Source organism: Enterobacter sp. PL_is511 (assembly GCF_055816065.1).
This window is the reverse complement of the sequence record NZ_JBVPGP010000024.1, coordinates 1,305,933-1,362,173: the sequence shown is the minus strand read 5'-3', so window position 1 is coordinate 1,362,173 and position 56,241 is coordinate 1,305,933. Positions and strand designations below refer to the sequence as shown.

At 56.2% G+C, this 56,241-nt stretch carries 57 protein-coding genes (2 of these 57 running past the window's edge); 23 read left to right on the top strand and 34 right to left on the bottom strand.

Annotation, left to right across the window (positions count from 1 at the left end; translation table 11 throughout):
• The 4 genes from AC0TN7_RS22120 to AC0TN7_RS22105 form a co-directional block, all read left to right on the top strand.
• On the top strand, nt 1-2,468 hold the 3' portion of the coding sequence (locus tag AC0TN7_RS22120; protein ID WP_463726662.1) for an efflux RND transporter permease subunit. 622 nt of this gene lie to the left of the window's left edge; only the last 2,468 of its 3,090 coding nucleotides appear in the window; its start codon lies off the left edge, out of view; it ends in the stop codon at nt 2,466-2,468.
• 34 nt (nt 2,469-2,502) lie between these two features.
• Nucleotides 2,503-3,096: a TetR/AcrR family transcriptional regulator gene (locus AC0TN7_RS22115; protein WP_048993121.1), complete on the top strand. Its 594-nt coding sequence runs from the start codon at nt 2,503-2,505 to the stop codon at nt 3,094-3,096.
• A gap of 74 nt (nt 3,097-3,170) precedes the next feature.
• On the top strand, nt 3,171-3,770 hold the full coding sequence (locus AC0TN7_RS22110; RefSeq protein WP_148769421.1) for an NAD(P)H-dependent oxidoreductase: 600 nt from the start codon (nt 3,171-3,173) through the stop codon (nt 3,768-3,770).
• A gap of 284 nt (nt 3,771-4,054) precedes the next feature.
• On the top strand, nt 4,055-4,597 hold the full coding sequence (locus tag AC0TN7_RS22105; protein WP_463726661.1) for a cysteine hydrolase family protein: 543 nt from the start codon (nt 4,055-4,057) through the stop codon (nt 4,595-4,597).
• Between the two features lie 63 nt (nt 4,598-4,660).
• On the opposite strand, the gene AC0TN7_RS22100 is transcribed toward AC0TN7_RS22105, so the two are convergent.
• Nucleotides 4,661-5,137 carry a WbuC family cupin fold metalloprotein gene (locus tag AC0TN7_RS22100; protein WP_024908020.1) on the bottom strand — a complete coding sequence of 159 codons (477 nt, stop codon included), beginning with the start codon at nt 5,135-5,137 and terminating at the stop codon, nt 4,661-4,663.
• Between the two features lie 142 nt (nt 5,138-5,279).
• A complete protein-coding gene (locus tag AC0TN7_RS22095) occupies nt 5,280-6,005 on the bottom strand; it encodes a DUF1963 domain-containing protein (protein WP_230581854.1) in 726 nt (241 codons plus the stop codon).
• A 173-nt stretch (nt 6,006-6,178) separates the two neighbouring features.
• Here AC0TN7_RS22095 and AC0TN7_RS22090 point away from each other — a divergent pair, with 173 nt between their 5' ends.
• Nucleotides 6,179-6,649 (top strand): hypothetical protein, encoded by a 471-nt coding sequence (locus AC0TN7_RS22090; RefSeq protein ID WP_473702464.1) that lies wholly within the window; start codon nt 6,179-6,181, stop codon nt 6,647-6,649.
• Between the two features lie 47 nt (nt 6,650-6,696).
• On the opposite strand, the gene AC0TN7_RS22085 is transcribed toward AC0TN7_RS22090, so the two are convergent.
• Complete coding sequence (locus AC0TN7_RS22085) at nt 6,697-7,620, bottom strand: LysR substrate-binding domain-containing protein (RefSeq protein ID WP_248164365.1); 924 nt, start codon at nt 7,618-7,620, stop codon at nt 6,697-6,699.
• A 24-nt stretch (nt 7,621-7,644) separates the two neighbouring features.
• On the bottom strand, nt 7,645-8,181 hold the full coding sequence (locus AC0TN7_RS22080) for a MarR family winged helix-turn-helix transcriptional regulator (protein ID WP_048030625.1): 537 nt from the start codon (nt 8,179-8,181) through the stop codon (nt 7,645-7,647).
• A 130-nt stretch (nt 8,182-8,311) separates the two neighbouring features.
• On the opposite strand from AC0TN7_RS22080, the gene AC0TN7_RS22075 reads away from it, so the two are divergent.
• The 5 genes from AC0TN7_RS22075 (at nt 8,312) to AC0TN7_RS22055 (ending at nt 11,757) form a co-directional block, all read left to right on the top strand.
• Nucleotides 8,312-9,472, top strand: a complete 1,161-nt coding sequence (locus AC0TN7_RS22075) for an MFS transporter (RefSeq protein ID WP_473702463.1) — start codon at nt 8,312-8,314, stop codon at nt 9,470-9,472.
• 79 nt (nt 9,473-9,551) lie between these two features.
• Nucleotides 9,552-9,989: a VOC family protein gene (locus AC0TN7_RS22070; RefSeq protein WP_048993107.1), complete on the top strand. Its 438-nt coding sequence runs from the start codon at nt 9,552-9,554 to the stop codon at nt 9,987-9,989.
• 13 nt (nt 9,990-10,002) lie between these two features.
• Nucleotides 10,003-10,440, top strand: a complete 438-nt coding sequence (locus tag AC0TN7_RS22065; RefSeq protein ID WP_048993106.1) for a VOC family protein — start codon at nt 10,003-10,005, stop codon at nt 10,438-10,440.
• A gap of 190 nt (nt 10,441-10,630) precedes the next feature.
• Nucleotides 10,631-11,167, top strand: a complete 537-nt coding sequence (locus AC0TN7_RS22060) for a GNAT family N-acetyltransferase (RefSeq protein WP_463726657.1) — start codon at nt 10,631-10,633, stop codon at nt 11,165-11,167.
• A gap of 203 nt (nt 11,168-11,370) precedes the next feature.
• Nucleotides 11,371-11,757 carry a contact-dependent growth inhibition system immunity protein gene (locus tag AC0TN7_RS22055; protein WP_048993103.1) on the top strand — a complete coding sequence of 129 codons (387 nt, stop codon included), beginning with the start codon at nt 11,371-11,373 and terminating at the stop codon, nt 11,755-11,757.
• Nucleotides 11,758-11,851: 94 nt separating this feature from the next.
• On the opposite strand, the gene AC0TN7_RS22050 is transcribed toward AC0TN7_RS22055, so the two are convergent.
• The 16 genes from AC0TN7_RS22050 to paaA form a co-directional block, all read right to left on the bottom strand.
• On the bottom strand, nt 11,852-12,412 hold the full coding sequence (locus tag AC0TN7_RS22050; protein ID WP_048993101.1) for a hypothetical protein: 561 nt from the start codon (nt 12,410-12,412) through the stop codon (nt 11,852-11,854).
• Nucleotides 12,413-12,517: 105 nt separating this feature from the next.
• On the bottom strand, nt 12,518-13,000 hold the full coding sequence (locus tag AC0TN7_RS22045) for a glutathione peroxidase (protein WP_463726656.1): 483 nt from the start codon (nt 12,998-13,000) through the stop codon (nt 12,518-12,520).
• A gap of 52 nt (nt 13,001-13,052) precedes the next feature.
• Entirely contained in the window at nt 13,053-13,796 is a 744-nt protein-coding gene (locus AC0TN7_RS22040; RefSeq protein ID WP_463726655.1) for an SDR family oxidoreductase, read from the bottom strand.
• Between the two features lie 102 nt (nt 13,797-13,898).
• Nucleotides 13,899-14,495: a phenylacetic acid degradation protein PaaY gene (gene paaY / locus AC0TN7_RS22035; RefSeq protein WP_048993097.1), complete on the bottom strand. Its 597-nt coding sequence runs from the start codon at nt 14,493-14,495 to the stop codon at nt 13,899-13,901.
• 9 nt (nt 14,496-14,504) lie between these two features.
• Complete coding sequence (gene paaX / locus AC0TN7_RS22030) at nt 14,505-15,440, bottom strand: phenylacetic acid degradation operon negative regulatory protein PaaX (protein WP_248164348.1); 936 nt, start codon at nt 15,438-15,440, stop codon at nt 14,505-14,507.
• Between the two features lie 90 nt (nt 15,441-15,530).
• Complete coding sequence (gene paaK, locus AC0TN7_RS22025; protein WP_024908034.1) at nt 15,531-16,847, bottom strand: phenylacetate--CoA ligase PaaK; 1,317 nt, start codon at nt 16,845-16,847, stop codon at nt 15,531-15,533.
• 26 nt (nt 16,848-16,873) lie between these two features.
• Complete coding sequence (gene pcaF / locus AC0TN7_RS22020) at nt 16,874-18,079, bottom strand: 3-oxoadipyl-CoA thiolase (protein ID WP_061715253.1); 1,206 nt, start codon at nt 18,077-18,079, stop codon at nt 16,874-16,876.
• Nucleotides 18,072-18,500 carry a hydroxyphenylacetyl-CoA thioesterase PaaI gene (gene paaI, locus AC0TN7_RS22015; RefSeq protein WP_048993092.1) on the bottom strand — a complete coding sequence of 143 codons (429 nt, stop codon included), beginning with the start codon at nt 18,498-18,500 and terminating at the stop codon, nt 18,072-18,074. The genes pcaF and paaI overlap by 8 nt, the downstream gene beginning before the upstream one ends.
• On the bottom strand, nt 18,490-19,914 hold the full coding sequence (gene paaH / locus AC0TN7_RS22010; RefSeq protein ID WP_473702462.1) for a 3-hydroxyacyl-CoA dehydrogenase PaaH: 1,425 nt from the start codon (nt 19,912-19,914) through the stop codon (nt 18,490-18,492). The genes paaI and paaH overlap by 11 nt, the downstream gene beginning before the upstream one ends.
• 1 nt (nt 19,915) lies before the next feature.
• Nucleotides 19,916-20,704, bottom strand: a complete 789-nt coding sequence (gene paaG / locus AC0TN7_RS22005; protein WP_473702528.1) for a 2-(1,2-epoxy-1,2-dihydrophenyl)acetyl-CoA isomerase PaaG — start codon at nt 20,702-20,704, stop codon at nt 19,916-19,918.
• On the bottom strand, nt 20,704-21,471 hold the full coding sequence (paaF, locus tag AC0TN7_RS22000) for a 2,3-dehydroadipyl-CoA hydratase PaaF (protein WP_473702461.1): 768 nt from the start codon (nt 21,469-21,471) through the stop codon (nt 20,704-20,706). The genes paaG and paaF overlap by 1 nt, the downstream gene beginning before the upstream one ends.
• The gene (paaE, locus tag AC0TN7_RS21995; protein ID WP_473702460.1) at nt 21,468-22,538 is read right to left on the bottom strand and encodes a 1,2-phenylacetyl-CoA epoxidase subunit PaaE; all 1,071 of its coding nucleotides are present in this window, start codon (nt 22,536-22,538) and stop codon (nt 21,468-21,470) included. Before paaE ends, paaF begins: the two co-directional genes overlap by 4 nt.
• 7 nt (nt 22,539-22,545) lie before the next feature.
• The gene (paaD, locus tag AC0TN7_RS21990) at nt 22,546-23,043 is read right to left on the bottom strand and encodes a 1,2-phenylacetyl-CoA epoxidase subunit PaaD (RefSeq protein ID WP_473702459.1); all 498 of its coding nucleotides are present in this window, start codon (nt 23,041-23,043) and stop codon (nt 22,546-22,548) included.
• A gap of 11 nt (nt 23,044-23,054) precedes the next feature.
• Complete coding sequence (gene paaC, locus AC0TN7_RS21985; protein ID WP_473702458.1) at nt 23,055-23,801, bottom strand: 1,2-phenylacetyl-CoA epoxidase subunit PaaC; 747 nt, start codon at nt 23,799-23,801, stop codon at nt 23,055-23,057.
• A gap of 8 nt (nt 23,802-23,809) precedes the next feature.
• Nucleotides 23,810-24,097: a 1,2-phenylacetyl-CoA epoxidase subunit PaaB gene (gene paaB / locus AC0TN7_RS21980; protein ID WP_008502380.1), complete on the bottom strand. Its 288-nt coding sequence runs from the start codon at nt 24,095-24,097 to the stop codon at nt 23,810-23,812.
• Between the two features lie 11 nt (nt 24,098-24,108).
• Complete coding sequence (gene paaA, locus AC0TN7_RS21975) at nt 24,109-25,038, bottom strand: 1,2-phenylacetyl-CoA epoxidase subunit PaaA (RefSeq protein ID WP_024908043.1); 930 nt, start codon at nt 25,036-25,038, stop codon at nt 24,109-24,111.
• Nucleotides 25,039-25,322: 284 nt separating this feature from the next.
• Between paaA and paaZ the strand changes: the two genes are divergently transcribed.
• The 3 genes from paaZ to AC0TN7_RS21960 all read left to right on the top strand — a co-directional run bounded on the left by paaZ (nt 25,323) and on the right by AC0TN7_RS21960 (nt 31,485).
• Nucleotides 25,323-27,365: a phenylacetic acid degradation bifunctional protein PaaZ gene (gene paaZ / locus AC0TN7_RS21970; RefSeq protein WP_473702457.1), complete on the top strand. Its 2,043-nt coding sequence runs from the start codon at nt 25,323-25,325 to the stop codon at nt 27,363-27,365.
• A gap of 621 nt (nt 27,366-27,986) precedes the next feature.
• Nucleotides 27,987-30,260 carry a primary-amine oxidase gene (gene tynA / locus AC0TN7_RS21965; RefSeq protein ID WP_473702456.1) on the top strand — a complete coding sequence of 758 codons (2,274 nt, stop codon included), beginning with the start codon at nt 27,987-27,989 and terminating at the stop codon, nt 30,258-30,260.
• Between the two features lie 118 nt (nt 30,261-30,378).
• Nucleotides 30,379-31,485, top strand: coding sequence for a GGDEF domain-containing protein (locus AC0TN7_RS21960; RefSeq protein ID WP_267216548.1), 1,107 nt, complete (start codon nt 30,379-30,381; stop codon nt 31,483-31,485).
• A 9-nt stretch (nt 31,486-31,494) separates the two neighbouring features.
• Here AC0TN7_RS21960 and AC0TN7_RS21955 read toward each other — a convergent pair whose 3' ends face one another.
• Entirely contained in the window at nt 31,495-32,481 is a 987-nt protein-coding gene (locus AC0TN7_RS21955; protein ID WP_473702455.1) for a GlxA family transcriptional regulator, read from the bottom strand.
• Between the two features lie 121 nt (nt 32,482-32,602).
• On the opposite strand from AC0TN7_RS21955, the gene AC0TN7_RS21950 reads away from it, so the two are divergent.
• Nucleotides 32,603-33,367, top strand: coding sequence for an alpha/beta fold hydrolase (locus AC0TN7_RS21950; RefSeq protein ID WP_473702454.1), 765 nt, complete (start codon nt 32,603-32,605; stop codon nt 33,365-33,367).
• Nucleotides 33,364-33,978 carry an FMN-dependent NADH-azoreductase gene (locus AC0TN7_RS21945; RefSeq protein WP_473702453.1) on the top strand — a complete coding sequence of 205 codons (615 nt, stop codon included), beginning with the start codon at nt 33,364-33,366 and terminating at the stop codon, nt 33,976-33,978. Before AC0TN7_RS21950 ends, AC0TN7_RS21945 begins: the two co-directional genes overlap by 4 nt.
• A 50-nt stretch (nt 33,979-34,028) precedes the next feature.
• On the opposite strand, the gene AC0TN7_RS21940 is transcribed toward AC0TN7_RS21945, so the two are convergent.
• Complete coding sequence (locus tag AC0TN7_RS21940) at nt 34,029-35,528, bottom strand: aldehyde dehydrogenase family protein (protein ID WP_473702452.1); 1,500 nt, start codon at nt 35,526-35,528, stop codon at nt 34,029-34,031.
• 241 nt (nt 35,529-35,769) lie between these two features.
• Between AC0TN7_RS21940 and feaR the strand changes: the two genes are divergently transcribed.
• A complete protein-coding gene (feaR, locus tag AC0TN7_RS21935) occupies nt 35,770-36,678 on the top strand; it encodes a transcriptional regulator FeaR (RefSeq protein WP_473702451.1) in 909 nt (302 codons plus the stop codon).
• On the opposite strand, the gene AC0TN7_RS21930 is transcribed toward feaR, so the two are convergent.
• The 4 genes from AC0TN7_RS21930 to AC0TN7_RS21915 form a co-directional block, all read right to left on the bottom strand.
• The gene (locus tag AC0TN7_RS21930; RefSeq protein ID WP_024909488.1) at nt 36,679-36,996 is read right to left on the bottom strand and encodes a YdbL family probable chaperone protein; all 318 of its coding nucleotides are present in this window, start codon (nt 36,994-36,996) and stop codon (nt 36,679-36,681) included.
• A 7-nt stretch (nt 36,997-37,003) separates the two neighbouring features.
• On the bottom strand, nt 37,004-37,195 hold the full coding sequence (locus AC0TN7_RS21925) for a YnbE family lipoprotein (protein WP_032651162.1): 192 nt from the start codon (nt 37,193-37,195) through the stop codon (nt 37,004-37,006).
• Entirely contained in the window at nt 37,192-39,831 is a 2,640-nt protein-coding gene (locus tag AC0TN7_RS21920) for a YdbH family protein (RefSeq protein WP_048989524.1), read from the bottom strand. Before AC0TN7_RS21920 ends, AC0TN7_RS21925 begins: the two co-directional genes overlap by 4 nt.
• Nucleotides 39,832-39,958: 127 nt before the next feature.
• Nucleotides 39,959-40,282 (bottom strand): hypothetical protein, encoded by a 324-nt coding sequence (locus tag AC0TN7_RS21915; RefSeq protein WP_024909490.1) that lies wholly within the window; start codon nt 40,280-40,282, stop codon nt 39,959-39,961.
• A 326-nt stretch (nt 40,283-40,608) separates the two neighbouring features.
• On the opposite strand from AC0TN7_RS21915, the gene AC0TN7_RS21910 reads away from it, so the two are divergent.
• Nucleotides 40,609-41,598, top strand: coding sequence for a 2-hydroxyacid dehydrogenase (locus tag AC0TN7_RS21910; RefSeq protein ID WP_024909491.1), 990 nt, complete (start codon nt 40,609-40,611; stop codon nt 41,596-41,598).
• A 19-nt stretch (nt 41,599-41,617) separates the two neighbouring features.
• On the opposite strand, the gene AC0TN7_RS21905 is transcribed toward AC0TN7_RS21910, so the two are convergent.
• On the bottom strand, nt 41,618-42,823 hold the full coding sequence (locus AC0TN7_RS21905) for an MFS transporter (protein ID WP_473702450.1): 1,206 nt from the start codon (nt 42,821-42,823) through the stop codon (nt 41,618-41,620).
• A gap of 456 nt (nt 42,824-43,279) precedes the next feature.
• On the opposite strand from AC0TN7_RS21905, the gene AC0TN7_RS21900 reads away from it, so the two are divergent.
• Nucleotides 43,280-43,951 carry an MgtC family protein gene (locus tag AC0TN7_RS21900; RefSeq protein ID WP_024909493.1) on the top strand — a complete coding sequence of 224 codons (672 nt, stop codon included), beginning with the start codon at nt 43,280-43,282 and terminating at the stop codon, nt 43,949-43,951.
• Between the two features lie 72 nt (nt 43,952-44,023).
• Here AC0TN7_RS21900 and AC0TN7_RS21895 read toward each other — a convergent pair whose 3' ends face one another.
• A complete protein-coding gene (locus AC0TN7_RS21895; protein WP_024909494.1) occupies nt 44,024-44,476 on the bottom strand; it encodes a MarR family winged helix-turn-helix transcriptional regulator in 453 nt (150 codons plus the stop codon).
• 71 nt (nt 44,477-44,547) lie between these two features.
• On the opposite strand from AC0TN7_RS21895, the gene AC0TN7_RS21890 reads away from it, so the two are divergent.
• Together AC0TN7_RS21890 and uspF are read left to right on the top strand one after the other, a co-directional pair.
• Complete coding sequence (locus AC0TN7_RS21890; RefSeq protein ID WP_032651157.1) at nt 44,548-44,838, top strand: DUF1330 domain-containing protein; 291 nt, start codon at nt 44,548-44,550, stop codon at nt 44,836-44,838.
• A gap of 125 nt (nt 44,839-44,963) precedes the next feature.
• Nucleotides 44,964-45,398 (top strand): universal stress protein UspF, encoded by a 435-nt coding sequence (gene uspF, locus AC0TN7_RS21885; RefSeq protein ID WP_023335555.1) that lies wholly within the window; start codon nt 44,964-44,966, stop codon nt 45,396-45,398.
• 57 nt (nt 45,399-45,455) lie between these two features.
• Here the strand turns inward: uspF and AC0TN7_RS21880 are convergent, their stop codons facing one another.
• On the bottom strand, nt 45,456-48,038 hold the full coding sequence (locus AC0TN7_RS21880; protein ID WP_248164316.1) for an EAL domain-containing protein: 2,583 nt from the start codon (nt 48,036-48,038) through the stop codon (nt 45,456-45,458).
• 323 nt (nt 48,039-48,361) lie between these two features.
• Entirely contained in the window at nt 48,362-50,395 is a 2,034-nt protein-coding gene (gene dcp, locus AC0TN7_RS21875; RefSeq protein WP_473702449.1) for a peptidyl-dipeptidase Dcp, read from the bottom strand.
• A 142-nt stretch (nt 50,396-50,537) separates the two neighbouring features.
• Here dcp and ydfG point away from each other — a divergent pair, with 142 nt between their 5' ends.
• Both ydfG and AC0TN7_RS21865 read left to right on the top strand, forming a co-directional pair.
• Nucleotides 50,538-51,284, top strand: a complete 747-nt coding sequence (gene ydfG / locus AC0TN7_RS21870; protein WP_023292548.1) for a bifunctional NADP-dependent 3-hydroxy acid dehydrogenase/3-hydroxypropionate dehydrogenase YdfG — start codon at nt 50,538-50,540, stop codon at nt 51,282-51,284.
• Nucleotides 51,285-51,375: 91 nt separating this feature from the next.
• Nucleotides 51,376-52,062 carry a GntR family transcriptional regulator gene (locus tag AC0TN7_RS21865; protein ID WP_063145668.1) on the top strand — a complete coding sequence of 229 codons (687 nt, stop codon included), beginning with the start codon at nt 51,376-51,378 and terminating at the stop codon, nt 52,060-52,062.
• 34 nt (nt 52,063-52,096) lie between these two features.
• Here AC0TN7_RS21865 and AC0TN7_RS21860 read toward each other — a convergent pair whose 3' ends face one another.
• A complete protein-coding gene (locus tag AC0TN7_RS21860) occupies nt 52,097-52,528 on the bottom strand; it encodes a universal stress protein (RefSeq protein WP_048989540.1) in 432 nt (143 codons plus the stop codon).
• Between the two features lie 287 nt (nt 52,529-52,815).
• On the opposite strand from AC0TN7_RS21860, the gene ydfZ reads away from it, so the two are divergent.
• Complete coding sequence (gene ydfZ, locus AC0TN7_RS21855) at nt 52,816-53,019, top strand: putative selenium delivery protein YdfZ (RefSeq protein WP_014883679.1); 204 nt, start codon at nt 52,816-52,818, stop codon at nt 53,017-53,019.
• Between the two features lie 43 nt (nt 53,020-53,062).
• Here the strand turns inward: ydfZ and AC0TN7_RS21850 are convergent, their stop codons facing one another.
• The 3 genes from AC0TN7_RS21850 to AC0TN7_RS21840 all read right to left on the bottom strand — a co-directional run.
• A complete protein-coding gene (locus AC0TN7_RS21850; protein ID WP_267214750.1) occupies nt 53,063-54,526 on the bottom strand; it encodes a mannitol dehydrogenase family protein in 1,464 nt (487 codons plus the stop codon).
• A 220-nt stretch (nt 54,527-54,746) separates the two neighbouring features.
• A complete protein-coding gene (locus tag AC0TN7_RS21845; RefSeq protein ID WP_024909095.1) occupies nt 54,747-56,114 on the bottom strand; it encodes an MFS transporter in 1,368 nt (455 codons plus the stop codon).
• A 73-nt stretch (nt 56,115-56,187) separates the two neighbouring features.
• On the bottom strand, nt 56,188-56,241 hold the end of the coding sequence (locus tag AC0TN7_RS21840) for a Zn-dependent oxidoreductase (RefSeq protein ID WP_473702448.1). Its footprint extends 966 nt past the window's final position; only the last 54 of its 1,020 coding nucleotides appear in the window; the start codon falls outside the window, past its right edge; its stop codon occupies nt 56,188-56,190.

Here is a 56,241-nt window from a genome sequence, read left to right as displayed (position 1 = left end):
ATATTTTCAATGCGCTCAACAGCCAGAACGCGTTGACCGCGGCGGGTTCCATTGAGACCCGAGGCGCGCAAATTTTTATCCGCCTGGACGGCGCGTTCGATGAACTGCAGAAAATCCGCGATACGCCTTTTGTTGCTCAGGGCAAAACGCTCAAGCTGTCCGACGTGGCAACGGTTGAGCGAGGCTACGAAGATCCCCCGACGATGCTGATACGTAATCAGCATGAACCCGCCCTTCTGCTGGGCATCGTGATGCGCGAAGGCTGGAACGGTCTGGCGCTGGGTAAAGCGCTGGATGCGGAAACGGCAAAAATCAATGATAGCCTGCCGCTTGGCATGTCCCTGACCAAAGTCACCGACCAGTCCGTGAATATTCGCTCGTCGGTCGATGAGTTTATGATCAAATTCTTCGTCGCCCTGCTTGTGGTCATGGTGGTGTGTTTTGTCAGCATGGGCTGGCGCGTGGGGGTGGTGGTTGCGGCGGCGGTCCCGCTGACGCTGGCGGTCGTCTTCGTGGTGATGGAAGCCGCGGGAATAAACTTTGACCGCGTGACATTGGGCTCCCTGATCCTCGCCCTCGGCCTGCTGGTTGACGATGCGATTATCGCTATCGAAATGATGGTGGTAAAAATGGAGGAAGGTTACGACAGAATCAAAGCCTCGGCCTTCGCCTGGAGCCATACCGCCGCGCCCATGCTGGCCGGAACCCTGGTGACGGCCATTGGCTTTATGCCGAATGGTTTTGCCCAGTCGACCGCCGGAGAATACACCAGCAATATGTTCTGGATTGTCGGCCTCGCCCTGATTGCATCGTGGTTTGTCGCGGTGGTGTTCACGCCCTATCTTGGAGTGAAGATCCTGCCTGCGATCCCCAAAGTAGAAGGAGGTCATGCCGCCATCTATAACACGCCTCGCTATAACCGTTTTCGCCAGCTGCTTGGCCGCGTTATCGCCAGGAAATGGCGGGTGGCCGGCGCTGTGGTCGCCATATTCATCCTGGCCGTGCTCGGCATGGGGCTGGTAAAAAAACAATTTTTCCCGACCTCCGATCGCCCGGAAGTGCTGGTTGAAGTGCAGATGCCCTACGGCACCTCGATAGCGCAAACCAGCGCCGCAACGGCAAAAATAGAAGCGTGGCTGGGTCAGCAGCCTGAAGCCAGAATTGTTACTGCTTATATTGGTCAGGGTTCGCCCCGCTTTTATCTGGCGATGGCGCCTGAACTGCCCGATCCGTCTTTTGCGAAAATCGTGATCCTGACGGACAGCGAGACGTCACGCGAGGCGCTCAAGCTCCGGCTGAGAGAAGCGGTCGCCAACGGCCTTGCGCCTGAAGCGCGCGTGCGGGTGACCCAGCTGGTGTTTGGCCCTTACTCACCCTTCCCGGTTGCCTGGCGCGTGACGGGTCCGGATGTCGAACAGGTGCATGACATCGCTGATAAGGTGAAAACCGTGCTCCAGGCAAGCCCGATGATGAGAACCGTCAACACCGACTGGGGGTCACGCGTTCCCGTATTGCATTTCACCCTCGATCAAAACCGCCTGCAGGCGACCGGCTTAACCTCCAGTGCTGTTGCCGAGCAGCTTCAGTTCCTGCTCTCAGGTGTGCCCGTCACCTCCGTGCGGGAAGATATTCGCTCGGTAGAGGTGATTGGCCGCGCGGCGGGAGATATCCGTCTTGACCCGGCAAAAATCGAGGGCTTTACCCTTGTCGGCAATGCGGGACAGCGCGTTCCGCTGTCTCAAATCGGCAAGATTGAGATTGGTATGGAAGATCCGATCCTGCGTCGTCGCGATCGCACCCCGACGATAACCGTGCGGGGGGATATCGCTAACAATCTTCAGCCACCGGATGTGTCGGTCGCCATCATGAAGCAGCTCCAGCCGATTGTTAATGCGCTGCCGGCCGGATACCGTATCGACATGGCGGGTTCGATTGAGGAATCGGGCAAAGCCACGCAGGCCATGTTGCCGCTGTTCCCGATCATGATTGCCCTGACGCTGCTGATCATCATTTTGCAGGTGCGCTCAATCTCAGCGATGGTGATGGTGTTCTTAACCGCTCCGCTGGGGCTGATTGGCGTGGTGCCTGTACTGTTGATTTTCAATCAGCCGTTTGGCATCAACGCGCTGGTCGGTTTGATCGCCCTTTCCGGCATTCTAATGCGCAATACGCTGATCCTGATCGGTCAAATCGATCATAACCAGAAGGACGGTCTCGAGCCGTTCCAGGCGGTGGTTGAAGCGACGGTCCAGCGCGCACGCCCGGTCCTGCTGACCGCCATGGCCGCCGTGCTGGCGTTCATTCCCCTGACGCATTCGGTGTTCTGGGGCACGCTGGCCTGGACGCTGATCGGCGGGACGTTGGGCGGGACGATCATCACGCTCGTCTTCCTGCCCGCGATGTATGCGATATGGTTCCGGATCCGCCCTGTGGAACAACGCGTGCAGCGCCCCGCAGAAAGCGTGTAAACTACCATGAGTAGATAACAGTTTTGAGGAAAGTATGGTTGTTAAGCGCTTAAGAAAAGAGGACCGCCGCGTGCAGCTGCTCGAGGTTGCGCGCGGAATCGTTCGCCAGCAAGGCACGGAGGCATTGACGCTTGGCTACCTGGCCGAGCGGGCCAACGTGACCAAGCCTATCCCCTATGACCACTTTGGCGATCGTGAAGGGTTGCTGATGGCGCTGTACCAGGATTATAGCGATCGGCAGCTGGCGAAATTCCGTGAGACGCTGGCGGTCGACAGCAAAACGCTGGAAAAGACGATCCGCTTTTTCAGTGCCGCCTATATCGACTGCGCCATTACTGCCGGGCCTGAAACCGGGCCAATCGCGGCTGCGCTGTCCGGTTCCCACGCGTTGCAGACGTTTCGTGAGGCATGCGTGGCCGAATGTGCCGACTGCCTGCGTACCGCGCTTTCCCCTTTTATCGTCTTAAAAGGCGTTCAGGGGGAAGCGGTACTGACGGCCATCATTGGCGCGGCGGACGCGCTCAGCACCGCGGCGGGCAACGGCGTACTCGCCAGAAATGTTGCGGAAGATATGCTCAGCGGCGCCATGACCGGCGTGCTGGAGACCTACGCGAATAGCACAAAATGATCGTCGGGGGCGGATTGACACCTAAGTTACCAATAGTAATATAGGTATCACTTCTCCCCCATTCTGAGGTCGCTATGTCTGCTATACCAGCCATTAATAACGCACTGATCGTGACGGCTCACCCTGTCGACAATTCATTATCCCATTCGCTGGCAACCCATATTGCCGGAAAATTACGCGAGCAAGGTACGCAGGTTGAAATCGCCGATCTGCATGCTGAAGGGTTTAATCCGGCCATGTCTCGCGCCGACCTTGATTTGTATCACGGCGATCCGAGCGCCCTTCCCGACGATATTCTGCGCGAGCAGCAGCGCGTCGAGCGAGCGGATATGCTGGTGTTTGTCTTCCCCGTGTACTGGTGGTCGGTCCCCGCGCTGTTGAAAGGCTGGTTCGATCGCGTATTAACCCTGAACTGGGCGTATAAGGTGGCCGACGACGGACGGATTGTGGGCAACTTACGGGATGTTCCCGTCCGCCTGATTGCCACTGGCGGCAGCGATCTCACCGGATTTGATAAACACGGCTATTCGACGGCGATTCAGACGCAGATTATCGAAGGCGTATTTGGCTTCTGCGGGTTGAAGAACGTTAAGCTCGATATCCTTTACCAGGCAGATACGGCGACGCCTGAGCAGGTTGAGGATTTCCTGAAAGGGCTCGGCAGTATTCAATAATATCATCCCGGCGCAACGCTAACGTTGCACCTACTGAAGTTGGTGTATTGAAGAGAATCTCTCACCAGCGCTATAACTGTACGCGATAGTTACGCTAACAGCGAAATAAACAAAGGTCATTGCATGTATCAGTCAGTTCAGCCAACAACCACGCTCACCACCACCGGAACCTTCGGCGGCGTGAGTGTATCTGTAGCAAACGACTGACAAACAGAACCTCAATCCCCGCCACTCTGGACGGGGAAATATCTCTCCGTTCACCACCCTCTGAATGGAGAAATAAAATGGTTTCGTCTGACAATGCACTCCTGGTTATCGACATGCAGCAGGGCCTCTTCCGGTGCCCGGTTTCCCCCTGTTCCGCCGATGCCGTTCTGGAAAATATCCGTTTGTTAATCACCCACGCGCGACGCGCGCAGGTGCCCCTCTTTTTTGCCCGCCATATTGGACCAGACGACTCCCCGCTCTCAGAGAAGGGTCCGTTAACACAGCTGATACCCGAGCTGGGCGTGAAGGAGCAGGATGTTGTTTTCACCAAGCGCTATCCCAGCTGTTTTAGGGATACGGTATTGCTACGAGAACTTAATCAGCGAGGTGTCAAACAGCTGGTCATTGCCGGGATGAAAACTGAGTTTTGCGTTGATACGACCTGTCGGGCCGCACCGGAGCTGGGTTTCAGGACGGTATTGATTTCTGATGCGCATACCACAATGGATAATGACTATTTATCCGCCAGCGACATTATTACCCATCACAACAGCACCCTGGCAGGTCCGTTCGTGACGCTGTCGACTGCCCGCGACTGGCATTTTAATAGGGCGAGTTGAGCTGGCGGGTTCGTCTCTCTCTTCCCCGGTGCGCCTTTGCGCGCCGGGGACATGAGTGCACAATTACAGGGAAAAACCACCGTCACCCACCTGCGCCTGAGCGTACCATTTCATCAACTCCGCGCTACCGGGTGCGTTCTCAGCCGGTGACCATGGGGCGGTATCGTGCTCAGGAACGGGCTGGTAGCCACCGTGTTTTACCTCAAAAATAACGCCGCCTTTATCCAGCGACAGCACGGCATGCCAGGTACCGGCATCCATCTCCAGCACTTTGCAGTCTTCACCTAACACCACGCGCTGGGTCACGTTACCGCTGTCATCAAAATTCAACACCAGAAAGCGACCGCTCAGCGCCGTCAGCAGTTCAAACGTGTGCGGGTGGCGATGGGGACGAACATAGGTACCGGGTTCCATCGCGATGGCCAGGCGCTGCACCGGGTCGCTCAGCTCAGGGTGTAAATTGCGATGGGCGCGTAAGCGAGGAGAATTTGCAGCCTGCTCGCTTTGTTGCTGCAGGTCACTGAAAGTAATTTGTTTCATATACACCTTTGTGAATGGGGTCATCTTACGGCAACCCGATTGCCGCAAGACGTTATACCATCCTGAACGGTTGATGGGCGATGGCATTTGTGAAACAAATCGCTGCATGGATAAGCTTTCATATCCCCCGGCAGGAGGATCATCAGTAGAACTGACATGAAAATCGCCATCCCCCTTCTGATGACCGGTGAAAGTAACCGATACCATTATCCGCCCACATCCAGTTTACTTTTTCTTCCGACCCAACCTGAAAAACAAAATCGTCGATTCCCACACCGTGTTGTATCTCAGCCGGAAATCCCCCGACCTTGGTTCCCCTGTAGCGATTAAAGTCCTCAAAAAAACTATCACAGGCCTGCTCATCATCATTTACGCAAGAGAGATCAATAATGTCCCAGGCATCTTCCCATCCAGGTGCATCGTCAATGACACTCAGCCATTGAACAGGAAACGCGCGATACGGCGTGTCCAATTCAGGCAATAACTGAAGCCCTTCAAGGGTGGCATACTCGCGGATTAACCATCCTTCACCGTGCGGTTCGTCAAAGGGATGTTTTTCCAAATTGTGGAATAACACCAGAAGGGCTATCCCCTTTAACTGGTCGGGAATAACAGGAAGCTCGTCGACCCGAATCTGAAGAAGCGGAAACATCGGCTTGCCCTTCCAGGTGGGTAATCCTTCATCTGCAAGAGAAACGCCCTTTAGAAACCAGGATGTCATGGGATCTTCAGACGGCCGGAACCCACCTACCTGCGCGACCGATGCGGGTCTTAGTTTGGTCCGGAGTTCTTCTAAAACTGATGCACTCTCGAATTTCATGTTTGCTCGCTTTGCAGACTCTTTCTGCGTAGAAGTTTTACCACTCATTGTAAGGTAATCATCAGGCTCTAAGAAACGCATAGGATATTAAACCCTATGTTGAGTAAAACTCACATTGATTCCCACTATTTATCGTTTTTCAAAAGTGACGCCCCTGAAATACCATCCATTCATCCCTGGGATAGAAAAAATAAATAATACCAAGCCTGTATGGAGCACCTATGACACTCGATGTTTTATTCCATGTAATGAACATTATCTCGCCTCATAAATTTAGCGCCCAAGCAAATGTGCATGAGTTGATAACGTTACTTTCAACAGAAAAAGAAAGCTCAGAAGCGCTTTCACCTTTCATCCACCGACTGCACCTCCTCTCTTTCGCCCAAAGCAATCCGGGCAACGCCAAAGAGTTGCTCTCAGCGCATTTACCAAAAGAGGATGGGATCCTTCCGCTGCTTGACTTTGCGCAGTGGCCAAAGGTGCATTACGCCGCGTCAGGCGAAGCTCAGACGCGTGAATCCGAGGAGTATTTCCGTGCCATGACCTCGGCAGCCAATCTGTTACGCACTGCGCTGATCGATGCTGAACGTGCAAAAGGGACGCCTGCGCTTTATATTCTCGATAAATTATTTAACCTGAACAGCGCCCTGCCGGAAAGATATAAAAAGATGGCGAATATTCCCTACGCATAAATATGTTCAATATGCGGGATACCCCATAATAAATATTCCGCTATTTATTAAACCCGCTTTTCATTGTAATCAAGACAGACGATATCCAAAGAAGGCACCACCGGCGCGTTAAGGTTAAGCCACGCCAGCAGCCGTTCAATACTCTGTCCTCTGAGCGAATTTTTGGGCCAGACAAGGTAGTAACCGTCCCCTGTTGCTATCGCCTCCCTGAAGGGCAGCCCGAGCAGGCCGCTTTTCAACGCGTCGAGCGTGAGCCGGAGATCGGCCATCGCCACGCCGTGTCCGTGCATGGCCGCAAGGCTTGCCTGCTCCAGGGTGTCGAACACGATCCCACCGCTCATGTCGAGGCCGGGAAATAGGCTCGTCCTTTTCAGCCAGCGCTTCCAGTCCCGTCTGTCCGGTGACGGATGAATAAGATCGCATTCTGGAAGCTGATGCCGGGCAGGCTCCAGTAAAGACGGCGTACAAACCGGAATAAGCCATTCGCTGAACAGCAGTCGACTCTCAGTTGACTCGCCGAAATAACCGTTACCGAGGAGGATCGCACAATCATAAGGTTCTCGACTGAAATCAACCGTGTCGAAGTCCATCCAGACGCTGGCAATTTCGATTTTCGGCTTCGCGTGGTTCTCGCGGAAGGATTTAAGCACATCCAGAAGCCATCGCATCGTCAGCGAGCTGGGCGCTTTGAGGCGCAGAAGGTGGTTTTCGCTTTTGAATGCGCGACAGGCCCACTCAATAGTCGAGAAACTTTCGCTAAGCTGCCCGGCCAGAATGCGCCCGGCGTCGCTGACCTCCACTCTCGGCCCCTGTCGTTTAAACAATTCGCAATCGAACCACATTTCCAGCGTCTGGACATGCCTGCTGACCGCCCCCGGCGTGATATGGAGTGTTTCAGCCGCTTTGCTGAAGGAGTTCAGCCTTGCGGCAACTTCGAACGCGCGCAGCGCATACAGTGGCGGTAAAGACATACATTCCCTTTTTGTCAGGTGTAATCATGCAGTTTTTGTATTATCGGCACTCGGTGACGTTTCACCCCATTCCTCAGCCGGAAACGTCAGCAGCAGCCCCCTGAGCAGAGACTCAAGCTGCGCGCGCTGCGCCTCAGAGAGGTTTCTCAGCAGCGCATTTTGCGTTTCCGTGTGCACGAGCAGCGCCTGTTCGATACGAGCCTGCCCGTGCGGCGTCAGGCTGACGAGCGAGCTGCGCTTGTCATCAGGATCGGCAATCCGCCTGATAAGGCCTTGCTGTTCAAGATGGTTGAGCCGGTTCGTCATCGCCCCTGAAGTGATCAACAGGGATGTATACAGCTGCGTGGGCGAAAGGCAGTACGGCTCCCCGGCGCGGCGCAGCGTGGCGAGGACGTCAAACTCGCCCTCGCGAAAGCCAAACGGCGCCATGGCCTGCGCGCGTTCTTTTCCCAGGTGCTTCATCAGCCTGAGCATTCGGCCAAAAATTTTCATCGACGAGGCGTCCAGCTCGGGCATGGCGCTGCTCCACTGGCCGACAACGAAGTCTACATGGTCTTTCATTTTCACCCCGGATGGCGTGGCAATTTATCGAGTTGTGCGGTACATCTTACACAAAAACAGATTTTATCTTAACGTTAAGATAAATGCTCGCGGCAATTTGCCTGGGCCATTCACAACCGAAAAGGATGCCATGTTGAAACGTACATCACCGTTACTCTTCGCCGTTATCGCTTTTATCGTCGGGCTGAACCTGCGCCCCATTCTGGCCTCGGTCGGCCCTCTTTTCACCGTGCTGCAGCGCGAAGCGGGGCTGACCGCGACGCAATTCAGCCTGCTGACTACCCTGCCGGTGGCGATGATGGGACTGGCTGCCCTGTGTGGCCCCAGGCTTTTAGCCAGGATCGGTGCCGTCAGGGGAATAATGCTCGGGCTGTTCATCCTGCTGGTAGCCTGTTCATTACGCGGTTTTAGCACCTCGCTGACGGGTTTGATGGGCACCGCGTTACTGGGCGGGGCCAGCATCGGCACGATCCAGGCGTTAATGCCTGCCCTGATAAAAAAGGCGTATACGCAAACGGCCAGCACGATCATGTCGCTATTCAGCACGGGCATTATGGCCGGTGCGGCAGTCGCCGCCGCCAGCGCCGAGCCGCTGTTTTCATGGCTCACGCTCAAGCCCGCGCTGGCTATGGCAGGCGTGCTTGCGCTGCTGGCGCTGATGCTGTGGTTACCCCTGGTTAAGCAGCCTCAAGGGGAACAAGCAGCACATGAATCCGTTAAGCTCTCTTCCTCCCGGACTGGATTACTTCTGCTCTTTTTTGGCGTGGGGACGGGTGCCTACACGCTGGTCTTAGCCTGGCTGCCCCCGCTCTATATTCAGGCTGGATGGTCCGCACGCAGCAGCGGCTATATGCTGGCCTGGCTGACCTTAACCGAGGTGGCCGCCGGGTTTGCCGTCTCCGCGCTGATCGGTAAATTCCCCGACCGCCGTGTTCCGCTGATAACAGTACTGTTACTGCTGCTGGCGGGATTACTGTGTCTGGTCTTTGCGCCGGGCACCACGCCGGTCTTATCAACCTTGCTGCTTGGCATCGGTATCGGCGCCCTCTTCCCGCTGTCGCTTATCGTCACGTTCGATCATGCGCGAACGCCCGCGCAGGCCGGGAAGTTACTGTCTAAAGTTCAGGGAGGAGGATATATGATCGCCGCGCTCATGCCGCTAGTTGCAGGGATCGTTCGCGACAGTTCGGTCTCGCTGACCAGCGCATGGCTGGTGATGAGTGCAGGAGTCGTGCTGTTGATCGTTATCGCGTTCACTTTCAAACCCACCGTGAACGTGCAGGCGCGGTGAATGCGATACCAGAATTGAGAGTCGTATTTCAGACGGCTCTACGCTAAATTCCATCATTTCAGGCTATTAAGGAGTGGATATGTCGCAGACGTTACCGGGAATTGATGTCATGTTCGTCGCCGGGTTCGGGCCCATTTCACAGGATACAGCGTCCAGCACCGCGTTTTATATCCAGACTCTCGGACTACCGCTGAAGCCGATGGTGGGCAATGCCGATTATCTGCTCACTGAAGAGGGACGCTTACCGGGCGTGAAGCATTTTGCCGTCTGGCCGCTGTCACAGGCGGCAACGTCCTGTTTTGGTGAAGCGCAGTGGCCCGTGGAGCATCCGATACCGCAGGGATGGATTGAATACGAGGTGCAGGATCTCGATTCCGCTACCCGTGTTTTGAGTGAAAAAGGCTATCGGTTGTTGATCGCCAACCGCACAGAACCGTGGGGGCAGACAGTCACTCGCCTGCTCAGCCCGGAAGGTTTGCTGACCGGTCTGACGATTACGCCGTGGCTGCGTGGATAGAGGATGTTATAAGGTGCTGGCTTATATCACGATAGGGACAAATGACTTTCAGCGCGCCGTGAACTTTTATGACGCTATTTTTAACGTGCTGGGCTATTCACGTCTGCCCGCCTGGACTGATAGCTGGGCAATGTGGGGAAACGAAAATCATCCGGATGACGAATTTAGCTTCTGCATTTGTCCTCCTTTTGACCAGCAACCCGCGACGGCGGGAAACGGGACAATGTTCGCATTCAGAGCCGATAACGCGGAAATTGTCAGACGCTTCCATGCAGCAGGCCTTCTTGCGGGAGGAAAGGATGAAGGCGTGCCCGGTACACGAACCGCCTACGGCCCCGATTTTTATATTGCCTATCTGCGCGATCCTGACGGGCATAAACTGGCATGCGTTTACCGGAATTATTCACCTGATGCAGATACGCTCTCAGGAGAAAAAGAGTCACTTCACTAATAAAGTTTTACGGTATGGTCCGCTTTTAGCGAAGAGCGGACAAGCGATATTCGAATCTATAACCCAGAATCGAATTATTTCCAACAGCCCTGCATAGTAAATGGTGTGTGAGGTGTTACGAACCTACTTTTACTTACTATAAAAACAGTTATCAAACTATGCTGATGAACTCTTAATTAAGGAAATTGTTTTGCAACTTCACTCTCCTCGACTGTATCTTCGTCCCGTAACTAAATCTGATCTCGATGATCTTTTCAGAATTTATGGTGATCCGGCTACGAACACCTTTAACCCAGCTGGGCCGTATCCTGACATACAGCATGCAAAAAATGTTTTAGTTCGTTGGGTCAACCACTGGGAAACTCACGGTTTCGGAAACTGGGCAATCTCTTTGAAGGATAGCCCTGATAGAATCATTGGTTTTGGCGGTCTGAGTATCAGCAGTTATGCTGATATAATAATTAATAACTTAGGATATCGTTTCGCCACAGAGGCATGGGGAAAAGGTCTGGCGACAGAGTTCTCGAAAAACTCTGTCAGATATGGTTTTTGTGAGTTAAAGCTGACCGAGATCTCTGCCGTAGTTAGAGGTAACCACGTGGCATCGCAGAAAGTTCTTCAAAAAGCTGGGTTGAAATACATAAAAGAGATTTATGATGTGAAAGACGCGCCGCCGAGCCTGCTTTTCTCTCTCACGCATAGTGAATGGTTAAGACAATCAATGTGAGTGTACTTACTCTACATCATTTAAATAAAAGAATCATTCTGCGGTGTTCAGAAAAAAACCAATGTACGTCACTGGCACTGAGCGGACATGCTAACTGAGCTAAAGGTCAGCGGTGAGCAAGAATCGGATCTTTAGTTTTCGAATTGAACGTATGTGATGAGTATTATATGCTCATCCATATACACTACAAAAAGAGACTGTTAATGACGACGTTCGGTGCTATTTTAAAAGCCCACCACATTGACTATAAACCTACTAATCGTTCATCTTTGGATGAGTGGTTTTATTCTATTATGGATATACCAATCGATGAGCTCAGTATTTTTGACATATCCAGATCAATCAGACAAGATGTCTTTTTGGAGTATGTTTTACCAAGAGCTGAGGCTTTTTTATACGAAGATCCTTTAGCTGGAGATTATGACGGGCAACTTCTTTACGATATTTCGATGCTGACTGAAGCACAGCCCCCTTCGATAATGGCGATTTTGAAGCGGATTAGCGCCTATTTGAGTCAGTTGGATAAACATAATCTTGACAGCCAATCAATTAAATCTATTGAAAAAATATCAGCACTTGCTCGCAATTGATATTTTTAAGCATTGAGAGAAATTCATCCACAATTAAGATGTTACAATGTTAGCAAAATCTGCTTCTGCCAATTACTGTGGGATAATTACTTCTTCAAATCAGGATACCCGTTTTAAGGTCAAGCTTAAAAGGTTCCCAGCCTCCTGGCGGGTCCCACTCTCCCTGTCCAAGCACTGTATCATTCTCTATTGATGTTATGATTACACCATCAATGGCACACTGCCTGGATTTCCAGATAACGCCCGCAGCAATATCCACCAGGAAAACGTGGCAGTAAGTGGCGACCAGAACCCGGTCATGTAGCTTGTCTGCATGGATGTCAGGAACTGAATAAATATGTCCAACGTAATCATCTAGTGGATGGCTTTTGAACATGTGTGTGGCCATGTCAAAAACATGAAAATGGTCGCCACAAATAATAGCCACGTGAGATTCATTCAGAAGAAACTCAGAAAAGGCGCTGGAAATAAGCCAGCCATCCTCATCTGCACGTATATATAACTGTAAAATCAGAAGGGGCTCGCCGTCGTTACTCATTAGCAACCGCCGATCTTTTTCTCCCTTAGAGCCAAAAGGATTGACGTCTATTATCGAAACACCTTCCGTTTCATCGCCGGGCGTGGCCTGTTCAAGATAAGTCGCTTGTAATGTCATGGAGTATTCCGAGTGTATAATGCAGAAGTATTCATACTACTTTACAAGCTGAGGTCATGACAGCAGCATATCCCAACAAACGGATGGCTCTGGCGACAAAAACACTCACCTTCCCAGTGCCGCAACAATTGTCCCCTCCATTTTCTCGGGCGTAGTCATTGGTGCAAAGCGCTTGAGGGATTTACCGTCACGCCCGATCAGAAATTTAGTAAAGTTCCACTTAATCCGCCCACCCAGCACGCCGGGCAATTCGTCTTTCAGATAACGAAAAATCGGATGTGCTGCGGCGCCGTTGACCTCGACTTTCTCGAACATGGGAAAGCTGACGCCGTAGTTAATGTAACAGGTCTTTGAGATGTCGTCGGCTCCGCCAGGCTCCTGCTTACCGAACTGGTTGCAGGGGAAGCCAAGCACCACCAGCCCTTGATCGGCGTATTTTTTGTACAGCGCTTCAAGACCCGCATACTGGGGCGTAAAGCCGCACTGGCTGGCCGTATTAACAACCAGAACCACCCTACCCGCATAGTCGGCCATAGAGATCGGTCGGCCATCAAGGCTGGTAGCGGTAAATTCGTAAAAGCGCGTCATCTGTGTGGTACCTGTTCTGCTAAATCGAGAGGTGGATACAAAAATACGAGGTTCAGGACTGACATTCCAGATCTTCGCGAGTGGGCCCCTGAAAGTAGACGGTACCAATATGGCAGCTACGGGGCTGAGTCAGCACAAAACGCACCGTTTCCCAGACAGATCGTCCATTCATTAAGCGCTCCCCCATTCGTGAGCGATCGTCGACAAGCGCGTCTAACCCGGTAAGTTCAAAATCGGGTGGATACAAGCCGGTCACCCTTATATTTTCCCGGGACAATTGTTTTGACAGTTTGGTGATAAAGCCGCTCATTCCATGTTTGCTGGCAAAAAAAGCGGGATGGGCAATGGAATCTGTAAAATTCGGAATACCGCATGCGGAAATAATCGCAATGATGTCAGCGCTCTCTGAGCGTCGCAATCCAGGAAGCAGCGCCTGGGTGAGCAGGATTGAACCTGTCAGGCCTGAACTGACGGTATTGACGATTTCTGTGCTCGATTGTTCGTCTATAGTCCCTGACAGCCACTGAGCAGCATTCAGTAGTAAAATATCGATTGGCCTGTCTGCATGTAAGACCTGCGAAGAGAACTGAGAAACGGATTCCGGCTGGGCTAAATCGCAGAGATACCCTCTTGCCACACCCCCTTCAGCCGCGATGAGGGCGCAGGTTGTTTCTATATCCTCCACCCGACGGGCACTAAAATCCACGTCAACGCCCTCTCGCGCCAGCCAGACGCACAGCGCCTGACCAACTCCCCCACCGCCACCCGTGATAACAGCGCGTTTTCCTCTCAGCATAACTCTGCGTCCTTTATCGTGATGAGTCTGTGTCGGAGGATTTATAGCATGGCGAGGCGGGGTAACATCTTCCCGTTAGTGCCGTGGCGCGAACTTCCCGTCCTACACCGACGACTTCGGCCGTAAATTCTCATCAAACGTCAGCCGTTTCCGTTCAGGCTCAACCTCGCGCAGCGGCTCGACCTGGTGCATAGTGAGCTTGCAGCGTTCCACCAAAACCTGATATTCCCGCGTCCCCTGCTGCTTCCATGCCAGCTCCTGCTCGCTCAGGGCGCGAATCGCTTTGGCCGGGCTGCCGATAATCAAATGGTTGGCGGGCATCTCCGCTTTCGCCTTCACGAACGCCGCCGCGCCGACGATGCTGTTTTCGCCGATGACCGCCCCGTCCATCACCACCGCGTTCATGCCCACCAGCGCATTGCGGCGGATCACGCAGCCGTGAAGAATGGCGCTGTGGCCGATATGCCCATCCTCTTCCACCACCGTGTCCTGCTCCGGGAAACCGTGCATCACGCAGTTATCCTGAATGTTGGCCCCGTCTTTCACCACGATACGGCCAAAATCACCGCGCAGGCTGGCGTTAGGACCAACATAGACGCCTTTGCCCAGAATCACGTCGCCAATCAGCACCGCCGTTGGGTGAACGTAGCTCTCGTCAGGTACCACCGGCGTCAGACCATCAATTTGATAAACAGGCATCTTCACTCCTTATGCGCTTGTAAGACCACCAAAGCGTTGATAGTAGAGCGTGCCGGGCACGGGCAGTTCGCCCACGGAGGTTTCGCCCTTCTCGCTGACAAACGCCAGCGCCCCCGGCGCGACACGCTGATAGATATTAATGCAGAGCTGTCGGGCGCTTTGTCCCGCCCAGTGCGCGGGCAGCAACTCTTCCGGCAGCAGCGGGTCTTTCAGCACCACGCGACGATAAAAATGAATCAGCAGCAGCTGGATCTGGAAGCAGCGTTCCGGCGTCAGATCCTCCGGCGCGGCCTCTTTCAGCAGCGGGAGCAGCGGCCGGAACGAGTTGATAAACGACTCGTACATCGCGTTTTGCTCGGTTAACTGCCAGCACTCTTCTACGCGTGAACGCAGCGCGGCGCGGGAGAGCGCCAGCGGCGAGTGGGCTTCAAAGAAAATCACGTTTTCCGCCACCCCGGCATCGTGAAGCAGAGACTGCACGTCTGCCAGATGCTGCGACGGCGAGGCCATCAGGCTCGGGGCCAGCGTGCCAAACCCCTGCCAGATCAGCTGTTTTTTGACGTCGGCGAGGGTGGTTTTGTCCAGCCCTTCTGAGAGCAGCAATAGCCATTTTCCGTCCCAGGCGGGCAGTTCCGCACGGTAGATCTTATTCTCCGCACGGCGCGTCAGGCGCAGCCCCTTATCGCTCAGGCGGTAAAAGCTGCGTCGCCCGAGGCGGGAAACATCCAGCCAGCCCTCTTTGTTAAGGCGAAACAGCGCGGTGCGTACAAAGCGCTCTCCAAATCCCATCCCTTCCAGTAACGCGGCCAGGCTGCCGAGCCAAATCTCTCCGCCGCGATGGGAAAGCGCGTCACCGTATAACGAGGAGATAAGCGAGGTCCCGCTGACGGGAACGGAACTGACCGCGTGCTGGATAAAGGCGTCGAGTTTATTCATGTGATTCATTCTGTTGTTATTTTTGTCCTGGATGAATCATAGCATAGGACCCACACCCTAACCCTCTCCCAAAGGGAGAGGGCCGGGGTGTGGGAAAACTTAACCGTTGGCCGCCGCTTTACGCAGGTCAAACACCCGGCAGGCTTTCCCCTCTGAGCGCGGGATGCTGCCGCAGTTCACGATCGTCACGTCGGTGGAAATCCCCACCATTGACTTAATGCGGTGGCGCAGCTGGTGACACACCTGGCAACGCTGCTCGTGCGTCAGCGTGAGGCTGCTCTCTTTCAGCTCCACCTTCACGGAAAGTGAATCAAGATGCCCGCGACGGTTCACCTCCAGCTGGTAGTGCGGCGAAAGATGTTCGAACTTCACAATCTCCTCTTCCAGCTGCGACGGGAAGACGTTGACGCCGCGAATGATCAGCATATCGTCGCTGCGGCCGCTGATGCGATCCATACGGCGCATGCTGCGCGCGGTTGCCGGGAGCAGACGCGTCAGGTCGCGGGTGCGGTAGCGGATCACCGGCAGCGCCTCTTTGGTCAGCGTGGTGAACAGAAGTTCGCCCTGCTGACCGTCATCCAGCGGCGTGCCGTCGTTCGGGTTGACAATCTCCGGGTAGAAATGATCTTCCCAGATGGTCGGGCCGTCGACGGTTTCGATACACTCCATCGCCACGCCTGGCCCCATCACTTCGGAGAGGCCATAGATGTCCAGGGCGGTAATGCCTAAGCGTTTTTCAATTTCGCGACGCATGGCCTGCGTCCACGGCTCGGCGCCGAAGACGCCCACGCGCAGGGAACAGGTGCTGGCATCGCCGCCCATCTGACGCTCCAGTTCCTCAATCAGGTTGAGGCAGTAGGATGGCGTCACCATGATCATGTCCGGCTGGAAATCGCGGATCAGCTGCGCCTGCTTCTCCGTCTGGCCGCCGGACATCGGGATCACCGTCGCGCCTAAACGCTCGGCGCCGTAGTGCGCCCCCAGCCCTCCGGTAAAGAGGCCATAGCCATACGCCACGTGAATTTTGTCCTTCGCGCTGCCGCCCGCGGCGCGCAGGGAGCGCGCCACGAGGTTGGCCCAGTTGTCGATGTCACCCTGGGTGTAGCCGACAACCGTCGGTTTGCCGGTGGTGCCGGATGAGGCGTGAATGCGCACCACCTGCTCCATCGGCACGGCGAAGGTATCGAACGGATAATTATCCCGCAGGTCCTGCTTGGTGGTGCACGGGAACTTACGGATATCCGCCAGCTCTTTGAAATCGTCAGGATGAACGCCCGCGGCGTCAAACTTGCGTTTGTACATCGGCACGTTGCTGTAGGCGTGATGCAGCGTCCACTTCAGACGTTCGGTCTGCAGCGCCTGTAACTCGTCAAGGGAGGCCGTTTCAATCGGATCAAGCTTTGTTGTATTTGTCATTGTAGGGTACTCACATTGTTTTATGCTCAAACACGCTCAAGGATCATGGCAATGCCCTGACCCACACCGATGCACATCGTACACAGCGCGTAGCGCCCGCCGCGTCGGTGCAGTTCGTTACTCGCGGCCAGCGCCAGCCTGGCACCGCTCATGCCCAGCGGGTGGCCCAGCGCAATCGCGCCACCGTTCGGGTTGACGTGCGCGGCATCATCCGGCAGGCCCAGCTGACGCAGCACGCCCAGCGCCTGCGCGGCGAAAGCTTCGTTAAGCTCGATCACGTCCATATCGTTAATGCTGAGTCCGGCGCGCTCCAGCACCCTGCGAGTGGCCGGTACCGGGCCGAGCCCCATCAGACGTGGCTCCACGCCCGCCGTCGCCATCGCCACGATCCGCGTGCGCGGGACTAACCCCTGTGCCAGCGCCATCTTCTCGCTGGCGACGATCAGCGCCGCAGCGCCGTCGTTGACGCCGGAGGCATTTCCCGCCGTAACCACTCCGTTATTACGGAACGGCGTTTTCAGACCGGCAAGCTGCTCGAGCGTGGTGTCCGCGCGCGGATGTTCATCCACGCTGAACGCTGTGACTGCCCCTTTTTTGCCCGGCACCAGCACCGGCACAATCTCCTGCGCCAGAATGCCGTTCTGCTGCGCCTGCGCGGTACGCTGCTGGCTGCGCAGCGCGAACGCGTCCTGATCGGTACGGCTAATATTTAACAATTCAGCTACATTCTCTGCCGTTTCCGGCATACTGTCAGTTCCGAATTGCTGATGCATGAGCGGATTCACAAATCGCCAGCCGATGGTGGTATCGAAGATCTCCGCCTGACGCTGAAACGCGGCGGTGGCTTTGCCCATCACAAACGGCGCGCGGGACATCGACTCCACGCCGCCCGCGATCAGCAGGTCGCCGTCGCCCGCCTTAATGGTGCGGGCGGCAAAACCAATCGCGTCCAGCCCGGAACCGCACAAGCGGTTAAGGGTGGTCCCGGACACCGTCTGCGGCAGCCCGGCCAGCAGGGAAGACATGCGCGCCACGTTGCGGTTATCTTCCCCCGCCTGGTTGGCGCAGCCGAAAATCACGTCGTCAATCCGCTCCAGATCGAGCTGCGGGTAGCGGGCGAGCAGCGCGCGCAGCGGCACGGCGCCGAGATCGTCGGTTCGGACTGCGGCAAGCGCGCCACCGTAGCGCCCCACCGGGGTTCGAACGCCATCACAAATAAATGCGTCACGCATCTGCCTCTCCTGTCACGCTGCCGCCGATGCGGTGAGATTTTCCGCGAAAAAGGGCGACGGTTTTCTGTTGTTGGTTCTGGATTTCAATGTCATACACGCCGGTCAGCCTGCCCTGATGCTTCACCCGCGCGGTGGCGGTGAGCGTGTCCCCGGCAAAACCCGGACGCAGAAAATCAATCGAGCAGCCGGAGGCTACCGCCGCCAGCCCCTGGCTGTTGCAGGCGTAGGCAAAAGCGGTGTCCGCCAGCGAAAAAAGCTGGCCGCCGTGGCAGGTTTTATGGCCGTTCAGCATCTGCGGGGTGATGGTCATGGTCACCACCGCGTAGCCCTCATCCATCTCGACAATGTCCATTCCCATTGCCTGCGCGCAGGCGTCCCGTTCGTACATCGCGCGGGCGTTATGCCAGGCGTTATGACTCATAGCTACTCTCCAGAAGCGCGCGCTGGCGCAGCAGTGAACAGGGGCGATAACGCTCTTCGCCGTAATGACGCTGCAGGTTCTCCAGCAGCGTCAGCAGGCGCTGCCAGCCCAGGCGCTCGCCCCAGGCGATCGGCCCGCTCGGGTAGTTCACGCCGAGGCGCATAGCGGTATCGATGTCCTTCTCGCTGGCGACCCCTTTTTGCAGGGCATCAAGCGCCTCGTTGGCAATCATCGCCAGCGTCCGCCAGATCAGCAGGCCGGGATAATCGGCAATTTGCACCACCCGATGCCCCTGCTGCTGCAGGTAGCGGATGGCTTTTTGCGTCGCGGTATACGGGTTGCTGGCGGCGGCGGCAATGACCGCCACGTCACGCTCAATGCGGTCCACCACCACCACCGGGCCGTTGAGCCGCAGCGCCAGCGCCTGCGCAGTCTCGCCCTGCGTTTCAATCAGATACACATCATCAATTTCGGTGACACCGTCACGTCTTTTTTCCACGCGCATCGGGCTATAGCTATCGTTCACCGACTCAACCCACTGCACGTCAGGTTTGTCACCCTGCCAGTCATAAACGCCTTTCCCGCTCTTTTTGCCCAGCCTTCCTGCCAGCACCAGCTCCTGCTGCACCAGCGAAGGCAGAAAACGACGCTCCTGCCAGAAGGCGTTAAATACCGAGCAGGTCACCGCAAAGTTCACGTCCTGACCAATCATGTCGGTCAGCTCCAGCGGCCCCATAGGGAAGCCGCCGCCTTCCCGCAGGGCGGCGTCAATCACCTCCGGAGGGGCAACCTGCTCTTCCAGCGCGCGCCAGGCTTCGGAATAGAACGGACGGGCGACGCGGTTGACGATGAACCCCGGCGTTGACTGGCAGCGAACGGGCTGTTTGCCCCAGTTCAGCGCCAGCTCGCACAGCGCGTCGGCCACTTCCGCAGAGGTCGCCAGCCCGCTGACCACTTCCACCAGCTTCATCACCGGCGCCGGGTTAAAGAAGTGCAGCCCTGCGACCCGCTCCGGGTGGTGGACGTCCGCCGCAATCGCCGTGACGGAGATGGAAGAGGTATTGCTGGTCAGCACCGTCTGCGGCGGGCAGATCTCAGCCAGTTGAGCAAACAGCGCCTTTTTCACCTCCAGACGCTCTGAGGCCGCTTCTATGACCAGATCGGCCGCGGAGAGCGCGTCGATATCCGTAACGGGAACCAGCCGGGCCAGGATCTGGCTCCCGGCATCGTCGGAGAGTTTTCCGCGCGTTACCCGGGAGGCCAGACGCTGGCGGATCCCGTCGATGGCGCGCGATATCGCATCGCTGGAGATGTCGTAGATCAGCACCTGATGACCGTGGCTGGCGGCGACTTCGGAAATCCCTGCGCCCATCGTGCCGCTGCCGATCACGGCGACAGTCCGTATATTCAGCATCTTATTTCCCCGTAAAGTTCGGCGTGCGCTTCGTCAGGAAGGCGCTGACGCCCTCGCGGTAATCGTCGCTGCGTCCGGCCAGACGCTGATAGTCGCGCTCCAGATCGAGCTGGGCGTCCAGGGTATTGGTTTCCGCAGCGTTGATGGCCTGCTTGATCAGCCCCAGCCCGAAGGTCGGCTGCGACGCAAAATGCAGCGCCATCTGCTGCGCCGTGGTGGAGAGCTGCTCGTCATCCACCACCTGCCAGATCATCCCCCACGCCTGCGCCTGTTCGGCGCTGAGTTTGTCCCCGAGCAGCGCTAGCCCCATGGCGCGGGCGCGTCCCGCCACGCGCGGTAGCAGCCAGGTGCCGCCGCAGTCCGGCACCAGGCCGAGCTTGCTGAAGGCCATCACGAAGTTGGCGGAACGGGCCGCAATCACCATGTCGCACCCCAGCGCCAGCGTGGCCCCCGCACCTGCCGCCACGCCGTTAACGGCACAGATGACCGGCTTCGGCAGCTTTGCCAGGCGGCGAACCAGCGGGTTATAGAAGGTTTCAACGGACATCCCCAGATCCGGCGCCGGGCCGTTGGGGTCGACGTTGCGGTCATTCAGATCCTGACCGGCACAGAAGCCCCGTCCTGCCCCGGTGATCAGCAGACAGCGCACGGTGTCATCACGCTCGGCCTGTTTCAGGCACTCGGCCAGCTGCTGGTGCATCACGTCATTGAAGCTGTTCAGACGCTCCGGACGGTTCAGCGTAATGGTCATCACGCCCTGTTCTACATGACTGAGAATAAATTCCACAATTAGCGTCCTTTAAAGTCGGGGGTGCGTTTTTGTAAGAAGGCGTCGATGCCCTCCCGGCGGTCTTCGGTGGCGGAAAGCAGCGTAAACAGCTGGCGCTCCTGCGCGAGCCCGGCCTGGAGCGGTACCTCCTGAGACTGGCGCAGCGCCTGTTTCGCCGCCTGCAGCGCCAGCGGCGAGTGGCGCGCCATCAGGGCCGCCTGCTTCAGGGCATACTCCAGCGTCAGCGCTGCCGGGAAAACATCGCTCACCAGCCCGGCTCTCAGCGCCTGTTGTGCAGTTATGCTCTCGCCCGTCAGCACCATTTTGCTGGCCAGGGATTTCCCGACGCTGCGAATCAGACGCTGGGTGCCGCCCGCGCCGGGCATAATGCCGAGCGTGATTTCCGGCAGGCCGAAACGGGCGTTGTCACCGGCAATCACCACGTCGCACAGCAGCGCCAGCTCGCAGCCCGCGCCCAGCGCGAAGCCGTTCACGGCGGCGATCAGCGGTTTGCTGAACGCGTTAATGCGTGCCCACAGCTGTGGGCGAATATCGTTCAGGGTGGCAGACAGGTCTTTCTCCGCCATTTCGTTGAGATCGGCCCCGGCGGCAAAGCAGCGCTCGCTGCCGTAAATCACGCAGACGGCAATGTCGGCATCCACGGCGGTGGCCTCAAGCTGTTCCGCAAGCTGGGTTAACAGCGCGTTGTTGAGGGCGTTGCGCGCCGCCGGACGGTTGAGCGTCAGCTGCAGCACGCGGCCATGACGGGTAGCAATAAGTTCGCTCATGCCATCCCCTTCGCGTCGAAGTCGACAATCACGTCGGCGGTTAACGGCAGCGACTGGCAGCTCAGCACATACCCGGCGGCCAGCTCGTCCGGCTCCAGGCTGTAGTTGGTCGCCATGTCCACTTTCCCGCGCAGCACTTTGCATTTACAGGTGGCGCAGACGCCGCCCTTGCAGGCATACGGCAGATCCGCGCCCTGACGCAGGGCGGCATCGAGAATACTTTCATCATCTGCCGTCAGGGTGATTTCACGGTCGCGCCCGTCCTGGCGCACGGTCACTTTCTGGCCTTCCGCCTGTACGTGCACCGCGCGCTTAACGGTGATTCCGGAGGTGTTAAAACGCTCAAGGTGAATGGATTTGTCCGGCATCCCCAGCGCCTTCAGCGTGGCTTCGGCGTCGTCCATCATCGCCGACGGGCCGCAGATAAAGGCCTCGTCATACTGGCGGAAGTTGATCAGGGTTTTCGCCAGCGCCTGCAGTTTTTCCCCGTCGATGCGGCCAAAGAGCAGATCGCTGTCCAGCCGCTCCTGGCTGAAGATGGAGACCAGCTGCAGCCGCTGCGGGTATTTGTCCTTCAGGTCCGCCAGCGCCTGGCGGAACATCATGCTCTGGCTGCTGCGGTTGCCGTAGATCAGGGTGAAATGGCTGTTCGGTTCGGTCTCAAGCGTCGCGGAGATAATCGCCAGCATCGGGGTGATCCCCGAGCCTGCCGCAATTGCCAGGTAGTGGCCCTCGCGGTCAGCCCTCGGCTGGTAGCCAAACTGCCCCTGAGGAACCATCACCTCCAGCGCCATGCCCGCTTTGATCTCATCCCGGGCATAGCGGGAAAAGCGCCCGCCGTCGATGGCTTTGACCGCCACGCTGATTTCGCCCGGAGCGGTACTCCGGCAGATGGAGTAGCAGCGGCGCAGCTCGTCTCCGCCAAGCGTCGTTTTTAACGTCAGGTGCTGGCCGGGACGAAAGCGGTAGGCCTCCTGCAGCGCCTGCGGCACCGCAAAGGTAATGGTCACCGCGTCGCGGGTTTCGGGTTCCACTTTTGCCACTGTTAATGAATGAAACGTTGTCATGGCAGCCTCAAATACATTTGAAATAGTCGAAGGGCTCACGGCAGGAATTGCAGCGGTAGAGCGCTTTGCAGGCCGTCGAGCCAAATTCACTGATAAGCGAGGTGTCGGTGCTGGCGCAGCGCGGACAGCTCACCTCCACCGGCGCGTGCGCGTGACAGCTATGCCCCACCGGCGGACTGATGCCGTACGCCCGCAGGCGCTCGCGCGCGTCGGCGGTCATCCAGTCGGTGGTCCAGGCGGGTTCAAGCTGAAGTACAATGTGCACCGGGGTAAAGCCGTGCGCGGTCATCGCATCGCGGATCGCCCCCAGCAGATGTTCCGTTGCAGGACAGCCCGAGTAGGTTGGCGTGAAGCCGATAACCCAGCCTTCCCCCTGCGCCTTCACGCTGCGCACCATGCCTAAATCGGTGATGGTTAACACCGGCACTTCCGGGTCCGGGATCTGGCTTAGCAGCGCCCAGATCTGCGGGATTTGCGCGGGCGCGATGTCGACGAGGCGTTGCATAGCGTTCTCCTTTACCACTGCTGACCGGGATACGCGCGCTGGAGATACTGCATTTCCGCCAGCATCGGGCCCAGATGTTCGGTGTGCAGCCCCTGCTTGCCCCCAGTGCGGTACGCCACCTCTGCGGGCACCTGCAGGCAGGCTTCATTCAGACCGGCATACACTTCGCTTTCCCACGGCTGACGCAGGAGGCGCGGGTCAACCGCCACGCCGGACTCAATCAGCTCCCGTTCGACGTCATCAGCTTCAAACAGCTCGGCCGTAAAACGCCACAGGCTTTCGATGGCCTGCTGCATTTTTTGCGCGGACGTTTCGGTCCCGTCGCCCAGACGCACCAGCCAGCCGCGGCTGAAGCGCAGGTGGTAGCGCGCCTCTTTAATCGCTTTGGCGGCAATGGCGGCAAGCTGGCCGTCGCGGCTTTGGGTCAGGCGTTCATACAGCGCCACGTTCCAGGCATCCATCAGGTACTGGCGGGCAATCGTGTCGGCGAAGCTGCCGTTCGGCTGCTCCACGAGCAGCACATTGCGGAACTGGCGCTCGTCGCGGCCAAACGCCAGCGTGTCTTCATCGCCCTGGCCTTCCCGCTCCGCGGCATAGGTCAGGAAATTGCGCGCCTGGCCCAGCAGGTCGAGGCCGATATTGGCGAGCGCGAGATCGATCTCCAGCTCCGGCGCGTGGCCGCACCAGGCGCCGAGACGCTGGGAGAGCACCAGACCGTTATCGCCCAGACGCAGGGCATAGGCAGTCACTGAATTCATTCTTTGCCTCACATGTGCTCGATGCCGTCAGGGATGGTGTAGAACGTCGGATGGCGGTAAACCTTGCTTTCCGCCGGGTCGAAGAACTCGCCGCGCTCTTCCGGCTGGGAGGCGACAATCTCGCTCGCCTTAACCACCCAGATAGAACAGCCTTCGCTGCGGCGGGTGTAGGCATCACGCGCATTTTCCAGCGCCATGCGATCGTCGGCGGCATGCAGACTGCCCACGTGACGGTGGGATAACCCTTGTTTGCTGCGTACGAACACTTCGTACAGCGGCCAGTAGACATTGCTCATCGTGATTCCTCTTAAGCCACTTTGCGGGCGTGTTGTTTTTCCGCGTGCGCCAGTGCGGCTTCCCGCACCCACGCCCCCTCTTCCCAGGCTTTGCGTTTGGCGGCCAGGCGTTCGTGGTTGCAGATGCCGCGCCCGTTAATGACCTCGTCAAACTCCTGCCAGTCGATCTCGCCGAAGCGATAATGACCGCTCTCTTCATCCAAACGCAGGTCGGGATCGGGCACCGTCATGCCCAGCATCTCCACCTGCGGCACCGTGTTGTCGACAAAGCGCTGGCGCAGCTCGTCGTTGCCGAAGCGTTTGATTTTCCACGCCAGGCTGCGGGCGCTGTTCGGCGAATTGTCGTCGTTTGGTCCGAACATCATTAGCGCCGGCCACCAGAAGCGGTTGATGGCGTCCTGCAGCATCTGGCGCTGGGCCTCGCTCCCCTGCGCCAGCGCCATGCAGGCTTCAAAGCCCTGGCGCTGGTGGAAGCTCTCTTCTTTACAGATTTTCACCATCGCGCGGGCATACGGACCGTAGGAGGTTCGGCACAGCGCCACCTGGTTGACGATGGCCGCGCCGTCCACCAGCCAGCCGATCACGCCGATATCGGCCCAGCTCAGGGTCGGATAGTTGAAGATGGAGGAGTATTTCATCTTGCCGTCGAGCATCTTCTGGTAGATGTCTTCCCGCGCGCAGCCCAGCGTTTCCGCCGCGCTGTAGAGGTAAAGCCCGTGTCCGGCTTCGTCCTGCACCTTCGCCAGCAGGATCGCTTTTCGGCGCAGCGTCGGGGCGCGGGTGATCCAGTTCCCTTCCGGCAGCATGCCGACAATTTCGGAGTGCGCATGCTGGCCAATCTGGCGGATCAACGTCTTACGGTAGGCGTCAGGCATCCAGTCCTGAGGCTCAATCGCCGTCTCCTGCGCTATGCGCTGCTCAAACCGTTGTTCTTGCGTCACGTCATCACCTTTATGATTCGTTAGTTTGCAAATTAAAGCGTAATGTTGAATCACTTTGTTTTTTAAAAGCTACACAAAGGTTAAATATAACCCCAAGAATTGTTTCCTTGTTTTGTGATATCGCTCGCAAGGCTTTTACTGCAGGCTTACTGAAGAGCGTCCTCGCGCGCCACGTTTCATCAGAGCGGATCACAATGTTAACAATTCATTAAAACTCAGCTTGATTTTTATGATTCATGATCAAACTATTAATGGGTAAATTACGTAACATTTGGAGATAAGCGATGCAGCAGTTAGCCAGCTTCTTATCCGGTACCTGGCAGTCTGGCCGGGGCCGCGAACGCACTATTCATCACGCCATCAGTGGCGAAGCGCTGTGGAGCGTGACCAGCGAAGGGCTGGACATGGCGGCCGCCCGTCGCTATGCGATTGAGCGCGGCGGCGAAGCGCTTCACGCGATGACCTTTATCGAACGCGCGGCCATGCTGAAGGCGGTGGCAAAGCACCTGCTTAGCGAGAAAGAGACGTTTTATGCCCTGTCCGCCCAGACCGGAGCGACGAAGGCGGACAGCTGGGTCGATATCGAAGGCGGGATCGGCACCCTCTTCACTTACGCCAGCCTTGGCAGCCGCGAGCTGCCGGATGACACCGTGTGGCCGGAAGACGAGCTGATCCCGCTATCAAAAGAAGGCGGCTTTGCCGCGCGTCACGTGCTGACCTCCAAATCCGGCGTGGCGGTGCACATCAACGCCTTTAACTTCCCCTGCTGGGGGATGCTGGAAAAGCTGGCCCCGACCTGGCTTGCCGGCATGCCCGCCATCATCAAACCCGCTACCGCTACCGCGCAGGTGACGCAGGCGATGGTGAAATCCATCGTCGACAGCGGGCTGGTGCCGGACGGCGCCATCAGCCTGATCTGCGGTGGCGCCGGGGATCTGCTCGACCAGCTCGACAGCCAGGACGTGGTGACCTTTACCGGCTCCGCCAGCACCGGGCAAAGCCTGCGCGTGCACCCGAATATTGTGGCGAATTCGATTCCGTTCACCATGGAAGCCGACTCCCTGAACTGCTGCGTGCTGGGGGAAGACGTCACGCCGGAGCAGCCGGAGTTTGCCCTGTTCATTCGGGAAGTGGTGCGCGAGATGACCGCCAAAGCCGGGCAGAAATGTACGGCCATTCGCCGCATTATCGTCCCGCAAAACCAGATTGACGCCGTGAGCCAGGCGCTGGTTGCCCGGCTGGAAAAGGTGGTTGTGGGCGATCCGGCGCAGGAAGGGGTAAAGATGGGCGCGCTGGTCAACGCCGAACAGCGTGCGGACGTGCAGGAGAAAGTGGAGCAACTGATCGCCGCAGGCTGCCAGGCCCGCCTGGGTGGCAAAGCGGATTTGCAGGCCGCGGGCGCGTTCTACCCGCCGACCCTGCTGTTCTGCCCGCAGCCGGATGAAACTCCGGCAGTGCACTCAACCGAAGCCTTTGGCCCGGTCGCGACGCTGATGCCGTATCGCAACGCGCGCCACGCAATGCAGCTTGCCCGCGCGGGCGGCGGCAGCCTGGCGGGCACGCTGGTCACCGCTGACCAGGACACTGCCCGCCAGTTTATTCTCGGTGCGGCGCGCGCCCACGGGCGTATTCAGATCCTCAACGAGGAAGCCTCGAAAGAGTCCACCGGCCACGGTTCCCCGCTGCCACAGCTGGTGCACGGTGGCCCGGGGCGCGCGGGCGGCGGCGAAGAGCTGGGCGGCCTGCGCGCGGTGAAGCACTACCTGCAGCGCACCGCGATTCAGGGCAGTCCGACCATGCTGGCCGCCATCGGCAAACAGTGGGTGCGTGGCGCAGCGGTGCAGGAAGATCGCGTGCATCCGTTCCGCAAATACTTTGAGGAGCTGCATCCGGGCGACAGCCTGCTGACGCCGCGCCGCACCCTCACGGAAGCGGACATCGTGAACTTTGCCTGCCTGAGCGGCGACCACTTCTACGCCCACATGGACAAGATCGGCGCGGCAGAGTCGATCTTTGGCGAGCGCGTGGTGCACGGCTACTTCCTGATTTCCGCCGCGGCGGGACTGTTCGTTGATGCGGGCGTCGGGCCGGTGATTGCCAACTACGGCATGGAAAACCTGCGCTTTATCGAGCCGGTTAAACCGGGCGATACCATTCAGGTGCGTCTGACCTGCAAACGTAAAACGCTGAAGAAACAGCGTACCGCGGAGGAAAAACCGACGGGCGTGGTGGAGTGGGCGGTTGAGATCTTCAACCAGCACCAGCAGGCCGTGGCGCTCTACTCCATTCTGACGCTGGTGGCGCGCCAGCAGGGTGATTTCAGCTAAGTTCCCTGCTCCTCATCCTCTCCACAATGGCTGAGCGCTCTCAAGTAATGTGCAAGCAGAAGCAATAACGCTGCTTTTAGAATGGCTGAGGGCCTTCAGCGATGCCCTGGTCCGGCTGTAAATCGCTGAGGCGTTTGCCTTCCGGCCGGGGCGAGGCGCCGGGATGCGCCGAGAGAGCGGGCTTTACAGGGATGTTACCTCCGCCCGTACCCGATAAGCCGGAAGGAATAAGCCGAAGGTACCGCGCTGCGGCGATTTACCGCCGGGAGCCCGGGTCGCCAGGGTGGTGGCGACTGAGCCACCCTGGCACGTTCACAGGCCATGTCGTTACAGAGTAGCTAGGAACATAAAGTGAACGGAATGACCACCAGTGCCGTATGTTCCCCCTCACCCCAGCCCTCTCCCTCAAGGGAGAGGGGGCCGTCTGTGCTGACATCATTTGTGGGGTTCCCTCAGCCTCAATGGGGAGGGGAAATGGCCCGGCATGTGATTTACCCCCGCTCTTTTTTTAACCTGGCAAGGCTGACAAATAATCTGGCAGATGCAGGCAAACGCTTTTCTCAGGCGCCTGTCAGGATAAGGCTGTCACAACACAATAAACACAACAAGATGAGGTCTACGATGGGAAGCAATTCTTCTTTTTCTGCCCGTAGAACGGCGCTGGCTATGGCCGCTGCGCTGTGTTGCGCCTGGCAATCCCCTGTTTTCGCCCACGGCAGTGAGGCGCATATGGTCCCGATGGACAAAACGCTGCAGGACTTTGGCGCCGACGTTCAGTGGGATGATTACGCACAGATGTTCACCATTGCAAAAGACGGCGCCTTTGTGAAGGTCAAACCGGGCGCTAAAACCGCCATCGTCAACGGTAAAACCCTCAAGCTCGAGGTGCCGGTGGTGATGAAAGGCAAGAAAGCCTTTATTTCCGATACCTTTATCAACGATGTTTTCCAGTCAGGCCTCGATCAGACCTTCCAGGTTGAGAAACGCCCTCACCCGCTAAACGCGCTGACGGCGGACGAAATTAAGCAAGCCGTTGAGATTGTCAAAGCCTCGGCGGATTTTAAACCGAATACCCGCTTTACCCAGATTGCCCTTGCTGAACCAGAGAAAGCCAAAGTGTGGGACTTTGTGCTTAACGGTACGGCGGTGGATGCCCCGCGTCAGGCGAAGATCGTGATGCTCGACGGAAAGCACGTTATCGAAAGCCTGGTGGATCTGAAGGATAAAAAAATCCTGCGCTGGGAGCCTGTGAAAGACGCGCACGGCATGGTGCTGCTGGATGATTTCACCGCGGTACAGCAAATCATCAACGACAGCACGGAGTTTGCCGAGGTGCTTAAAAAACACGGCATCACCGACCCGAAAAAAGTGATTACCACGCCGCTGACCGTCGGCTATTTCGACGGTAAAGATGGCCTGAAGCAGGAAGATCGCCTGCTGAAAGTGGTGAGCTATCTGGACGTTGGCGACGGCAACTACTGGGCGCACCCGATTGAAAACCTGGTGGCCGTGGTCGATCTTGAGCAGAAGAAAATCCAGAAGATTGAGGAAGGCGCCGTTGTTCCGGTTCCGATGACGCCGCGCCCCTACGATGGCCGCGACCGTATAGAGATGCCGAAAAAACCGCTCGACATCATTGAGCCGGAAGGCAAGAACTACACCATCACCGGCGATATGGTGCACTGGCAGAACTGGGATTTCCACCTGAGCCTGGACTCCCGCGTCGGCCCGATGATCTCAACCGTCACCTATAACGACAACGGCAAAAAACGCCAGATTATGTATCAGGGGTCGCTCGGCGGCATGATCGTTCCTTACGGCGATCCGGACGTGGGCTGGTACTTTAAAGCCTATCTCGACTCCGGCGACTACGGCATGGGCACCCTGACCTCACCGCTGGTACGCGGTAAAGACGTGCCGTCCAACGCCGTGATGCTCAATGAAACCATCCCGGATTACACCGGCGCGCCGATGGAGATCCCGCGCGCGATCGCCATTTTCGAACGCTACGCGGGCCCGGAATACAAGCACCAGGAGATGGGCCAGCCGAACGTCAGCACCGAGCGCCGCGAACTGGTGGTGCGCTGGGTGAGTACCGTGGGCAATTACGATTACATCTTCGACTGGGTGTTCCATGAAAATGGCACCATCGGCATTGACGCCGGCGCGACGGGTATCGAAGCGGTGAAAGGCGTGCAGGCGAAAACCATGCACGACGCCACCGCCAAAGACGATACAAAATACGGCACGCTGATCGACCATAACATCGTGGGCACCACGCACCAGCACATCTACAACTTCCGTCTCGATATGGACGTGGACGGCATCAACAACAAGCTGGTGGCCATGGATCCGGAAGTGAAGCCGAATACCGCCGGTGGCCCGCGCACCAGCACCATGCAGATCAATCAGTACGATATTGATACCGAGCAGCAGGCGGCGCAGAAGTTCGACCCGGGAACCATTCGACTGCTGAGCAACACCCGTAAAGAGAACCGCATGGGCAACCCGGTTTCGTACCAGATTATCCCTTACGCGGGCGGTACGCACCCGGTGGCGACCGGCGCGAAATTTGCCCCGGACGAGTGGATCTACCATCGCCTGAGCTTTATGGACAAACAGCTGTGGGTGACCCGTTACCACCCGGATGAGCTCTACCCGGAAGGAAAATTCCCGAACCGCTCCGTGCACGACACCGGCCTGGGTCAGTACAGCAAAGATAACGAGTCGCTCAACGATCAGGATGACGTGGTCTGGATGACCACCGGCACCACCCACGTGGCACGCGCGGAGGAGTGGCCGATCATGCCGACGGAATGGGTGCATACCCTGCTTAAACCGTGGAACTTCTTCGACGAGACGCCAACGCTCGGGAAGAAAAAAGACGAAAAATAACCATCCACCGGGCAAATGCCCGGTTTTTTTTGCCCTGGCGTTTGAGGATCGCCCTGGCTTGCTTATAGTTACTGATATCTCACCTGCATGATTTATCCCCCGGACGGGAAAGGGCTTTATGGAAAAAAGAAAAAAACCGACACTTGAACGGGCAACATGGCCCACGCGCCATGCCATGGTCATGCACGGGCTGGCGATGAACCTGCCGTGGCTGGCCTTCGTCAATATCAGCTTCGCGGTGATGATCCTGCTGCGACACGTTCTGCTTAACGCCAGCGATCCCCTTTATCCCCACTCGCCGCAGCTGACGAGAATGGTCGATGCCTCCATGCTCGGCATTATTATTCTCTCAGCCGCGCTGATCCTGATGGCCTGGCGGCGTATCGCCGGTATTAGCGTGGTGTTGTTTATCTGTAGCGCCATCTGGTCGGTCTCCTGCTTCTGGTTTATCACCCAGCTGCTGCTGCCTCATGTCTGGCCGCTGTGCGTCATTTTATTACTCGCCGGTTTAACGGCGCTCTATTTTTACCCCGAGGGGCTGCTCGCCTTTGTGCTCCCGCTCTGGATCACCCTGCCGATAGCAAGCTGGATACTGAATGATGGTCTCAACCTTCATTTCGTCGTCATCTGGAGTGTGTTTTCGCTGATCCTGATTTGCGGACGTTTTATCCTGTTGAGCTGGTTTGACGAGGCCTGGCGCCGTAACCAGCAGAATCAGCTGCTGATTTCGCGGCTGGATGCGCTGGCGCATCAGGATCCGTTAACCAAAACCGCCAATCGCCGGAAAATGGAGGTGGTGCTGGAGAACGCGGTTGAGCAGAAGAAAACCTTCTCGGTGATTATGCTGGATATCGACTATTTCAAGCTCTACAACGACACGTACGGGCACCAGGCAGGCGACGACTGTCTGACCCGCGTGGCGCGGGTGCTGAAGCAGTCGGTGCGCACACCTGACGATGTGGTGTCGCGTTACGGCGGCGAGGAGTTCGTGGTCATCCTCTTCAATTGCCCGGAAAACATCGCGGAAAAGGTTGCCTTACGCATTCAGGACGGTCTGCGCGCGGAGTCCATACCACACAGCGCGTCAACCGTTAGCGACCATGTCACCGTGAGCATGGGGATTGCGAGCATGGCGGAGGGGTTAGCGGGCACCGAGATCATCGCCCGCGCCGATGCGGCGCTGTATCGGGCGAAGGAGGCCGGGCGGGATCGAGTATGCCGGTGAGAACGGCGGCTATTCCGCATGACGCTCGGCGATCCATTTGCGGTATTGACCGGGCGACATGCCCGTCACCCCCGTAAAAGCGCGCCTGAATGCCGTGTCGTCAGCGTAACCGCAAGCGCCGGCAATTTCCGCGATTGCGTACCCCGGTTGCTCCAGGAGACGCATTGCCTTTTCAATGCGCATGCGCGTCAAAAAGTTTTTAGGGCTTTCATTCATCTCCTCAGCCATTTTTCGGTGAAGGGTACGAGTGGTCATATTCAGCGCCCGGGCAAGCTGTTCTACGGTAATCGCCGGATTTTCATAACGGACGATATGTTCCGCTTTCATTATCATCGGATGGACTGAATTTAAAAAACCTGCTGGCGCGTAAACCTGCTGAGATAACGGCTGGCTGTCAGCCACGGCCATATCGGCCGTCAGACGCGCCAGCTTCTGCCCGGCGTGCAGACGGATGATATGCAACGCCAGGTCAACCCACGAGAGCGGGCCACCGGATGTGATAACCCGTGCGTCCTGCACCAGCGCTTTACCCCAGACAGGTTTGCTCAGCGGATAACGCTGGCGGAAAGTATGGTAAAGCCACCAGGTCGTCGTGCATGCCCGGCCATTGAGGATCCCCGCCTCGGCGAGAACCAACCCACCGGCACAGGCTCCCGCAAGCATCGCGCCTTTATCATACTGGCCGCGCAGCCATGCGCCAGCCTCGAGGACGGCCGCTGACGAGACCGGGCGTTTCTGCTCGTCAAGCTTCATCCCGCAGGCAATCACGAGATCGAAGGTTCCTCCGGTAACAAAGCTCGCTTCGGCCTCGATCGGCCGCCCCTGCGCGTCCGGGACCGGCTTTCCTTCCGCCGTGATGATGACCGCCTCAAAAGGCGAAATGCCCTCGCCGTCCGGCTGCTGGGCAATCACCTCGTTAGCCAGCCAGAACATGTCGCAGAGCCCAGCCACGGCGGATTTCATGCTTCCGGGTAACGCTAAAATGGCAATTCTCATGATTCAGGCCTGAGTAAAATGTCTGATTTCGTATGTTAACAGTCATTTCAGACACTACAAGCCTCTTTGTCCCTCTCGTTACACTGTGCTTCAACGTCTCTCAGGAAATTACGTCACGCTTATGAAACCGACACGCTTGCCCGTTCTTCTTTCTTTGCTTTGCATGGCTGCATCGCAGTCTGTGCAGGCGCGGATTAATAACATCATCCTCGTGCATGGTGCCTTTACCGATGGTTCCGTCTGGCAGGAAGTGATAGGCCGTTTGCAGACCCGGGGCTACCACGTCACGGCAGTGCAAAACCCTCTGACTTCGCTTGAAGAGGACGTCGCCGCCACAGAGCGTGTCATCAACCGTCAGCAAGGGGACGTAGTGCTTGTTGGCCACTCCTGGGCCGGCGCGGTCATCGCTCAGGCAGGCAATAACCCGAAGGTGAAAAAACTGGTTTTTCTCTCCGCCCTTGCCCCCGACAGCGGTGAATCGGTTACCTCTCTTGTTACCCGCCTCAACGCCCCGATGGCCGACATGCGCCCGGATAAAAAAGGGTTAATCTGGCTTGACGATCCCGATGCCTATCAGCGCACGATGGCCAACGATCTGCCCCTCAAACGCGTAAAACTGCTGACGGCAACGCAGCAGCCTATCGCGGCAAGCGCCTTCAGCGAGAAGGTAGAACATGCAGCATGGCGTGAAAAACCCTCATGGTATCTGATAACCGAAGAGGATCGCGCCCTCTCTCCCGGTATCCAGCAGCAGCTCGCCGGCACCATGAACGCCACCGTCCTGCGTATTAAGAGCAGCCATATGTCGATGATTTCCCACCCGCACGCCGTGAGTCAGTTTATCGAACAAGCAACCCAAACCGACGCAAAGGAAACAGAGAAATGAATATCCTGCATATAGATTCAAGTATTAACGGCGAGTTCTCACTTTCACGTCAGCTGACGGCAGAGGTGGTTCGCCAGATCGCGTCAGAGAAGGTGGTCTATCGCGACGTCGTTAAAACCCCCATCGCCCATCTCACCGGCACCGTTGCCGCTGGGTTCCGGCCGCTGCGGATAGCCACCGATGCGACGGCTGAAGATATCCGCGAACACGCGCTGTCCGGGGAACTTGTGAACGAATTTCTCAATAGCGACCTCATCGTGATAGGTGCGCCTATGTATAACTTCTCCGTCTCAACTCAGCTTAAAGCCTGGTTAGATCGACTCGCCCAGCCGGGAAAAACCTTTAGCTATACCCCGACGGGCCCGGTGGGACATGCGACCGGCAAGAGGATTATTGTCGTTTCAACCCGCGGCGGGATATATCACGGTACGCCAATCGAAGACATGGATTTTCAGGAGAGGTACCTGCAGCGATTCTTTGGTTTTCTGGGTATCGACAGAGTGGAATTTGTCCGTGCTGAAGGGGCGACGCGCAGTGAAGAAGTCAGGGCTAAAGGCGTTGCGCAGGCGTTTGACGCTATTCCATCGGTCATTGCCGCAGCATTGAAATAGCCGCCGGGTTAAAGCCTGCCGGGTAACCGCAGCGTTACCCGGCAATGTTTTTAATACCGCACGCACACCGACTTGGTTTCGCACCAGCCGTCCAGCCAGTCCGGACCAAAGTCACGCCCCGTACCGGACTGTTTCATGCCGCCGAACGGCAGGTTGGCGTCGATCAGCGTATGGCTGTTTACCCAGACGGTGCCCGCCTGCAGCCGGTCGGTGTACTCCAGCGCCTTGCTGATATTTTGCGTCCAGACGCTGGCCGTCAGGCCATATTCACTGTCGTTTGCCAGCTGAAGCGCCTCTTCCCCGTCCGCGACGCGCACCACGTTGACCACCGGGCCAAACACCTCTTCGCGGGTCAGGCGCAGTGAGGCATCCGGGTTCACCACCAGCGTAGGTGAAACGTAATAACCTTTGCCTTCCGGCCCCCGGTTACCGACGATCAGCTCCGCGTTGCGCGACTTCGCCTCATCAAGGAAGGTCTGCACCTTGTCACAGTGCGCGCGCGACACCAGCGGGTTGATAAACGCCTCCGGCGACATGCCCGGCCCGACGCTCAGGGATTTCACCGCCTGCTCAAACCCGCTGACCAGCGTGTCAAACAGCGGCGCTTCAATGTAGATGCGCGAGCTCGCCGCGCACACCTGCCCCTGGTTCAGGAAGCTGCCGGTCATCAGGCCTTCGATCACCCACGCCGGGTCGGCGTCTTTCAGTACAATAGCCGGGTTTTTCCCACCCAGCTCCAGGGTCACGCCGGTTAACGTGTCCGCCGCCGCACGGGCAATTTGCTTACCCGTCGCCGTTGAGCCGGTGAAGCTCACCTTTGCAATATGCGGATGCGAGGTCAGCGCTGCGCCGCACACCGCGCCGCTCCCGGTCACCACGTTGAACACCCCGTCCGGGATGCCCGCTTCGCTGGCCAGTTCCGCCACGCGCAGCATGGTCAGCGGCGTGGTTTCTGACGGCTTGATGACAATAGAGCAGCCCGCGGCCAGCGCAGGCATCACTTTCCACATCCCGATCATCAGCGGGAAGTTCCAGGGCACAATCCCGGCCACCACGCCAACCGGCTCTTTACGCGTCCACGCCTGATAGCGGGCGCCCTGCGGCAGCGGGATGGAAAGGTCGAGGGTCTTACCCGTAATTTTGGTGGTCAGCCCGGCGGTATAGCGCATCCAGTTCAGGGTGCAGCTGACTTCAAACATGCGGGAAATGTTAATAGATTTCCCCTGCTCCAGCGTTTCAAGCTGGGCCAGCTCTTCGCTGTGCTGTTCCACCAGATCGGCGAAATGGAGCAGGATCCGCTCGCGCTCCGCCGGGAGTTTTCCGGCCCAGCTGCGGGCGACAAACGCGCGCCAGCCGGACATGACGGCACGGTCAACGTCGTCGACGCTGGCATCGGCAGTCGAGGCAATGACTTCGCCCGTGGCCGGGTTGTAGACGTTCAGCCGCTTTTCACTGTCCGACGCGGCCTGACGCCCTTCAATCCACAGGCCATGCTGTCGGTCTAAAAATTGTTGTACGGCAGGCTGAATGGCCACCTGTGATTCAGACATAGGATACTCCTTCGTTATTCTTCGCAGGGTGTTAATCCAGTCTAAGTGGGGTTTTGCATTCTCGCTTTTGTCTCTGTGACATTCGCTTTGCCACCTGTGACAGGCTCCGCAAATCGCGATAATTGCCGCTTATATCGCTGTTACCGGTGAGTGTTCTTTCCTATAGTCAGCCTCATAGCTCTGACAAAATGCAACACAAATGTAACAAAGCGAAAACGTTGACGGTGCAGTGAGAGAAACGATGGCGTGTGCAAGCGAGCAGGAACAGTATCAGCAGTGGCTGGCGCAAATTAACCAGGTTTGCGGGCGTTTTAACGCGCAGCCCACCGAGGGAAAATTCTACGGCGAGCTGGAGACCAGCTATGCGCGCAGCCTGAAGCTCAGTACCGTGACCGCAGGCGGCGTTAATCTGTTCCGCTCCCGTCAGGAGATCACGCAGAGTAACGATGCCTGGTTCTATACCGTGTTCCAGCTAGAAGGCAGCGCGGAAATTGAACAGGATGACCGTCGCGCGCTACTCAGGACCGGTGATATCACGCTGATTGACGCGTCGCGTCCCTGCTCGATCAACTGGCGGGAAAAGTCCCGCCAGATTTCGCTGCTGGTTCCCCGTCAGATAATTGAGCAGCAGTGTCGTTTCCAGGAGATAAGCTGTGCGACCGCCCTTTCCCGAACCTTGCCCACGGTACAGCTGAGCCATCGCCTGCTGATGGAGAGCATGAGCAATCCCGACCTGAGTGACCGTGAAAGTGAAGCGGCGCTCGAGGCGATGATCTGTCTTCTGCGTCCCGCTTTCCAGCAGCGTGAAATCATTCAGCCGCGCAAGGAGCGCCAGTTCCAGCATGTGGTGGCGCTGATTGACGACCATATTCAGTCTGAATCGCTGCGCCCGGAATGGATTGCCGCCGAGAGCGGTATGTCCGTGCGCAGCCTTTACCGCATGTTTGCCGAGAAAGGGCTGGTGGTGGCGCAGTACATCAAAAACCGTCGTCTGGATCTCTGCGCGCAGGTCCTGCGCGCTGCCGGTGATGATGAAAAGCTGGCGGGCATTGGCTACAGCTGGGGGTTCACCGACCATAGCCATTTTTCAACGGCGTTTAAGCAGCGTTTTGGCGTCTCGCCGGGTGAATACCGCAAGCGCTACCGCTAGCTACTTTTTGAGCCATTTTCCGTTAATGCCCTTCACGTATTCGCCCGGCTGTGCGCGGGCAACCAGTTTTTGACCTGCCATTTTGGCCACTTCATCGACCGGCAAATTATTGCTGTCAGCCAGCTTCTGGTAGTTTTCCGTGCGTGCCGCATTAATACGATTGACCAAAGCCAGCGTTTCCGCGTCCTGTTGCACCGGGGCAAGATAACCGCTGAGGGTTTCCCCCACGCGCCCCTGGGCCCGGGCATCGTTTAAGGTCAGCGCAGCCGCCTGCACGTTCATCCCCAGCGCCAGTAAAATCAGAGCTACTCGTTTCATGGCGTCCTCAGAACAGATCGCTGCGCGATTTCAGCAGGGTTTCAACGTCTTTATCGACCTTGATGTGGATCTCATGTTCGATTTTGACATTCATATTGATGGTAATCGGCTCCTTTGGCGCAGCGACTTCAATTCGCGGCGTACAGCCGGTCAGTAGCGCGGCAACGGCAACGGTGAGCGCACCAGCCATCTTATTCATTGTTGTTCCTCACTTTCCTTGCCAGTCGAACTGCGGGGAGCAGGTATCGCCGCATGTTGCTCAAACCAGGTTTGCAGGTTGTCCCCAAAACGCAGACTGCGCCAGAGGGTAAAGACATTCTCGTCGTGGGTATAGTTCAGGTTGACGGAGCTGCTTTTGCCATCGACCCGGCTGGTCCCCTTGATGGTCGCCTGCATGGTTAATTCACCCAGGTTATCTAAATTGATTCTCGTCCACGAACGCGAAATTTCCATATAGCGGAGCCAGTTAATCGCGGCACCCGCAACCATATTATCTTTCACGATGGCGTCGGCCGTATCTTTGTCGATGCGCAGCGTCATAGGCCCCGGGTTGGTCAGCCAGCCATCTTTAATAATCCATTTTTCGTTGTCCAGCCAGAACGGCAGCGCCCCGCTCACCGGCCCTGACATGGCAAACTGCTTCGGATTGACGGCGCTAATCAGCTCGCTCGAAGAGATATTGTCCACCCGCAGCAGGGCTGGATCGTGCTGCGGCATCCGCAGCTGCTGCATGGTGATCTTCCCGCCGAGGGTTTCCACCTTCACGTTGGTGAGCAGCAGCGGACTGTCCTCCGTCCAGGGATAATCGCCCTGTAAATCCGCGGTAATGTTGCGCGCGGTCACCAGGTTTTCCACTTCGCCGATGCGTAGCGTGACCGGACCGCGCGTGCCGAGGGACCAGGTTCCCTCGCTGAAGCGGAACGGCAGCACAAAGTCGACGCCGTTAATCTGGTTATCCGGCATCCAGGCGCTACCGGATTTCAGCACGCCGTGCCCGCCCGCTTCAAAGCCCTGATCGGCCGCCGCCGAGAAGGCGACCTGCGCATAAAGCTCCCCGTCGCGCAGCGTCATTTTCCAGTCCGGCGGGATCAAAGGCTGGAATACGGTGAGCGACTGTTTCGGCCACCAGGCCTGCCCGCGAAGGCGCACGCCATCCCAACGACCGTTCACCTGTACCGGACCGATTTTGTCCGCATGGAGGTCGCCCTTAAACTGAAAAATTGTCGGGTCGGTGCCGTCGACGCTGAAGGTCAGGACCGAGGGCGGCAACACGCTGCCGCCGGAGAAACGGGTTTGTCCTGCATTGAGCGACAGCGCGCCGCTGAAGGCCGGTTTTTCGGCATCGCGCAACCAGCGTACCGGCTGATCCAGCACCAGACGCGGCTTGCTGACCTCCATCGTGCCGTACTGGAGCTTGTCAAAACCGGTGGAGAGCGCCGTCAGCTCAATCAGGTTGTCGCGCCACTCGCCTTTCCCGGCGACATCCCAGCGGGCATGCATCGGCGTAAAACCGCCTTTACCCCAGTAGCGCCACTGCCACAGGCCGTTATCGGGTAAAAAGTCGTTGGCCTGTCCGTCCAGGTGGAGTTCAAAATCACCCATCTCGTTTTCATGGGCGCGCAGAATCGCCTGTAAACGGCCGTCCACGCCCTTCTGGGTCAGCTTCACGCCCGCCAGCGGCCAGCGGATTTCATCGATATCGAGTGAATTGATGATGCGCCCGCGCGAGCGGAGCAGCGCGCCCGGCTCAAAGGCCAGCTGCGGTTCATACAGGCTGCCGGTCAGCGTGGCGGGCAATTTGGCGTAAAGAATGAGATCGTTTTGCTTCGCCTCGCCGCTGAGATGCAGGGGCATGTCGCTGTTTTCCATACTGAGCCTGCCGGGCCCAATATTCAGTACCGCGTTGCCTTTCCCCGCATCTCCGTGCGTCAGCACATTCAGTCGTCCGGTCAGGGTGGTTTTCTCCAGCCCCTGCTGCCAGTTGTCTGCACGAAGGGACACCCGCCCGCTCAGCGGCATACCCGAGAGATCCCAATTCCAGCGCCCGTCGCTGATGTTCAGCTGCTCCGCAGTGATCTGCCACGGCAGGTCGAGCAGCGGATCGGGGTTGTCCCGCGCCATCACCACCAGCTGTCCCTGATTCTCTTCCCAGTCCAGATCGGCGTCGACCAGAGACGTTAACTGTGGCACGTTAAAGGTCGCCACCGCGTGGCCTTTCACCGGCACGCCGTCCGGAACCAGCGGCAAAGTAAACTCGCCCACCAGCTTAATCGGCTGCGGCTGGTCCGGGAGCTGTACATCAAACTGGCTGACCGAGAGCGTTTGGCCGCGAAGCGTGCCTTTAATGCTGACCTGCTCGCCTTTATAGGCGATCTCCTGGCTGGACGGGGTCAGCGACGCATTAAGCTCACCCTGCCACTGCTGCCAGGGCGACAGCGTCAGACGGTGAACCGTAAGCCAGGTATTGGGCAATACCGCCTGCCACTGGGCCAGCGTTTTGGGAGCAACCGTTGACGGCGCGGACTGGGGAATTTTGCTGAGGCAGACGGAGTTTAAATCGAGCGTGCCGATATCCAGCTTCCAGCGGCTGGGATGTGACAGCGTCACGTTATCGATGCGGGCAATTTCGCAGTCTTCAACCAGATAGCGAAGATCGGGGATCACCAGCGCGTGGCGAGTCAGTTTCGGACTCTCTTCGAAAGCGATGCGCGTCCCGACGGGCAGCCAGATCCCGGCGAGCGTCGGTACCCACTGGGCGAGCGTCATCAGCAGCGTCAGCGGCAACAATATGAACAGCAGTAAAAGCGCAAGAGCGGCTTTGTATTTACCCTTCATGGGCAGTTAATATCCTGATTTAGCAAAAGAATTAAGCCGGCAGTGCCGATCATTGTCGCATGTTTAGCTGGTCAGTTGAAGTCAAAGCCAGGTTTAAGAATAGATGCTGTAACGTTAAGTTGCGAAACTAGGGCCTGTTCCGAGGCAACGCCAGAAGGTAAAGCATGGCGAATATCAACGACCCCCAATACACCGAGTTGTACCGCCAGGGATCAAAATCAATAAGTAAAAATGCGCTAACAAACTCATAGCCGTTGGCAAAAACGTTAATTTGAATGGCAGCAATGGCTATCACAAACAGCGTATAAGCAATGAACAGTGGATATTTCCGGAGCCGGTTAACTTTCAATTTCCCGAAGTACAATAAGAAGAAAATCACAATAGAAACAATAAAGTAGCACAAAGCAGGCAGCATCGGCGGAGATAAGGACAACTCCAATTGTTGAGACATGCATCATTCTCCCTCTTTATCAGAAACTCACCCAGTTTCTGGTATCGTCCCATCACATCAGGAAGGATTGCAGTTTTCGCACCCTCTTGCCATTCTTTAACGTAATTCAGACAGGCGTTTCTCGCATCCTCTACCCACTTCATTTTCCGCTACATGTCCCGATCAGATCCGCGCCGAAGATTTCTCGTAGTAAGAATATCATGGAGTTAGGGTGCACATATGCTCTAGAATAATTGATAGAACTTATTGAATTCAATAATATTTTATAAATTGTAAGATAATTTTAATCATGCTAACGTGAATGCAAAATCACTGGAGAAAGTCTTATGAAACTCGCGGTATACAGCACAAAGCAGTACGACAAAAAGTATCTGCAACATGTTAACGAGGCTTACGGGTTTGAGCTTGAATTTTTCGACTTTCTGCTGTCCGAAAAAACCGCCAAAACGGCGCACGGCTGTGAAGGCGTCTGCATTTTCGTAAACGATGACGGCAGTCGTCCGGTGCTGGAAGAGTTGAAAAAACAGGGGGTGAAGTACATCGCCCTGCGCTGTGCGGGCTTTAACAACGTGGATCTCGATGCGGCAAAAGAGCTGGGTCTGAAGGTGGTTCGCGTTCCGGCGTACTCCCCGGAAGCGGTCGCGGAACATGCGATTGGCATGATGATGTCCCTCAACCGTCGTATTCACCGCGCTTATCAGCGCACCCGTGACGCCAACTTCTCGCTGGAAGGGCTGACCGGCTTTACCATGTACGGCAAAACCGCTGGCGTGATCGGCACCGGTAAAATTGGCGTGGCTACCCTGCGCATTCTGAAAGGCTTTGGCATGCGTCTGCTGGCATTCGATCCGTACCCAAGCGCTGCAGCGCTGGATCTGGGCGTGGAGTACGTTGACCTGCCGACGCTATTCTCGCAGTCCGACGTGATCTCCCTGCACTGTCCGCTGACGCCGGAAAACTACCACCTGCTCAATCAGGCGGCGTTTGACCAGATGAAAGATGGCGTGATGATCATCAACACCAGCCGCGGCGGACTGGTTGACTCTCAGGCCGCAATCGAAGCGCTGAAAACCCAGAAAATTGGCGCGCTGGGGATGGACGTGTATGAGAACGAACGCGATCTGTTCTTTGAAGATAAGTCTAATGATGTCATCCAGGACGACGTGTTCCGTCGCCTCTCTGCCTGCCATAACGTCCTGTTTACCGGACATCAGGCGTTTCTGACTGCCGAAGCCCTGATCAGCATTTCGGAAACCACGCTGGGCAATCTTCAGCAGTTAGAAAAGGGTGAGCCGTGCCCTAACGAGCTGGCTTAAGTGCTACGCCGGGTGGTGGCTAAGCCTCACCCGGCGCGTTTGTTTCCCAGCTGCGGTGCGCAACGCGCCACCAGATCAGAACGGCGGCCAGCGCAATCGCGCTCAGGACACTGAATGCCGTCGCAAACGAGTAATGACCGGCGATCGTCCCGGTTAACGCCGGGCTCATGGATGCCCCAACCCCCTGCATCAGCATCACCACACTCTGCCCGGCATTGACGTGCCCGCTTCCGCGCAGCAGCACCACAATAAACGATGGTACGACGACACCGAGGATCCCGGCGGCCAGGCCGTCGAGAATTTGTACCGGGATCATCATGAACGGCGCGTCCGTGGATGCCGCCAGCGCCGCGCGTACCGGCATGACCAGCAGCGCCAGCATAATTAAGCGCCAGTAGCCAAAATGTTCGATCCGGCGCGAAGCCCAGATGGCGACGGGGATCATCACGGCCTGCGAGATGATGACGGTACCCGCCGCGTACAAACCGGGGTTGATCGTGGCGGGTGCCGCAGCCACCCTCATGCTCAGCATCGGTAATAGCGCGGCGTTCGCCAGGTGGAACAGCAGCAGCGTCAGCCCGGTCACAAACAGCGCCCGGTTTTTCATCAGCATCGCAAAACCGGGGACCGGCAGGCTCGCTGAAGAGGACAGCCCGCGCGCCGCGTCGTTATCGATATCGCTGTTGCGAATGGCAAGCAGCGCACACAGCGTTAGCAGCGTGGTACAGGTCATCAGCAGGAAAATCCCGCCCACGCCCCAGTACCAGGCAATGCCGCCTGCCATCAGAGCGGTCATGAAATTGCCGCCGTGATTGAACGCCTCGTTTCTGCCCATCTGCGCGCTGAACCCACCCTGTCCGGTCAGCCCCAGCGTAATCCCGGCGATCAACGGCCCGACAAATGCCGCACAGATACCGGTGACGATTTGCGACACGGCGACCACGCCGCTCTGCTGGCTAAACCAGAGCAGAAGCGTGCTTAGCGTGATCAGAATGCACAGCAGCGCGAGCACAGCGCGTTTGTTGCGGGAGGTGTCGGTGATGAATCCCGCCGGCAGCGTGGCCAGTAATCCCGCCAGCCCGCCGGCCGTCATCAGGATGCCGATATCATCAGGGGCCCAGTGGCGTTCGGTCAGAAAAATACCGAGAAAAGGTCCCAGGCCATCGCGAACATCCGCAATGAAAAAACTTGTCAGGCATAACGCCCGCAGCGAACGAAGAGACATACATCCTGCCTTTGTCTGTTATCGCCTGTAGAAAAAAAAATGTAGTATACCGGGTATTTTTGAAAATCAGATGACGTCTTAAAAATATGTCTTCCGAACTTAAACAATTCATAACGGACGTTGTTTTTTCACTTTACTCATTATCGACCCTGACTATACTGGCAATAAATTTTCACAGGAGTCCTTCGTTGGAAAGTTATTTTATCGTCGATACGAAGGTAAGCTGACGCGATTTTCTCGCTGCTTACCTTTACGGTGGGCAGCAATCCTCTTTACGTGATTGCATCCCAATACATTAAGAACGACCAAATTTGTGGGGCATCACGATGTTCATGTTTAACCATTCACTCTTTCCGCCACCCTCCCGCTGACATGCTTTGCGTTTTAACGGCGTCATTCTGTGCTTTGTGAAGCACTGACGCTTATCGTTTAATCATGTTAACAGGCGACAGGCTGATGTTCCCTTATATCTCTCATCTGCTCGCAGCGATGCTGCTGGGCGCAATTATCGGCGCGGAAAGACAGTGGCGCCAGCGTATGGCCGGGCTTCGTACCAATGCACTGGTTGCGACGGGCGCTGCCGTGTTTATTTTAAGTTCCATCTCGACGTCACCCGATAGCCCGGGACGCATTGCAGCGCAGATCGTCTCCGGAATAGGTTTCCTTGGCGCTGGCGTCATTATGCGTGAAGGAATGAATATTCGTGGTCTAAATACCGCCGCAACGCTATGGTGTTCGGCCGGAATTGGTGTGCTGTGCGGCTTAGGTCAATTCTGGAATGCCGGTATGGCCAGCGTGATTATTCTTTGTGCCAACATATTGCTTCGCGAAGCTGCGCAACGGATTAATCAACTGCCCGCGCTCCATGAAGGCGAAAAATGCTATGTCCTGAAAATCACCTGCAATGATGAGCATGAAGATGCAGTCCGACAGAGCGTGGTAAACATGGCGAAAGAGTTGACCTTAAGCCTGAAATCCATTTATTGCGCAACGGCGCAATCAGAAGGTAAAACTGAAATTCGGGCCGAGGTGATGACCCGGGAGGAATACCGGAAATTACTCGATCTGATTATGGGTAATATCGGCGGGAATAAAATTATCGCGTCCGTCAGCTGTCACGCAATTTAAGTCTATTACCGGGCATTACGCCCGGTATAACCTTTCCGTTTTACACGGCCTCTGACAATAACGCGGAGAGCTTCATAAGGCAGCACTGATTTTAGCCAGACGTTTCATCATCTCCGTCGTCAGGCTAAGCTGCTCGCTGCCCATTAGTTGGGACAACTCCTGCTTAGCGGATTGCCATACCGGCATGACCTCTTCAAGCAGACGCCAGCCTTCAGCTGTCAGCGTGAGTCGTTTTCCGGCACGTCCACGGCCTCCAGCCGAGTCAATAATGCCCCGGGATTCCAGACTACGGATATTACGACTCAGTGTTGTCGCATCCACCCCTGCTCTGGCGGCGAGTTCCGCAACAGTTTCATTAGGAGAACCCCCGATGCCAACCATCAGACTGAACTGCTCAGCGGTCAGATCAAACGGTCTGAAGCAGGCGTTGTAATAGCGCGTAATAGCCCGAGCGGTAGCGCGCGCCTGAAACGCCGGACAGACCTCCGGAATGGTCTCCAACAGCGCCACATCAATGTTGTTCATCATTTCATCTCGACAAGCAATGCTAAAGTTAATACTGTATATACACTATTTATACTGCTTGAGGAACCATTATGCCTGCCTTTGTTCATATCAACTTACGAGTCATTGACCCTGCCAGACAGGCCAGCCTGGCCCCTCGCTTCACGTCGGCATTAGAGGAAGCAGGCGGAAAAATTGTCCATTTTGGAGCTGTCGCACAGGTACTGGAAGGGGAAGTAGCGCCGTTACCCTATGCAGGCATTTTTGAATTCCCGACGTTAGATCAGGCCCTTGCCTTCTATCATTCGGAAAAATATGCGCCGATTAAGGCTGAACGCCAGCTCGCCCAGGAAGCAAGAATGTTCATTGTCACGACGGAATGACAGGCAGGTTCAACTGTACCTAAATCACAGAACCGAAATTTGTCCCCGTTATGAAAGCCTGCTCTCTGTTTTGCTGGAAATAACGGTTTACCCTGAACTGTGCAAAAAACACTCAGGAGGGACACATGTACAACTCAATTTTGGTTCCCATTGATATCTCCGAGGATAGCCTGACGCACATGGTTATCCCCTTCGTTCAGGCACATACAGCACTTAACACAGCTAAAGTTCACTTTCTTACTGTTATTCCATCTCTTCCTTATTACTCATCATTAGGTTTGGCCTACTCCGTAGAAATGCCGAAGATGAAAGAGTTCCAGCACGCTGCTTTAGCTAAACTGGATGAAATTGTTAAGCAATTCAAAATCCCTGCAGATAAGATTCAGACTCACGCCGTGACGGGATCCCCTAAGGATCAAATCCTTAAGCTCGCTGACACGATCGGCGCCGACCTGATTATCATCGCCTCCCATAAGCCTGACATATCGACCTATCTGTTGGGTTCAAATGCTGCGGCAGTGGTGCGGCATGCGAAATGCCCTGTGCTGGTTGTAAGATAAAAAAACCGGGCGACATGCCCGGTTTTTCATTTACGTTTCCCTGAATGAAAGCACGCTTTAGAGATTGACTCTGTTTGCGTTTAAATTTAAGTCCGTAATAGCGGCCGGTTTTCCAAGCAAGTAGCCCTGAACTTCATCACATTTATTTTTTTTAAGAAAAGAGAGTTGTTCGGCAGTCTCCACCCCTTCTGCGGTTACCGCCATCGAATAGGCTTTACCCAGATCGATAATTTTCTCTACGACTGATTGGTTCTGCGGTGAATCGCCCAGGGTAAAAATAAAACTCTTGTCGAGCTTGAGCCCGTCAAACTGAAACTTCCGGAGATAGCTCAGGGATGCATAGCCGGTACCGAAGTCATCGATCAGAATGCGGACACCCATTTTTTTGAGAGACTTCATGGTCTGCAAGGTTTTTTCTGGATCGGAAAGCGTGACATTTTCAGTCACTTCTATTTCCAGACGGTTAGGCTCAAGCCCTGTTTCGTGAAGTATCTCTTTTATCCTTTCGGCAAGATCGCTTGCCTGAAATTCGATAGCAGAAATATTTACGGATACCGATAACCCCGGCAATTTATCTTTTGTCTCCGCACACGCTGTACGTATGACCCAGTTGCTGAGGTTAATAATCAGGCCTGTTTCTTCCGCCAGGGTGATGAACTGATCGGGCATCATAGTCCCTCGCTGCGGGTGCTTCCAACGTACCAGCGCTTCGACGGCATCTATTTTCGAGTATCGGAGGTTATAACGCGGCTGGTAAACCAGATAGAGTTGCTCTTCGCGAATCGCTGTCTTCAGTTCTAATTCCAGTTTTCTCCGTTCGGTCAATTTTTCCGACATATCCGGGCGATAATAGACCCATCTGTTTCTGCCGGATTGTTTCGCCTGGTAAAGCGCGATATCTGCATAGCGTAAAAGATCGTTTGCGCTGCTGCTATCCTGGGGAGCCAGCGCAATACCCATGCTTACGCCTATCGCCACATCATTGCCCTCAATGGAAAAAGGACGGTTAAGTTCTTGCACGATGCGGTAACACACCTCCTCAATGTGCTCTTTTTGGCTGCTGTTGCCGAGGAGCAGCATAAATTCATCCCCACCCTGCCTTGCGACAAAATCACCTCGACGAACGCAGTTTTTAAGCCGTAAAGCGACCTCGCCAAGCAGAGCATCGCCCGCGGAATGCCCAAAAATATCATTGACGGGTTTAAACTTGTCTAAATCGAGGCAAATCATGGCAAAGGGATAATGATTGACGCCTTCTTTAGCGAACTGGCCTGCAAGAAACTCCTTAATATGATACCGGTTCGGCAGACCGGTTAATTCATCATGGCGTGACAGGAACTCCACACGTTTTGTTGCTTCAACTTCCTGAGAGACGTCGGTTGCCGCGCCCCGCAACACCACCGTTCCGTCAGGCTGTGCAGAAAACTTTGCCAGAAGCGTGCAATAGGACGTGGATTGTTGCGCGTGAGTATAAGGGCAGTTCTTAAATTCAAAGCGTTCAGTTAACTCGCGGCGGCTGACACAGCCATGTAATAATCCAGCTTTCGAGGGAAAGAGTTCATCCAACCTGCGGCCTATCCATTCGCTATTTTCATATCCCGTCACTGTAGAAAAACGACCTGAAAGCCACGTTATCTTTAACGATAAATCTGTTTCCCAGAACCAGTCGCTGGTTGTTTCACTGACGTCCCGGAATCGTTTTTCACTCGTGATGAGATTCAACCGTGCCTGCTCAAGGAGAAAGGTATTTTCGTCAAGCATTCTCGCCTTCTGCATAATATGACGCATGAGAATAACCGTCATCGATACCGTCAGAATGACTGAAAGGATGAGTAAGGGTAAAAAATAAATAATCAACGCCTGGCCTGGGTTTTCGCTGTCCCAGATAATTTGCACATCACCATTCTGGGCACTTAAGGTAAATTCAGTCTGGTTGTTTATTTGAGAAGTGACTGGATCGGGTGAAGTACGAACATTTTTGACGCCGGCATCCTGCCCAATCGTGAGGAGTTTTTTAGCCGTTAGCTTGTCTATAAACACCATTGTCGAAGCTTTCCCCGGTAAGGGCTGCACGCTCGTATCATCGCCAGTCGTTATCCATTCCGCAGAAACAATGGCCGGAACGGAATCGATAAGCGTTAGCATAGAAACCGGCAATCCATTTTTTAGGCTCACCTCACGGAGTAAACGGTCTTTGGTGGATTTATCTAACCAGCGCTCCAGATCCTGAAGCTTCAGTTTCCCGTCAACCACGCTGTACCGCGTTCTCCCTTCCGGGGAGAGAACAAACACCCCTTCGTAGCCAAAGTTGTCATAGAGGGACTTGCCCAGGTTTTGCTTATCCCATGCCCAGTGAACGTCAGTGTTCAGATGAAGATATTTGTAGGCATCTCCCCACTCTGCATTGTCTTTCAAATGACTTCGCATGCTTTCCTGGCGGGTATCCAGCGCTTCCCTTAACAAAAATTCATCATGCTTGTCGCTGATTTCATTAACATTATCTTTTATTATTAGCAGAGATATTATTGCGGCGATGAAAATACTTATCAACAACGTAACAATATAGGTAAAGGTTTTATTTATCAGGCCTTTAGAAGGCTCGGTATCCGTGAAAGCCGGATTGTTCAGAGGTAGGGTCATCTTTCGCCTTCTTAACTGCTATTACGTCAATATTTATGCCACCTTCATTTATCGGCAAAAAATAATAAAATTTTATAGCAAAAAATCTGAAGCTAAAGAATATGTGGTTTTTACAACCCAGATCAAATTATTAATCATTAACTCTTTTACAGCCTAAATTCGGTTAATTAAATATACCGATCAAAGTAACTTATCACCTCAGCGGTTGTATTTACACAGAATGGATATTAAGTCTATTTTTTGCTGTAGCGGTCACAGGAACGATGAAACGTATAAAAAAACCGGGCGTAAAGCCCGGTTCTTTTTTTCTGATGAGACTGACTCTATTCGCTCAGCCCGCGATTCTCCAGCATCGGTTCAATCTTCGGATCGTGGCCGCGCCAGCTGCGATATAGTTCAGCTAAATCCGTGCTGTTACCACGGGACAAAATCGCCTCGCGGAATTTTTGCCCGTTTTCACGGGTCAGACCGCCCTGTTCGACAAACCACTGATAGCCATCGTCAGCGAGCATTTGCGTCCACAGGTAAGCGTAATACCCCGCCGCGTAGCCGCCGCCAAAAATATGGGCAAAATAGCTGCTGCGGTAGCGCGGCGGCACGGCGGGCAGATCCAGCCCCTCTTTTTTCAACGCAGCCGCTTCAAAATCCTCCACGCTCGAAACGGCCTCACTGATGCCGTGCCAGTTCATGTCCAGCAGCGCGGCAGCCAGCAGCTCGGTCATGTCATAACCCTTGTTGAAATGGGTCGCGTTGAGCATGCTTTCCCGCAGCGCGTCCGGCATCGGCTCACCGGTTTCGTAATGGCGCGCATAATGGGTAAACACCTGTGGATGGCTGGCCCAGTGCTCGTTGATTTGCGACGGGAACTCAACAAAATCACGCGGCGTATTGGTGCCGGAAAGCGTGGCGAACCGCTGGCTGGCAAAGAGACCGTGCAGCGTATGGCCAAACTCGTGGAACAGGGTTATCACGTCATCCCAGGAGAGAAGCGCGACACCGTCATTCGCCGGTTTTTGGTAGTTACAGACGTTGTAGATCACCGGACGGGCAGCAAACTCGAAGGATTGCTCGACGAAATTCCCCATCCATGCCCCGCCCTGCTTGGAATCACGGGCAAAGAAGTCACCGTAAAACAGCGCCATGCCCTCACCGGTGTGGTCGAAAATTTCCCATACGCGGACGTCCGGGTGATACACCGGGATATCGAAGCGCTCCACAAAGCGAATACCAAACAGCTGGCTGGCTGCCCAGAATACGCCATCCTGCAGCACGGTATTGAGCGCAAAGTAGGGCCTGATTTGCGACTCATCAAGGGCATATTTTGCCTGGCGCACGCGCTCCGCATAAAAGGCCCAGTCCCAGGCCTGCACGGTGAAACCGCCCTGCTCGTCGTCGATGACTTTCTGAATATCGGCCTGCTCGCGTTCCGCGCGGGCGCGGGCGGCAGGCACAATGCCGCGCATAAATTCCAGCGCGGCGGCCGGGGTTTTCGCCATCTGATCGGCGATGCTCCAGCTGGCGTAATCCTCAAAGCCCAGCAGACGGGCCTGTCGTGCACGTAGCGCCGTCAGACGCAGGATCAGTGCGCGAGTATCGTTTTCATCCCCTTTCTGGGTGCGCGTCCAGCCTGCGTTGAACAGGTTTTCGCGCGTCTGACGATTGCGCAGCGCGGAAAGCGCGGGCTGCTGGGTGGTGTTCAAAAGCGGGATCAGCCAGCGATCGTTTAGCCCTCGCTCCGCGGCAGCCTGCGCCGCGTCAGCGATCTCACCGGCGCTGAGCCCGTCAAGCTGGTGCGCGTAATCCACCACCAGCCCACCCGTTTTATCGGCAGCCAGCAGACGCTGGTTAAACTGGCTGGTCAGGGAGGCCGCCTCGGTATTCAACGCCTTTAGCTCGGCCTTTTCTGTCTCATTCAGACGCGCGCCGGCCAGAATAAACCGCTGATACGTCTCTTCGACCAGACGACGGGATTCGGCGTCCAGCGCGGCACGGTCCTGCCAGACGCTCTCCACGCGGGCGAACAGCACGTCATTCAGCCAGATATCGTTTGCCAGCGCGGCAAGCTCGGTGGAGAACTGTTCCTCGAGCTCCTGTAAATACGGATTGGTGTGCGCGGAAGTCATGGCGAAGAACACGCTGCTGACGCGCGCGAGCATAGCGCCGCTTTTCTCCAGCGCCAGCACGGTGTTAGCGAAGTCAGGCGCAGCGGCCTGAGCGACAATCGCGTCAATGTCCGCCCGCTTCTGGCGAAGGGCTTCATCGAAGGCCGGACGATAGTGGCTCTCGTTGATCTCATCAAAATGAGGGGCCTGGTAAGGCAACAGGCTGATGTTGAAAAAGGGATTCGTGGCCGTCATCTTTCGCTCCTGAGTACGGGTATCCTCCCAGAGTAGGCCAGGCCGCCATCCCCTGCAACGCAGTCATACAAATGTTGCCTTAACGCACCCTCTGCGGCCGTGCTATGTTAGTACAACACAAAAAGCGTTGAGGAACAGTGAGATGATTATTTTAGTTACCGGGGCAACGGCAGGTTTTGGTGAAAGCATCACGCGTCGCTTCGTCGCCAACGGGCACAAGGTTATCGCGACCGGCCGCCGTCAGGAGCGTTTACAGGAGCTCAAAGACGAACTAGGCGACAGCATCCTGACCGCGCAGCTGGACGTGCGTAACCGCGCGGCGATCGAAGAGATGATCGCTAATCTGCCAGCAGAATGGCGCGCCATCGACGTGCTGGTCAACAATGCCGGTCTGGCGCTGGGCATGGAGCCTGCCCACAAAGCCAGCGTGGAAGACTGGGAAAACATGATCGACACCAACAACAAAGGGCTGGTCTATATGACCCGCGCGGTGCTGCCGGGCATGGTCGAGCGCAACCGCGGTCACATTATCAATATCGGTTCCACCGCCGGGAGCTGGCCTTACGCGGGCGGCAACGTCTATGGCGCGACGAAAGCGTTTGTGCGCCAGTTCAGCCTTAACTTGCGTACCGATCTGCACGGCACCGCCATTCGCGTCACCGACATCGAGCCGGGCCTGGTGGGTGGCACCGAGTTTTCCAACGTGCGTTTCAAAGGCGATGACGCGAAAGCGGACAAAACCTATGAAAACGCGAACGCCCTGACGCCGGAAGATGTCACCGAAACGGTCTGGTGGGTGGCGACGCTGCCAAAACACGTCAACATCAATACCGTAGAAATGATGCCGGTCAGCCAGAGTTTTGCCGGACTTAGCGTCCATCGTGGCTAACGCTGCCCTTCCCGGCCTCCGGGCCGGGTCTGTTTCGGATTATAAAAGAATGGTAGTATGTTCGGGCTAACTCTCTGAGAAATGACAACTCATGGCCGCTGAATCGCAACTCAATCCCACCCAGCCCGTAAACCAGCAAATCTATCGCATTTTGCGACGTGATATTGTCCATTGTCTGATCCCACCGGGAACGCCGCTTTCAGAAAAAGAGGTCTCCGTGCGGTTTGACGTTTCCCGGCAGCCGGTGCGTGAAGCGTTTATTAAGCTTGCGGAAAACGGTCTGATTCAGATCCGCCCGCAGCGCGGCAGCTACGTGAACAAAATTTCACTCTCTCAGGTGCGCAACGGCTGTTTCGTTCGCCAGGCCATTGAATGCGCGGTGGCGCGGCGTGCCGCAACGCTCATCAACGACAACCAGTGTTACCTGCTGGAGCAGAACCTGCATCAGCAGCGGATTGCGATTGACCGTAAGCAGCTGAATGACTTCTTCCAGCTTGATGATGAATTTCACCAGAAACTGGCGCAGATTGCCGATTGTCAGCTTGCATGGGACACCATCGAGAACATCAAGGCCACCATCGACCGCGTGCGCTACATGAGCCTCGATCACGTCTCCCCGCCGGAAATGTTGCTCCGACAGCATCATGATATTTTCAGCGCGCTGGAAAAACGCGATGCGGACGGCGTGGAAAAAGCGATGACGCTGCATCTGCAGGAAATCAGCGAATCCGTGCAGCTGATTCGTCAGGAAAATAGCGAGTGGTTTAGCGAAGAGTAATATTACGCCGCCCCTTTCGGACGCGGCGATGGGTTTAGCGAACGACTAACACCGGAATTGTGGCGTAGCGCAGGATAGATTCCGCATTTGATCCCAGCAGATGGGTGGTGATGCCCGGATTTTTCGACCCAATGACAATCACGTCATATTCCCCCTCCTTGCTCAGCCTGATAATTTCATCGCGGACGTTGCCAAAGCGAACCAGGGTGTCAATTTTCTCCGGCGAGATATCGAACAGTCTTTTTAACGCGTTCATTTTCTTCCCGGATTCTTCAGTCATATATTCTTCAAACTTTTTAATATCGGCGTTAAATCCGCGCAGCAGGGACCGACTGCTGGCTGGCAGAATATTGACCAGGGTAATCGAGGCGCCCTCTGCCTTCGCAAGGTTTGCCGCGTGGCGAACCGCTTTGTCGCTCAAATCCATTTCAAACACATCAACAGGCATCAAAATCTTCTTATACATAAGCCTGACTCCTTATTCCGATGAAAGGGTTATTTCCTGTACCCAGAATGGCACCGGGAATATAAACCAACCCTCAACGCTTCCCTGTCGAAACTATCAATTAATGAAAATAACGGTCTGCTTTGTAAATTCCTGTCGTGAACCGTCAGTGCCCAACACAATAAAGAAAAAAGTGTGAGTTTGATCAAAAACAAAAACATGTGATGCAGACAGGCGTATTTATATGCTCCGTGAACGGCAACCCTGAAATAGCGCCGTAACGAATAGGTTAGAGAGGAGAAAATACCATGATGACATACGACCGTAACCGCAATGCAATCACCACCGGCAGCCGCGTCATGATTAGCGGCACGGGCAAAACTGGCGTGATTAAAGCGATCCACAGCGACGGGCTGGATGCCGCGCAGGTGCGCCGCAGCAAAACGGTTGAAGTGGAAGGATGCGAAGGTAAGTTCGAGCCGATTGAGCTGATTCGCCTGGGGATGCACTAAGCTGTGCGCAGACATGCCGCCGCGAACGGCGGCATGTGCTGAATTACCGTTGAGAGACGTACTGGGCCACGGTCGCTTTCGCGCCCTGTTGCAGCAGCGTCTGATATGCCTTCATCACCGCATCAACAAAGCCTGCTTCCCGCGGTAACTCTTTGCCGAAGATGGCCTCGATACCGAGCAGCGCCTTGACCCGGCTTTCCCCCTCCGCACTGCCCTTCACCGCCGCCTGAATAACCGCCAGCTGCGGATCGCTCACGTCAATAGCGTTACCCTGCTCGTCCACGCCGCCGACATAGCGCATCCACCCTGCCACGCCCAGCGCCAGAAGTGGGAAAGGTTTCTGATGCACCAGATGCCAGCGCACGGAGTCCAGCATACGCTGCGGGAGCTTCTGGCTGCCGTCCATCGCAATTTGCCATGTCCGATGGCGCAGAGCCGGGTTGCTGTAGCGGGCAATCAGGAGATCGGCATAACGACCTAAATCAACGCCTTTGACCTTCAGCGTAGGCGCCTGCTCGTCAAGCATCAGCGCGTGCGCGGCGAGGCGGTAGTTCTCATCTTCCATACAGTCGTTGATATGCTGGTAACCGGCCAGATAGCCCAGATACGCCAGGAACGAGTGGCTGCCGTTGAGCATGCGCAGCTTCATCTCTTCAAACGGGATCACGTCCGACACCAACTCGGCGCCAGCTTTTTCCCATTCCGGACGGCCCGCAACAAAGTTATCTTCGATCACCCACTGACGGAACGGTTCACAGGCTACTGCCGCCGGATCGCGCACGCCGGTCAGCCGTTCGATTTTATCCAGCGTGTCGGGGGTGACCGCAGGCACGATGCGATCCACCATGGTTGACGGGAAGGTGACGTTAGCCTCGATCCAGTCCGCCAGCTCACCGTCTACCGCCCGGGCATACGCGCAGGTGACATTGCGCATCACGTGGCCGTTCTCCGGCATGTTGTCACAGGACATCACGCTAAACGCCGGCAGACCCGCCGCTTTGCGACGCGCCAGCGCTTCCACGATTACACCCGGCGCAGATTTCGGCTGGTGTGGGTTTTGCAGGTCGGCGACGATAAACGGATGATCGAGCATCAGTTGCCCGGTCGCCGGTGAGTGGCAGTACCCTTTCTCGGTGATGGTAAGCGAGACAATCGCCACCTGCGGTTCACACAGCGCTGCCAGCACCGTCTCCAGCCCGTCTACCTGCGCATGGAGGGCCTTTTTGACCACGCCCACCACGCGGGAGGTCCACGCATCGGCAGACATCTCCGCCACGGTATAGAGATTATCCTGCGCGTTCAGATCGGCAATCTGCTGCTCGCCGCCAATCAGGTTAACCTCACAGTAACCCCAGTCGCTGCCGTGCTCAGCGGCGAGGATATCGGCATACACTGCCTGATGCGCCCGGTGAAATGCGCCAAAGCCTAAATGAACGATGCGTGCTTTAAGGCTGTCGCGATCATACTGAGGCAGCGTCGCGTTGGCCTGTAATAAGGTATTTTCCATGATTAAGACTCGTTAATTAGAAAGCTGTGGTTCGCTGCCGCTCCTTCTGAAGCGGCAGCGCCTGCTGACTACACCAACTAGAATGGCAGTTGGGGTAAAAAAATAACTGCCATCAACCATACTGATACTGACGTTTGAGATTTTGATTTATATTAACTTTTGCTCATGTGGTGTGACATAAACATAAAGTTGTGTGATAAGTCACTCAAGATGTAAACCATCAGCGCCGCGAGGAGATCGCGCCGTAACCCACACGCTCTTCTGGTGAGGACTCCGCTGCGTCTTGCGCCGCGCTCAAATCACGGTCGCGCACTTCCGGCATCAGGATCGCCGAGAGCAGCCCAATCACGGAATAGGCCACCAGCATGGCAACAATCGGCCACCAGGAGCCGGTCATATTGCAGAAGATCCCCGCCAGTACCGGACCAAAGCCCACAGCTACCAGACCGCCCGCCTCTTTCGAGATAGCCATACGGGTAAAGCGATTTCGCGAGCCAAACATCTCCGCCATAGTGATATTTTCCAGCGCGAACAGCCCCAGAACGGCGAAGTTATGGATAACGATGATAGAGAGCATGATCGTCCCCGGCGCATAGCTCTTATCGACAATGATCGACAGCATCGGGTAGGCGAGCAGAATGGCGGAGATATTGAGAATAATGTACGGCAGACGGCGCCCTACTTTATCGGAAAGCCAGCCCAGCAGCGGGATGGAGATAAACCCGAGAATGGAGCTGATCATCAGCGCATCGGTAGGGATGGCCTTATCGAACAGCAGCGTCTGGACCAGATACCCCGCGAGGAACGTCTGGATCAGACCCGAGTTGCCCGCCTGGCCGAAACGCAGGCCGGTCGCCAGCCAGAAGGATTTACTTTTCACCATTGAACCGAGCGATGTGTCCGGCTGCACGGTTTGTGCATCGTTCACTTTCTCAAAGACCGGGCTCTCCTTGAGGTTCATCCGCAGCCAGATGGCAAAGATCATCACCACGACGCTGGCGAGGAACGGCACGCGCCAGCCCCAGGCGAGCAGCTCTTCACGGTCAAGGGCAAAGAACATGATGGCCCAGATCGCCGTTGCGCTCAGCGTCCCGCAGTTAGTGCCCATCGCCACCAGCGAGGAGATGATGCCGCGCTTTCCTTTCGGCGCGTACTCCGCCAGCATGGTCCCGGCCCCGGAGATTTCAGCCCCGGCGCCCAGGCCCTGAATAATGCGCAGCGTCACCAGCAGAACCGGGGCAAAAATCCCGATCTGCGCATAGGTCGGCAGGACGCCAATCAGCGTGGTGCAGATCCCCATCATGGTGATGGTGATGAACAGCACCTTCTTACGGCCAATGCTGTCGCCCATTCTGCCAAAGATAAAGGCGCCGACAATGCGTGCGATATAGCCTGCGCCGTAGGTCCCCATCGCCAGGATCAGCGCCATCGCGGCAGACTGTTCGGGGAAGAAGATCTCATGGAAGACCAGGGCAGCCCCCAGCGAGTAAAGCTGAAAGTCCATAAACTCCAGAGCGGTGCCGAGCCAGCCGGAAACGGCGGCTTTCACCAGATCGGCAGTGGATCGTTGCGGTTGTGCTTGTGTCATGATGGCTATCTCTGAAAGGTAAGATGCGAACCACATAGAGCCTGTCTGCGCAGGCCCTTAATCGCGTAAATGATTATTGGCCGAACGTGAGCAAGACTTTGCAGCACTGCCGCTGATCTTTCTCAAA

Coding starts and splice junctions, on each gene's coding strand:
- AC0TN7_RS22115 (WP_048993121.1), top strand. CDS start 2,503: ATGGTTGTTAAGCGCTTAAGAAAAGAGGACCGCCGCGTGCAGCTGCTC.
- AC0TN7_RS22110 (WP_148769421.1), top strand. CDS start 3,171: ATGTCTGCTATACCAGCCATTAATAACGCACTGATCGTGACGGCTCAC.
- AC0TN7_RS22105 (WP_463726661.1), top strand. CDS start 4,055: ATGGTTTCGTCTGACAATGCACTCCTGGTTATCGACATGCAGCAGGGC.
- AC0TN7_RS22100 (WP_024908020.1), bottom strand. CDS start 5,137: ATGAAACAAATTACTTTCAGTGACCTGCAGCAACAAAGCGAGCAGGCT.
- AC0TN7_RS22095 (WP_230581854.1), bottom strand. CDS start 6,005: ATGAGTGGTAAAACTTCTACGCAGAAAGAGTCTGCAAAGCGAGCAAAC.
- AC0TN7_RS22090 (WP_473702464.1), top strand. CDS start 6,179: ATGACACTCGATGTTTTATTCCATGTAATGAACATTATCTCGCCTCAT.
- AC0TN7_RS22085 (WP_248164365.1), bottom strand. CDS start 7,620: ATGTCTTTACCGCCACTGTATGCGCTGCGCGCGTTCGAAGTTGCCGCA.
- AC0TN7_RS22080 (WP_048030625.1), bottom strand. CDS start 8,181: ATGAAAGACCATGTAGACTTCGTTGTCGGCCAGTGGAGCAGCGCCATG.
- AC0TN7_RS22075 (WP_473702463.1), top strand. CDS start 8,312: ATGTTGAAACGTACATCACCGTTACTCTTCGCCGTTATCGCTTTTATC.
- AC0TN7_RS22070 (WP_048993107.1), top strand. CDS start 9,552: ATGTCGCAGACGTTACCGGGAATTGATGTCATGTTCGTCGCCGGGTTC.
- AC0TN7_RS22055 (WP_048993103.1), top strand. CDS start 11,371: ATGACGACGTTCGGTGCTATTTTAAAAGCCCACCACATTGACTATAAA.
- AC0TN7_RS22050 (WP_048993101.1), bottom strand. CDS start 12,412: ATGACATTACAAGCGACTTATCTTGAACAGGCCACGCCCGGCGATGAA.
- AC0TN7_RS22045 (WP_463726656.1), bottom strand. CDS start 13,000: ATGACGCGCTTTTACGAATTTACCGCTACCAGCCTTGATGGCCGACCG.
- AC0TN7_RS22040 (WP_463726655.1), bottom strand. CDS start 13,796: ATGCTGAGAGGAAAACGCGCTGTTATCACGGGTGGCGGTGGGGGAGTT.
- paaY (WP_048993097.1), bottom strand. CDS start 14,495: ATGCCTGTTTATCAAATTGATGGTCTGACGCCGGTGGTACCTGACGAG.
- paaX (WP_248164348.1), bottom strand. CDS start 15,440: ATGAATCACATGAATAAACTCGACGCCTTTATCCAGCACGCGGTCAGT.
- paaK (WP_024908034.1), bottom strand. CDS start 16,847: ATGACAAATACAACAAAGCTTGATCCGATTGAAACGGCCTCCCTTGAC.
- pcaF (WP_061715253.1), bottom strand. CDS start 18,079: ATGCGTGACGCATTTATTTGTGATGGCGTTCGAACCCCGGTGGGGCGC.
- paaI (WP_048993092.1), bottom strand. CDS start 18,500: ATGAGTCATAACGCCTGGCATAACGCCCGCGCGATGTACGAACGGGAC.
- paaH (WP_473702462.1), bottom strand. CDS start 19,914: ATGCTGAATATACGGACTGTCGCCGTGATCGGCAGCGGCACGATGGGC.
- paaF (WP_473702461.1), bottom strand. CDS start 21,471: ATGAGCGAACTTATTGCTACCCGTCATGGCCGCGTGCTGCAGCTGACG.
- paaE (WP_473702460.1), bottom strand. CDS start 22,538: ATGACAACGTTTCATTCATTAACAGTGGCAAAAGTGGAACCCGAAACC.
- paaD (WP_473702459.1), bottom strand. CDS start 23,043: ATGCAACGCCTCGTCGACATCGCGCCCGCGCAAATCCCGCAGATCTGG.
- paaC (WP_473702458.1), bottom strand. CDS start 23,801: ATGAATTCAGTGACTGCCTATGCCCTGCGTCTGGGCGATAACGGTCTG.
- paaB (WP_008502380.1), bottom strand. CDS start 24,097: ATGAGCAATGTCTACTGGCCGCTGTACGAAGTGTTCGTACGCAGCAAA.
- paaZ (WP_473702457.1), top strand. CDS start 25,323: ATGCAGCAGTTAGCCAGCTTCTTATCCGGTACCTGGCAGTCTGGCCGG.
- tynA (WP_473702456.1), top strand. CDS start 27,987: ATGGGAAGCAATTCTTCTTTTTCTGCCCGTAGAACGGCGCTGGCTATG.
- AC0TN7_RS21960 (WP_267216548.1), top strand. CDS start 30,379: ATGGAAAAAAGAAAAAAACCGACACTTGAACGGGCAACATGGCCCACG.
- AC0TN7_RS21955 (WP_473702455.1), bottom strand. CDS start 32,481: ATGAGAATTGCCATTTTAGCGTTACCCGGAAGCATGAAATCCGCCGTG.
- AC0TN7_RS21950 (WP_473702454.1), top strand. CDS start 32,603: ATGAAACCGACACGCTTGCCCGTTCTTCTTTCTTTGCTTTGCATGGCT.
- AC0TN7_RS21945 (WP_473702453.1), top strand. CDS start 33,364: ATGAATATCCTGCATATAGATTCAAGTATTAACGGCGAGTTCTCACTT.
- AC0TN7_RS21940 (WP_473702452.1), bottom strand. CDS start 35,528: ATGTCTGAATCACAGGTGGCCATTCAGCCTGCCGTACAACAATTTTTA.
- feaR (WP_473702451.1), top strand. CDS start 35,770: ATGGCGTGTGCAAGCGAGCAGGAACAGTATCAGCAGTGGCTGGCGCAA.
- AC0TN7_RS21930 (WP_024909488.1), bottom strand. CDS start 36,996: ATGAAACGAGTAGCTCTGATTTTACTGGCGCTGGGGATGAACGTGCAG.
- AC0TN7_RS21925 (WP_032651162.1), bottom strand. CDS start 37,195: ATGAATAAGATGGCTGGTGCGCTCACCGTTGCCGTTGCCGCGCTACTG.
- AC0TN7_RS21920 (WP_048989524.1), bottom strand. CDS start 39,831: ATGAAGGGTAAATACAAAGCCGCTCTTGCGCTTTTACTGCTGTTCATA.
- AC0TN7_RS21915 (WP_024909490.1), bottom strand. CDS start 40,282: ATGTCTCAACAATTGGAGTTGTCCTTATCTCCGCCGATGCTGCCTGCT.
- AC0TN7_RS21910 (WP_024909491.1), top strand. CDS start 40,609: ATGAAACTCGCGGTATACAGCACAAAGCAGTACGACAAAAAGTATCTG.
- AC0TN7_RS21905 (WP_473702450.1), bottom strand. CDS start 42,823: ATGTCTCTTCGTTCGCTGCGGGCGTTATGCCTGACAAGTTTTTTCATT.
- AC0TN7_RS21900 (WP_024909493.1), top strand. CDS start 43,280: ATGTTCCCTTATATCTCTCATCTGCTCGCAGCGATGCTGCTGGGCGCA.
- AC0TN7_RS21895 (WP_024909494.1), bottom strand. CDS start 44,476: ATGAACAACATTGATGTGGCGCTGTTGGAGACCATTCCGGAGGTCTGT.
- AC0TN7_RS21890 (WP_032651157.1), top strand. CDS start 44,548: ATGCCTGCCTTTGTTCATATCAACTTACGAGTCATTGACCCTGCCAGA.
- uspF (WP_023335555.1), top strand. CDS start 44,964: ATGTACAACTCAATTTTGGTTCCCATTGATATCTCCGAGGATAGCCTG.
- AC0TN7_RS21880 (WP_248164316.1), bottom strand. CDS start 48,038: ATGACCCTACCTCTGAACAATCCGGCTTTCACGGATACCGAGCCTTCT.
- dcp (WP_473702449.1), bottom strand. CDS start 50,395: ATGACGGCCACGAATCCCTTTTTCAACATCAGCCTGTTGCCTTACCAG.
- ydfG (WP_023292548.1), top strand. CDS start 50,538: ATGATTATTTTAGTTACCGGGGCAACGGCAGGTTTTGGTGAAAGCATC.
- AC0TN7_RS21865 (WP_063145668.1), top strand. CDS start 51,376: ATGGCCGCTGAATCGCAACTCAATCCCACCCAGCCCGTAAACCAGCAA.
- AC0TN7_RS21860 (WP_048989540.1), bottom strand. CDS start 52,528: ATGTATAAGAAGATTTTGATGCCTGTTGATGTGTTTGAAATGGATTTG.
- ydfZ (WP_014883679.1), top strand. CDS start 52,816: ATGATGACATACGACCGTAACCGCAATGCAATCACCACCGGCAGCCGC.
- AC0TN7_RS21850 (WP_267214750.1), bottom strand. CDS start 54,526: ATGGAAAATACCTTATTACAGGCCAACGCGACGCTGCCTCAGTATGAT.
- AC0TN7_RS21845 (WP_024909095.1), bottom strand. CDS start 56,114: ATGACACAAGCACAACCGCAACGATCCACTGCCGATCTGGTGAAAGCC.